A 57,671-nucleotide genomic window follows, 5' to 3' on the forward strand; every position below is an offset into this window, starting at 1 on the left:
TCCCTTCTAAACTTCCTTGATCTGAACTATCAAATGTTGGTCCTGTAACTGTTAGAACAGTTCCATCTAAGTTCGTTAAGGTATCCACTAATCCAACATTGGTCAGGGTTACATTTCCGGTATTCTCTACTGTGATTGTATAGTTGATTACATCGCCTGCTCCTAATACACCATCACCATTATCTGTAACACTAGCACTCTTCTCTGCTATAATACTTGGATCTTCACAACCATTTACATTAGGATCTATTGAACTAACATCGTTTTGCTGACCTGTGGAGCCTCCTACTTGTGGTATACCATTTGCATCAACCACGTCACCAAGAGAATCATCACCATCTAAATCTGAAGCAACAAAACCTCCATCAGCTTCAAGAGCATCTGGACATCCATCATTGTCACTATCTGAATCTAAATGATTAGGAATTCCATCTTCATCTGTATCAAACAAAGTAGTGATTGGATTCGTGAAATTATTTACACAATTAAATTCGACACTATGTCTTCTAGCAGAAAGGTTGTTACCTGTGTTCGCTCTTAAACCAAGTCTAATTGTTTGACTTGAAGTGTTTAAGTATCTAGTAGAAAAATTAACTTGAGGATTAATATTTGAAGTTCCCGAAATATTAACATTACTTGATGTTCCAACCAACCAAGGGCTTTCGTCTGTGATCGTAATTTCGCTAGGGTTATCTAGAGTATAACTAATTGGATACTCTGTCCAGTTTTGTTCCGATAAATCTACATTTCCATCAACATCATTAAAATTAATGAATAATTCAGGAATTATAAAAGCAGTATTCGTACCAGTTTGCACAAAATCAAATTGATATTCAACAAAAGGTTGTTGACCTGCCGGAATATTTCCAACACGAGTCTCTGGTTTAAAGAATGTTGGGTCAGTAGAGTTTTCATCAATTACAGTTACAAAGCAATTGTAAACTTCATTAATTGTTACTAAAGCATCAACTCCAGGAGCAACATTAGAAAATCTAAAAACTTCTCCTTCTTTTACACTTCCAAGCATGCCATCTCCAATTTCTTCAATTGGAGTACCACTAAAATCTAAAGTAGTTTGCCCACCACAAATCGGCTGACTATTAGTTGTATTTCCTTGTTCGACAACATCAAGTAATCCATCATTATCGTCATCATCATCACAACCATCTACATATAAATCACCATCATTGTTTTGTGTATCGTCAAAACCAGGACATTGATCATTATTATTAATAACACCATCTCCATCATCATCACATTCTCCTGAAGTAATATTTGGATTGGTTGCACTGATATCATTTTGAAGCCCAGACGAACCTCCTACTTGAGGAACACCATTTGCATCGACAACATCTCCTAAAGTATCATCAATATCTAAATTTGCTAAGACAAACCCGCCGTCACCTTCAAGAGCATCAGGACAACCATCATTATCAGTATCTGAATCTAAAAAGTCTGGTACTCCACCTCCATCTAAATCTTGACAAAGTTCTACAAATATATTATCTAATCTAAAATCATCAGAAACTCCAGGTCCAGCAGAAAATGCTCTAATACTTATAATTGCAGTACCAGTAGCTGATACAAAGAATAAAGATTGTGTAGCAAAAGTGTCTACGCCTCCATTGTCTGCTTGAATTTCAGCAGCAGTTTTACTATAAACTACACTTCCGTCAATTGAAATTTCTAAAGTGGCATCAATTACACTTGTTGCATCAGCAGCATCTTGAAACGTAAATGCTGTTATTACATTTGAATAAACCGTTACAGTTTGTTCAAATGTTGAATCAGAATTATCTGCATTAAATCTTGCAGTTCCACCTCCAACACCTGATCTAAACCAGTCTGAGTTACCAGATTCAGTCCAACCTGTAATTAGGTTTGAATCAAAATTACCATTTGTTAATGCATTTGAAGCATTACACTCAATGGAATCTAATAATCCATCATTATCATCATCGTCATCACAACCATCAGGAATAGTATCACCATCAACATCGGCAGTATCGTCAAAACCTTCACATATATCTGAAGAATTTAAAACACCATCATTGTCACAATCGTTTGTTGGAAAATCTAAACAAGCTCCAACCAAAATAGTCACATTTGCTACATCACAAATTGAATTATCTATGTCTAAACAAATTGTATACTCAACAGTATAAGTTCCAGGTGTGCTTCCTGCAGGAACATTCATAGTTCCATCTGAATTAATTGTTACTCCTGTTAAGCCGCCATCATTACTTATAATAATATTATCATCTATATTGGCATCTGTAGCTGCAATTCCATCTGCAAGATCTTCAGTTGAACCATTATCTAAAAACACGCTTAGTGTTGTTCCTCCTATTATTGGATTGAATGGTGTTCCGCTGAAATCATCGTCTTCTGCAGTTATACTAAAGCTGCAAGAAACTGGAGCAGTGAAAACATTTGAATTAGTAAAAACACATGCTAAATCATCAGAAAATGTAGCTGTAATTGAAATGGCATTTCCATTCGCAGGTAAAACAACATCATCAAACACATAAGGTGATGTTAAACCTGTTACGGAAATAGAACCTGTTCCATCTCCTGTTAAATCCAAAGTCCCAGAAGTAGGTACATCTGAAAATTCTACTGTAATATCTGCAGTAAAAAAATCATCTGCGTCATTTAATGGTGTGGCATTATCATTACACGTCGATTCGTCAGAAGAAGCAATAGAATCAACAGAACAAGTATTAACTCCACATACCTCAAAATTAACTATTGTTATACACTGAAAAGTAGTCGCAGTCGCTCCTGTTAGCCCTCCAGTACTACCGTCAATAACATGTCCTGTAAAACAAATCGTTTTTGTATCTCTATTATATATTGTTGTAGCATGACCTCCAGTACTTACATAAACAGCATCATCGTCATCAATAACATATCCTCCTGGAAGTGTAGGATATTCTGTTGTTGTATCCGTTCCTTGTCCGATTGCTCCTTGATTATTTGAACCCCAAGTAAGCAATATTCTTGTTGATGTCGGTGTAGCACCTTCTGTAATTGCACCAGCACTAGCCCATTGTTCTGAAGACTGATTAGATGATATTTGTAATACATTTTCGATAGGGTTACCTAAAGAATCATCAATTGTATCCCAATTTAATACAGCCGTTGTAGTTTCATTTATTATTTTTTGAGATGTATTAAACCCTACGCCATACATTCTTCTATCTGTTCCTAATGCTAAAACACCATGCTCGTCTGATTGATCATTGTAATACGCCGTAATGTAAGTTGGAGTTGAACCAGGTGCAGTAACTAAAGTAGCATAGTCATAGTCTGCTGCTGTATTACCATCTGCCAAATGTATATTCTCTCCCCATGCATATATATCACCATCATTTTGAATCGCATACAAAGCTACATCGCTCCCTGTGACATGAAAAACATCTGTAATAGGAACTCCTGCAGCCGTCTGTACTTGTTGCCAAACAGTTGCATCTGTTGAAATATTTCCGTTTACTCTGTTTTCCCTTGACGCTATCCATACCTCTCCGGCAGCCGTATTAATTGCAAAAACGTTAGATGTTGCATATAAATCTGTTACATCTGTTGGAAGAACACCAGCAGGCAAAGTCATTGGAGCAAATGTTGCTCCACTTACGAAATCAGAATTGACAACTTCGTCAACTTGACCCCAAGCATATAAGTTTGTTGTTGTCAGCAAAAAAGCCTGACCTCCAGAGTTTCCAGACACTGCATATTGCACTATTGTTCCTGTAAAATTATATCCGTTTGCTGTCGATATTTCTTGAATTGCCGTAACATTTCCTCCATCAAAATCCATATCCTCACCCCAAGTAATTAAACCCGTTGGTGTTTTGGCTATACTTTGGTGATAAGATGTTATAATTATATCATCTTTAGGATTGTAAGTACCGTCTGCTTCTGGAACAGGACATTGTGCAAACAAAAAAGCTTGAAAAAACATCATTGCTGAAAACGCAAATGAAAACTTATTTTTTAACGAGAATCGGGTAGAGATTTTCATAAAATCTTATATAATTATTTATTCTTAAATTTTATATAACACCTTAAATCATCTACTTAAAACAAAAAAAACCTTATCCAATACACATAAATGTATAGGACAGGTTAACTGTTTCTGTTGTAGGTTCAAAATAAGTGCTATTAATCTGGTTCAAATGTAATAATTTTGTGAAAAAATTACTATAAATTTTAACATATATTTAATCGATTAAACGCTTATTTTAATCGATTAAACGCAAATTTAAAGTAATTTCCCTAAAAATAAAAGGTTTTTTGAAATAATTATATCATAGATATTAACATAGGTTAATTTGTGATAAATAATATTCAATAAGCAATATTAGTTATGTGACACATTAATTTTAAAATGTCACATATATTTTAACTTGACACTACTTCTGAAAGAACTACGATAAAACTATATTTTGGGTTTTAAATAGTTTAATAAAATTTATATTTGCACCTACTATAAATGAATATGAGTTTTTTAAAAGAAATCAATAGACGTCGGACTTTCGGAATTATTTCCCATCCAGATGCAGGTAAAACAACATTAACAGAAAAACTATTACTTTTTGGAGGCGCAATTCAAGAAGCTGGAGCTGTTAAGAGTAATAAGATTAAGAAAGGTGCTACCAGTGACTTTATGGAAATTGAACGCCAAAGAGGAATATCTGTAGCCACCTCAGTTTTAGCATTTGAATATGATGGTATCAAAATTAATATTCTTGATACTCCAGGTCACAAGGATTTCGCTGAAGACACATTTAGAACACTTACTGCTGTTGATAGTGTAATTGTTGTAATTGATGTCGCTAAAGGTGTTGAGGAACAAACAGAGAAACTTGTTGAAGTTTGTAGAATGCGAAATATACCAATAATTGTATTCATTAACAAAATGGATCGCGAAGGTAAAGATGCATTTGATTTACTTGATGAAATAGAACAAAAGCTTGGTTTAAAAGTTGTGCCTCTTAGTTTTCCTATAGGAATGGGATACGACTTTAAAGGCATTTACAACATCTGGGAAAAAAATGTCAATTTATTTAGTGGTGATAGTCGTAAAGATATTGAAGAAACGATTGAAATAGACGACTTATCATCTTCAGAATTAGATAAGCTAATAGGCGAAAAAGCTGCACAAACCCTTAGAGAAGAAGTTGAACTCGTTGAAGGTATTTATCCTGAATTTGATAAAGACAAATATTTAAATGGTGAATTACAACCTGTGTTTTTTGGTTCGGCTCTAAATAACTTTGGAGTTCGCGAACTATTAGATTGTTTTGTGGAAATTGCACCAAAGCCTAGACCTAAACATAGTGAAGAGCGATTAGTACAACCAGATGAAGACAAGTTTTCTGGATTTGTATTTAAGATTCATGCTAATATGGATCCTAATCATAGAAACCGTTTAGCTTTTATAAAAATTGTTTCTGGAGAATTTAAGAGAAATGCTCCTTACCTTCATGTAAGACACAATAAAAAACTAAAATTTTCAAGCCCGAATGCTTTCTTTGCTGAAAAGAAAGAAATTGTAGATATCTCCTATCCTGGTGACATTGTTGGATTACAAGATACTGGTAACTTTAAAATTGGAGACACATTAACTGAAGGTGAAATTCTAAATTACAAAGGTGTGCCTAGCTTTTCACCTGAACACTTTAGATATATTAATAATGCGGATCCATTAAAATCTAAACAGTTAAATAAAGGAATTGATCAATTAATGGATGAAGGTGTTGCACAATTATTTACCTTAGAACTTAATGGAAGAAAAATTATAGGTACAGTAGGTGCATTACAATATGAAGTTATTCAGTATAGACTAGAACATGAATATGGAGCAAAGTGTACTTATGAAAATTTAAATGTACATAAAGCCTGTTGGGTTGAACCTTCAGATCCCAAAAGTGATGAGTACAAAGATTTTTTAAGAGTTAAGCAACGTTTTCTGGCTAAAGATAAGCGAGGACAACTGGTATTTTTATCAGATTCTAGCTTCTCATTACAAATGACTCAGCAAAAATATCCGAGTATTACATTTCATTTAACATCAGAATTTGACTAAATGCCTATGTCGTTCGTCGATAGTCAATCTACAAAAACGCATTTCAACGATTAAATCATACACTTTATCGAATTTTTTGAAACTCAAACGTTTTAGTACATACATTTCTATCAGATTGAACCCCAAAATTAATCTACCTATGAAAACTACACCTAATGTTTTCAGTAATAATGATATTACTGTTACCTACAATCCTTGTCAATGCATCAACGCTGAACGTTGTGCTAAAGAACTTTCAAATGTATTTCGTCATTCTGTTATCCCATGGATAGACTTAGATGGAGAATCTACAGAAAAAATAATTCAACAAGTAAAGAAATGCCCATCTGGAGCATTAAAATTTCATATCAATCAAAAAGAAGTCGCTTAAACTTGTATACTAAGCTAAAAAACTCCCTTTGAATTTAAATTCAAAGGGAGTTTTTTATTTATGCTTGTCCTGTTAGTCCAAAGTTTAATGGTCTTGGAGGTTGCTCAAAAAAATATTTTGAGAACCTCAAAAGACTTTATGAAATTCTCGCTTTAAATTGAAACCCTAAGCCTGACCTGTTGGACCAAAATTTAATGGAATTGGAGGTTGCTCATAATCTTTGATTTCCCCATGAGCTTTTTCAAATCTATTTACATTATCTCCTAAAGCTTTTAATAAACGTTTAGCATGCTGAGGCGTTAATATAATTCTAGATTTAACTTTACTCTTTGGTGTACCTGGCATTATACTAACAAAGTCAACTACAAACTCTGACACAGAATGATTAATAATTGCTAGATTAGAATAAGTTCCTTCAGCAATTTTCTCATCTAATTCTATATTGATTCCTTTTTTCTTTTGGTTTTTATCGTCAGCCATAACTATTTGTTTTTAATACTTGAATTTAAAATAAAATCCCGTAAAAAACGGGATTTTATTATTATAATTTGAATTTATAAATTGTCGAAACTATAGTTTCTTTAGTTATAATTCATCTCTTCTTTCGCTTTCATCATTTCATTGAATTCTTCTTTAGAACCTACGATGATGTTATCAAACTTTCTAACACCAGTTCCTGCAGGAATTCTATGACCTACGATTACATTCTCTTTTAAACCTTCAAGATCATCAACTTTAGCATTTACTGCTGCTTCGTTAAGAACTTTTGTAGTTTCTTGGAACGATGCCGCAGAGATAAATGATTTCGTCTGTAATGATGCTCTTGTAATACCTTGTAAAATTGGTGTAGCAGTAGCAGGTTTTGCATCTCTTGCAGTTGCCAACGCTTTGTCTTCTCTACGCAGTATTGAATTCTCATCTCTTAACTCTCTAGAAGATAAAATCTGTCCAGCTTTTAAAGATTCAGAATCTCCTGGCTCTTCAACAACTTTCATTCCGAAAATTTTATCATTTTCTTCGATGAAATCTGCTTTATGAGCTAATTGATCTTCTAAGAATATCGTATCACCAGAATCAATAATTCTAACTTTACGCATCATTTGTCTTACAACAACTTCGAAATGCTTATCATTAATCTTCACACCTTGTAAACGATATACTTCTTGTACTTCGTTAACTAAATATTGTTGCACTGCAGAAGGTCCTTTTATATTTAAGATATCGTTAGGAGTAATTGAACCGTCAGATAAAGGCATACAAGCTTTTACGTAATCATTTTCTTGAACAAGAATTTGATTAGATAACTTCACTAAGTATTTCTTAACCTCACCTTGCTTAGACTCAATGATAATTTCACGGTTACCTCTTTTGATTTTCCCGAAAGAAACAACACCATCAATCGCACTTACAACAGCAGGATTAGAAGGGTTACGTGCTTCGAACAATTCAGTTACACGAGGTAAACCACCTGTAATATCACCAGTTTTAGCAGATTTACGAGGAATCTTAACTAAAATTTTCCCAACCTTAACTTTTTCACCATCATCAATCATAAGGTGAGCTCCTAATGGTAAATTGTAAGAGCGTATAGTTTCGCCTTTAGCATCTTCGATAAGAAGGGTAGGAATTAATTTCTTGTTTCTAGATTCAGAAATTACTTTCTCTTGGAAACCAGTTTGTTCATCAATTTCTACTTGATAAGTGATACCTTGTTCAAGGTTTTCAAACTTCACTTTACCAGCAAATTCTGAAATAATTACACCATTATATGGATCCCACTGACAAATAATATCTCCTGTTTTCACTTTGTCACCTGGTTTAATGTAGATGAAAGATCCATAAGGAATATTATTCGTACTTAATGTGATACCTGTTTTAGCATCTACTAATTTTAATTCTGAAGTACGAGAGATAACAACGTTAACATCATTTCCATCATTATCCTTAGTTTTAACAGTTTTTAGATCTTCAATCTCTGCAACACCATCAAACTTCACTGTTAATTTGTTTTCTTCAGAAATGTTACCTGCAACACCACCAACATGGAATGTACGTAGAGTAAGTTGTGTACCTGGTTCACCAATTGATTGTGCCGCAACGACACCAACAGCTTCACCTCTTTGTACCATTTTACCTGTCGCTAAATTACGACCGTAACATTTAGAACAAATACCTTTCTTAGCCTCACAAGTTAATGCTGAACGCACTTCAACAGAGTCTAAAGCAGACGTTTGAATACGTTTTGCAACATCGTCATGAATATGACCACCTGCTTCAACTAATAGCTCTTCGGTAATTGGATCGTAAACATCATTTAGAGATGTACGACCAACTATTCTAGCCTCAAGCGTTTCAATTATTTCTTCGTTTTTCTTTAACGCCTTAACTTCAATACCTCTTAATGTTCCACAATCTTCAGTATAAATAATAACATCTTGAGACACATCAACTAAACGACGCGTTAAGTAACCTGCATCAGCAGTTTTAAGTGCTGTATCGGCAAGACCTTTACGTGCACCGTGTGTAGAGATAAAGTAATCCAAAATTGAAAGACCTTCCTTAAAATTAGAAAGAATTGGATTTTCAATAATCGATCCTCCACCTGCAGTAGATTTTTTAGGTTTCGCCATCAATCCACGCATACCTGTCAACTGACGAATCTGTTCTTTAGATCCACGAGCTCCAGAATCAAGCATCATAAACACCGAGTTAAATCCTTGCTGATCCTCACGGATACGCTTCATAGACAACTCAGTTAATTCAGCATTTGTAGATGTCCAGATATCAATAACTTGGTTATAACGTTCATTATTTGTTATTAATCCCATGTTATAGTTACCCATAATTCCATCAACTAAGCCATTAGCTTTGTCAATCATACCTTGCTTTTCAGGTGGAATAATAATATCACCTAAACTGAAAGATAGACCACCTTGGAAGGCGAATTTATATCCTTGTGTCTTAATTTCATCTAAGAAATCAGCTGTTACTGGTACACTCGTCTTTTTAAGAATTCCATGAATAATATCTCGTAAAGATTTCTTAGTCAATACCTCATTAATGTAACCTGCTGCTGCTGGAACTTTTTCGTTAAAAAGTACACGACCTACAGTTGTTTCAATAATTTGAGTAGTTAACTCTCCTTCTTCATTAAAATCTTGAGTTCTTACTTTAATACCTGCATTTAATTCTACTTTTTTCTCGTTGTAAGCAATAATTACTTCTTCTGGAGAGTAGAATGTTAAGCCTTCACCTATAACTTTAACTTCAGCAGTAGATTTTCTGAGCTTGGTCATATAATAAAGACCAAGTACCATATCCTGAGAAGGAACTGTTACTGGAGCACCATTTGCTGGGTTTAAGATATTATGAGATGCCAACATTAATAATTGACATTCTAAAATAGCTTCTGGTCCAAGTGGTAAATGTACTGCCATCTGGTCACCATCAAAATCGGCATTAAATGCAGTACACACTAATGGGTGTAACTGTATTGCTTTCCCTTCAATTAATTTTGGTTGGAAAGCCTGGATACCAAGTCTGTGTAATGTAGGAGCACGGTTCAAAAGAACTGGATGTCCTTTTAAAACATTCTCTAAGATATCCCAAACAACTGGCTCTTTTCTATCTATAATTTTCTTAGCAGATTTTACAGTTTTTACAATTCCTCTTTCAATTAGTTTTCTAATGATAAAAGGCTTGTAGAGTTCTGCTGCCATATCTTTAGGCAATCCACATTCAAATAATTTTAATTCTGGTCCAACAACAATTACCGAACGTGCAGAATAATCAACACGTTTTCCAAGTAAGTTTTGACGGAAACGCCCTTGCTTACCTTTTAATGAATCGGATAACGATTTTAATGGTCTGTTAGAATCTGTTTTTACTGCAGAAGCTTTACGAGTGTTATCAAATAATGAATCTACAGATTCTTGCAACATACGTTTCTCATTACGAAGAATTACTTCTGGAGCTTTGATTTCAACTAAACGCTTTAAACGGTTGTTACGAATAATAACACGACGATATAAATCATTTAAATCTGATGTTGCAAAACGACCACCATCTAAAGGCACCAATGGTCTTAATTCCGGTGGAATGATTGGAATAGCCTTCATGATCATCCATTCTGGTCTATTCTCTCTATTTAAATTAGAGTCTCTAAACGCTTCAACAACTTGTAAACGTTTTAACGCTTCAGTTTTACGTTGTTTAGAAGTTTCAGTATTTGCTTTATGACGTAATTCAAATGATAATTCGTTTAAGTCGATTCTTGATAATAAATCGATTAAACATTCAGCTCCCATTTTAGCTATAAACTTATTTGGGTCTGTATCATCTAAATGTCTGTTTTCCGGTGGAAGACCTTCCATGATAGTTAGGTACTCTTCTTCCGTTAAGAAATCCAACTTTTGTAATGGTTCTCCTTCAGCATTCATTGCTTCACCTGGTTGTATAACTACATAGCGTTCGTAATAGATAATCATATCTAAACGCTTAGAAGGTAAACCAAGTAAATATCCTATTTTGTTTGGTAACGAACGGAAATACCAGATATGAGCTACAGGCACAACAAGGTTGATGTGTCCTACTCTATCACGACGTACTTTCTTTTCAGTTACTTCAACACCACAACGGTCACAAACGATTCCTTTGTAGCGTATTCTCTTATATTTACCACAAGCACATTCAAAATCCTTTACAGGACCAAAAATACGCTCACAGAATAAACCGTCACGTTCAGGTTTATGTGTTCGATAATTAATAGTTTCTGGTTTTAAAACTTCACCACGAGAAGCTGCCAAAACAGATTCTGGAGATGCGAGACCAATAGAAATTTTACTAAATTTCTGTATTACATTCTTATCTTGTCTTCTTGCCATAATTACTTTTATAGTCTTGAGTTTTCAATCTTCAGTACACAGTTAAACTGTGTACTGTTGACTGATTACTGTTTTTTTTATTCTTCTAATCTAATATCTAATCCTAATCCTTTCAATTCGTGCATAAGAACGTTGAAAGATTCAGGTAGTCCTGGTTCTGGCATTGGCTCTCCTTTTACGATAGCTTCGTAAGTTTTAGCTCTACCTATTACATCATCAGATTTTACTGTTAAGATTTCACGTAATGTACTTGATGCTCCATAAGCTTCAAGTGCCCAAACTTCCATCTCTCCAAAACGTTGACCACCAAATTGTGCTTTACCACCTAAAGGTTGTTGTGTAATTAAAGAGTAAGGACCTATGGAACGTGCGTGCATCTTATCGTCAATCATGTGACCTAACTTAATCATATAAATCACACCTACGGTTGCTGGTTGATCAAAACGATCTCCAGTTCCACCATCATATAAGTATGTATGACCATATCTTGGTACACCTGCTTCATCTGTAAACGCGTTGATTTGATCTAGAGTTGCACCATCAAAAATTGGTGTCGCATAAGTACGACCTAATTTTTGTCCAGCCCAACCAAGAACAGTTTCGTAAATCTGTCCGATGTTCATACGAGATGGTACACCTAATGGGTTTAATACGATATCAACAGGAGTTCCATCTTCTAAGAATGGCATATCTTCTTGACGAACGATACGAGCAACAATACCTTTGTTACCGTGACGTCCTGCCATTTTATCACCAACTTTTAGTTTACGCTTTTTAGCAACATAAACCTTAGCTAATTTGATAATACCTGCTGGTAATTCATCACCTACAGAAATTGTAAACTTCTCACGACGTAATGATCCTTGAAGGTCATTCTCTTTAATCTTATAGTTGTGGATTAAATCTGCAACTAACGTATTTAAATGATTGTCTGTCGTCCAAACTCCTGAAGTTAAATGTGTATAATCATCTACAGAATTTAACATCTTAAGTGTATATTTCTTTCCTTTAGGAATGATTTCTTCACCTAAGTCATTATAGATACCTTGAGCCGTTTTACCATTTACAAGAGCGAATAATTTTTCAACTAAAACAGCTTGTAAATCATCAAACTTCTTGTAATAGATATTTTCTAATGCTTCAATATCTTCTTTATCTTTTGCTCTCTTACGTTTATCTTTAATTGCTCTTGAGAATAATTTCTTCTCAATAACAACACCATGTAATGAAGGAGATGCTTTTAAAGAAGCATCTTTTACATCACCTGCTTTATCTCCAAAGATTGCACGTAATAATTTTTCTTCTGGTGTAGGATCTGATTCTCCTTTTGGTGTAATTTTACCAATAAGAATATCTCCTGGCTTAATTTCAGCACCAATTCTAATCATACCGTTTTCATCAAGGTCTTTTGTAGCCTCCTCAGAAACGTTTGGAATATCATTAGTTAATTCTTCGTTACCTAATTTGGTATCTCTAACTTCTAATGAATACTCATCAATATGAATAGATGTGAATATATCGTCACGAACTACTTTTTCTGAAATAACGATTGCATCCTCAAAGTTGTAACCTTTCCATGGCATAAATGCCACTTTCATGTTACGTCCTAATGCTAATTCTCCATTTTCAGTAGCATAACCTTGACAAAGTACTTGTCCTTTTTTAACCTTATCACCTTTCTCAACGATTGGTTTCAAGTTAATAGACGTTCCTTGGTTGGTTTTTCTGAATTTTACTAATGGATATGTTTTGGTATCACTATCAAAACTCACCATTCCAGCTTCTTCAGAACGCTCGTATTTTATAGTTACTTCGTTTGCATCAACGTACTCAACAGTTCCATTTCCTTCAGCATTTATCAATACTCTTGAATCTGAAGCTACTTGACGTTCAAGACCAGTACCTACGATTGGTGCTTGAGGGCGCAATAATGGTACAGCCTGACGCATCATGTTAGATCCCATCAATGCACGGTTGGCATCATCATGCTCTAAGAACGGAATCAAAGATGCCGAAATAGAAGCAATTTGGTTAGGCGCAACATCTGTATAATTTACATTTGCTGGATCAATAACTGGGAAATCACCTTCTTGACGTGCAATAATTTTATCTTCTAAGATTTTACCATTATCGTCTACACGAATATTCGCTTGAGCGATTAACATGTCTTCCTCTTCTTCTGCACTTAAATATACAGGTGCATTCTTAATATCTACAACACCATTCTCTGATTTTCTGTAAGGTGTTTCAATGAATCCCATTGAATTCACTTTAGCATAAACTGAAAGAGAAGAAATTAATCCAATGTTTGGTCCCTCAGGAGTTTCAATTGGACAAAGTCTTCCGTAGTGTGTATAGTGAACATCACGAACCTCGAAACCTGCTCTTTCTCTAGATAAACCTCCAGGTCCTAAAGCTGATAAACGACGTTTGTGTGTAATCTCTGCCAGTGGATTGGTTTGATCCATAAACTGAGATAACTGATTAGTTCCAAAGAATGAATTAATAACAGAAGATAAAGTCTTCGCGTTAATTAAATCAATCGGTGTAAATACTTCATTATCACGAACATTCATACGCTCACGAATGGTACGAGCCATACGTGCTAAACCAACACCAAATTGAGAAGATAATTGCTCACCTACTGTACGTACACGACGGTTAGATAAGTGATCAATATCATCAATCTCTGCTTTAGAATTGATTAATTCGATTAAATATTTGATGATAGTAATGATATCTTCTTTAGTAAGCACTTGCTTATCCATTCCGATATCCAACTGTAATTTTTTGTTCATTCTATAACGACCTACTTCACCTAATGAGTAACGTTGGTCAGAGAAGAATAATTTGTCAATAATACCACGTGCTGTTTCCTCATCTGGCGGCTCAGCATTTCGTAATTGACGATAGATGTGCTCAACAGCTTCTTTTTCAGAGTTTGTTGGATCTTTCTGTAATGTATTATGAATAATTGCGTAATCTCCTTGTTGTGCACTTTCTTTATGTAAAAGAATAGTTTTTACACCAGCTTCAAGGATTTCTTCAATATTATCTTTATCTATAATAGTGTCACGATCTAAAACAATTTCGTTACGTTCAATAGATACAACTTCACCAGTATCTTCATCTACGAAATCTTCATGCCATGTATTTAACACACGAGCAGCTAGTTTACGACCAACAACTTTTTTAAGACCAGATTTTGATACTTTAACTTCTTCAGCAAGATCAAAAATCTCTAAAATGTCTTTATCACGTTCAAAACCGATAGCTCTGAATAATGTTGTAACAGGTAATTTTTTCTTTCTATCAATGTACGCATACATTACCTGATTAATATCTGTAGCAAATTCTATCCAAGACCCTTTGAAAGGGATTACTCTTGCAGAATATAGCTTAGTACCATTTGCATGGAAAGATTGACTAAAAAATACACCTGGAGATCTATGTAATTGTGATACAACTACACGCTCTGCACCATTGATACAGAATGTTCCACTAGGTGTCATATATGGAATTGTTCCAAGATATACATCTTGAACAATTGTTTCAAAGTCTTCATGTTCTGGATCTGTACAATACAGTTTTAAACGTGCTTTTAATGGCACACTGTATGTAAGTCCTCTTTCGATACACTCTTCAATTGAATATCTAGGTGGATCAATGAAATAATCCAAGAATTCTAATACGAATTGATTACGTGTATCTGTAATTGGAAAGTTTTCCATGAAGGTGTTATATAACCCTTCATTTCCTCTTTGTTCTGATTTTGTCTCTAACTGGAAAAAATCCTGGAAGGATTTAATTTGAATATCCAAGAAATCTGGATAATCAGTTCTGTTAATTATAGAAGAGAAATTTAATCTTTCAGCTGTATTTGCTAACATCGATGAACGAGATTTTGATTAAAAAAAATATTTATTTTCCTGTGCACTTTTTTATACACAAAAGGGTTTAGGTCATTCCGACTATTTCGAAAGACCTAAACCATAATTTGTAGGTTTGTTAAGCTTACTTAAGCTCAACCTCTGCTCCTGCTTCCTCTAATTGAGTTTTAAGAGCTTCAGCTTCATCTTTAGCAACACCTTCTTTGATAGCACTAGGTGCATCATCAACTAAACCTTTTGCTTCTTTTAATCCTAAACCAGTTAATTCTTTAACTAATTTTACAACTGCTAGTTTAGAACCACCTGCTGCTTTAAGGATTACGTCGAATTCTGATTTTTCTTCAGCAGCTTCCGCTCCTGCTCCTCCACCTGCTGCTACTGCTACTGCTGCTGCTGCTGGTTCGATACCATATTCGTCTTTTAATATTGTCGCTAATTCATTAACTTCTTTTACCGTTAAATTAACTAATTGTTCTGCGAAATCTTTTAAATCTGCCATTTTCTACCGTTTTTAATAATTTTAATAAAATATAATTTGTTTAAGTGCGTACTTATTTGATTATCCTTCTTTTTCGGATAATGTTTTGAGAATACCTGCAATTGTTCCACCACCTGATTTAAGTGCTGAAATAACATTCTTAGCTGGCGATTGTAACAATCCAATGATTTCTCCTATCAACTCTTCTTTAGACTTGATATCAACGAGCATATCTAATTGATCATCTCCAAGGTAAACAGACTCTTCAATAAAAGCTCCTTTAAGCAATGGCTTTTCAGATTTTTTACGGAAGGCTTTAATTACTTTAGCTGGAGCATTACCAGTTTCAGAATACATCACAGATGTATTACCCTTTAAAACTGTAGGAAGTTCTCCGAAATCTCTTTCAGAAGCCTCCATAGCTTTAGTTAATAATGTATTTTTTACTACGCTTAATTGCACGTTTGCTTTAAAACAAGCGCGACGTAAGTTTGAAGTGCTTCCTGCATTTAATCCAGAAATATCTGTTAAATAGATATTAGCATTATCTGCTAACTGAGCAGTTAACTCTTCAATTACTTGTGATTTTTCTTCTCTTGTCATAATAATAAAGATTTAACTACTTATGCGAATTTTACATCAATTGCGATACTAGGACTCATCGTACTAGACATAAAGATGCTCTTCATGTAAATACCTTTAGATCCAGTTGGCTTTAATTTATTTATAGTCGTTAACAATTCCATTGCGTTGTCCTTTAATTTATCAGCACTAAATGATGCTTTACCTATAGGAGCGTGTACGATTCCTGTTTTATCAACTTTAAAATCAATTTTACCAGCTTTCACTTCTGCTACTGCTTTAGCAACATCCATAGTAACTGTTCCTGTCTTTGGATTCGGCATTAAACCTCTTGGGCCTAATACTCTACCTAAAGGACCTAATTTACCCATGATAGCAGGCATAGTAACGATAACGTCAACATCTGTCCAACCACCTTTAATTTTTTCAAGGTACTCATCAAGCCCAACGTAGTCGGCTCCAGCAGCTTTAGCTTCCTCCTCTTTATCAGGAGTTACTAATGCTAGAACTTTCATGTCTTTACCTGTTCCATGTGGAAGAGACACTACTCCTCTAACCATTTGATTGGCTTTACGAGGATCTACACCTAATCTAATTGCTAAATCAACAGAAGCATCAAATTTTGTGTAAGTGATTTCCTTTAATAATACAGTTGCATCTTCAAGAGAGTATAATTTATTATTCTCTACCTTAGCTACTGATTCTTTTCTCTTTTTTGTTATTCTTGCCATTTCAAAAATTTTTAGTTAGGTGCTTGACCACCTTTAACTGTGATTCCCATTGATCTTGCAGTACCAGCAACCATCTTCATAGCAGACTCGATTTTAAAGGCATTTAAATCTACCATTTTATCTTCTGCGATAGCTTTAACTTGATCCCAAGTTACTTTTGCCACTTTCTTTCTGTTCGGTTCTCCAGATCCTTTCTTTACTTTGGCCGCTTCTAATAATTGTACTGCCGCAGGAGGTGTTTTGATCACGAAATCAAAAGATTTGTCTTTGTAAACAGAAATTACAACTGGAAGAACTTTACCAGGTTTATCCTGAGTTCTAGCGTTGAATTGCTTACAAAATTCCATGATGTTAACTCCAGCAGCACCTAAAGCGGGTCCAACCGGTGGCGACGGATTCGCTGCACCTCCCCGAACTTGTAATTTAACTACTTTACCTAATTCTTTTGCCATTTTACTTATTTTAGTTTTGCATCTCTTCTATTTTGAAGCTAAAAGACACGCTATCTATATTGTAACAATTATTAAACTTTTTCAACTTGCATATAACTCAATTCTAATGGCGTTTTTCTTCCGAAAATTTTAACCATTACTTCTAGTTTACGCTTTTCTTCATTTATCTTTTCAACAACACCATCAAACCCATTAAATGGACCATCAATAACTTTTACTGTCTCACCAATAGTGAATGGTATCGCTACATTTAAATCAGCATCAACAGCCAATTCATCAACTTTACCTAACATTCTATTAACCTCAGTTTGTCTTAATGGAACAGGGTCTCCTCCTTTTGTTTCACCTAAAAAACCAATAACATTAGTTATAGATTTAATAATATGAGGAATCTCTCCACTTAAATTTGCTTGTATCATTATATAACCAGGAAAATATACTTTTTCCTTGTTTATTTTTTTTCCTTTACGGATTTGAATTACTTTTTCAGTAGGTACTAAAACTTGATCAACATAATCTTCTAAACCTAATCTAGAAATTTCATTTTCTATATAAGCCTTGATTTTATTTTCTTGACCACTTACAGCTCTAACTACGTACCACTTTTTATTTACACTTGTCTCAGACATCATTCTTTGGTTTTATAGTTTGTTATATCAACTCAAAATAAGCTTTGATAACTTTACTGAAAACAGTATCAACTCCCCAAATAGCTAATGAAAAAATTATTGAAAACACAGCTACTAAAATAGTTAAGCTTTGCGCCTCAGACCATGGTGTCCAAGTCACGTTGTTTTTTAATTCTTCAAAAGATTCTTTAATATAATTTATAATTCCTGCCATTTGATTTTGTATTTGCACGGGTTGAGAGACTCGAACTCCCGACACCTGGTTTTGGAGACCAGTGCTCTACCAACTGAGCTAAACCCGTAAATATAAATCAAGGCGTTCGCCTTTGACGAACACCTTAACTCATATTTATATAATAAATATTTTAGTCTAAAATCTCAGTAACCTGACCTGCACCTACCGTTCTACCACCTTCACGAATTGCGAAACGTAAACCTACGTTCATTGCAATTGGTTGAATTAATTCAACGATGATTGTTAAGTTATCTCCAGGCATTACCATTTCAACTCCATCAGGAAGCGCAATGTTTCCAGTTACATCAGTTGTACGTACGTAAAACTGTGGACGATAGTTATTATGGAATGGAGTATGACGTCCACCTTCTTCTTTTTTAAGTACATAAACCTCAGCTTTAAATTTAGCATGTGGTGTTACTGAACCTGGCTTACAAATAACCATACCTCTAGAGATTTGAGATTTTTCAATACCTCTTAGTAAGATTCCTGCATTATCTCCAGCCTCACCTCTATCAAGAATTTGACGGAACATTTCAATACCAGTAATAGTAGATGTTAATTTCTCAGCACCCATACCAATGATCTCAACTGGATCACCTGTATTACCAACACCAGTTTCGATACGACCTGTAGCAACAGTTCCACGACCAGTAATTGAGAATACATCTTCAATTGGCATTAAGAAAGGCTTATCCATATCACGTACTGGCTCTTCGATCCAAACATCAACAGCTTCCATTAATTCCATTACAGTATCTACCCATTTTTGCTCACCGTTAAGTGCACCTAAAGCTGAACCAGCAATTACAGGACCATTATCACCATCATATTCATAGAATGACAACAATTCTCTAATTTCCATTTCAACTAATTCTAATAATTCATCATCATCAACCATATCCACTTTATTCATGAATACAACCATACGAGGAATCCCTACCTGACGTCCTAAAAGGATGTGCTCACGAGTTTGTGGCATTGGACCATCTGTAGCAGCTACAACTAAAATCGCACCATCCATTTGAGCAGCACCAGTAACCATGTTCTTTACGTAATCGGCGTGACCTGGACAGTCAACGTGAGCGTAGTGACGATTTGCTGTTGCGTATTCAACGTGTGATGTATTAATTGTAATACCTCTTTCTTTCTCTTCTGGAGCATTATCAATTTGATCAAACGACATTGCGTTTGATAAACCTGCATCAGCTAATACTTTAGTAATAGCAGCAGTTAAAGTTGTTTTACCGTGATCTACGTGTCCAATAGTACCTATGTTAAGGTGTGGTTTTGAACGATCGAAAGTTGCCTTTGCCATGTTTAATTTATTTAATCTTATTTATATTAGTGTTCAATTTAATTCAATACAAAAAAAAGAGCCAATGACGAGATTTGAACTCGTGACCTCTTCCTTACCAAGGAAACGCTCTACCCCTGAGCTACACCGGCTTTAAAGGTTTTTTTTCTAAACAGAAACGTTTACTCAACAATCGAATCAACACTTGAGTTGATTCGATTTAGAGCGAGAGACCGGGTTCGAACCGGCGACATTCAGCTTGGAAGGCTGACGCTCTACCAACTGAGCTACTCTCGCATTATTTACAACTATCTTACTAGTTGAAGGTTTCAAAATTTTGTGGGGAGAGCAGGATTCGAACCTGCGAAGACGTAGTCAGCAGATTTACAGTCTGCCCTCGTTGGCCGCTTGAGTATCTCCCCTATTTTAAAGAACATTTGCTAAAATTAACTTGTGTTATTCTTAGACTTTTTTAGAGCCGATGGAGGGACTCGAACCCACGACCTGCTGATTACAAATCAGCTGCTCTAGCCAGCTGAGCTACATCGGCTTTTATATAACTTTTTGGCTATAAAAAAAGCCCGCTATTTCTAACGGACTGCAAATGTAAAGATTTATTTATTTATTCAAAACATTTTTTGAAAAATTTTACTACATATGTGCTCTTAATTTTTCTTTTCGCTTTTTTAACTGTCTTTCTAACGACGAAACTGCCATATCTGTGCCTTCTTCAAATGTTTTACATTGTTTTTTTACAATAAAACTATCTCCAGGGACTTTAACTCTAGCTTCAAAAATCTTATTTTCCTTATCACTTGTATTTTCAAGCTTAAGATATACGTCAGATTGTATCACTTTATCATAAAACATATCTAGCTTATCCATGCGCTTTTGAATAAAGTCAATTAGTTTTTTATCTGCGTTAAAATTTACGGATTGTGTGTTTACCTTCATATTCTATCTTTTATTAGTTAGATAATATTACTTTTTACTTCTTGGATGTGTATTTGAATACACTTTTTTTAATTCTGCTATACTATTATGTGTATAGATTTGTGTTGCCGCTAAACTAGAATGACCTAGTAGTTCTTTTACAGCATTTAGGTTTGCACCTTGGTTTAGTAAATGAGTCGCAAATGAGTGCCTTAAAATATGTGGACTACGTTTTACCTTGGAAGATGCCTTACTAAAGTAATCATTTATAATTCTGTAAACAAGTGTTTCATAAATTTTAACCCCTTTTTTGGTTAAAAACAAATAAGAACCATCTTGTATAACATTGAGTTCACTTCTTGCAATTACATAAGTTTTCAAAGTTTCAACTACAGATGGTATTAACGGAATAAATCTTTCCTTATTTCGTTTTCCTAAAACCTTTAAGGTTTTATTTGCAATATCAACATCGATAAGTTTAAGCTGAACAAGTTCTATACGTCTGATACCAGTTGCATAAAACAGTTCAATAATTAATCGATTTCTTAAGCCTTCAAAATCTGTAGCAAAATTTAATTCTTCAAGTACTGTCTTTATTTCCTGTTCAGAAAAAGGAACTTGTATTTTTTTACTGGTCTTTAATGCTTTGTGCTTGGTAAGAGGATTAACTTCTATCTCTTCAATTTTTAAAAGAAATCTATAATAGGAATTTAAAGAAGAAATCTTTCTGTTAATACTTCGGTTTGAAATTCCGCTATCTACTAATAGTATTATCCAACTCCTTATTTGTTGATAGTTGACATTTGTAATTGATTTAGAATCAAATTCAGATACAATAAAATCAGAAAAATCTTGAATATCTTTAAGATAGGCCTTGAGTGTTAACTGAGAATAGTTTTTTTCAAGTAATAAATAATCTGAGAATGATTGCAATGACATTTAAACACTTTAGAATTAAATCTAAAATACAAAGTTTTAATTACAATCTTGTTAGAAACAAAAAAATCCCATTATTTCTAATGGGATTTACTATCATTTAAACACAATTAAACGGCTTCTTGATCTCTTAGACCTTGAACGTACTGTGCTTTTTGTACTTGTTCTCTTCTTTGAACAGAAGGTTTTGTGAATTGTTTGCGTTCTTGCAACTGGTTTTTAACCGTTGTCTTCACAAACTTTCGTTTGTAACGTTTTAACGCTCTATCTATATTTTCTCCTTCTTTAACTGGTATTCTTAACATAGTGTCTTAACCTCCTCTCTTTTAAAATTTTTAAGGCTGCAAATATAGGAAGGAATTTAAGATTTCAAAATAAAAGCCTTGATTTTTAAATAAGAAGATGTATTATTTTAAATTACTGCTTAAAAAGTGACGCGCGTTTACTTAAATCTTTTATTAGTTGCTCGTCTTCTTCACTCTCTAATAAAATATTGTAGTTTTTCCAAAATGCTTTATCATATGGCCTTGGCGCAAAGATATCTGAATCCCAATCTGCTAGTAAAGCTTCAGCAATAATTTGATCGTCTTCAATAATATCTGAAAACAAGATTTCTTGAATGGTATAATAAAAACGTTCTTCATTATAATATTTAGCCTTCTCCTCTTCCGTTAACTTTTCTGAGGTCTTCAAACCAACGTTAACCAACTTAGGTGTTTCATAATAAATATAATTTGGATACATCTTGTCGTTGTATTCCATATAGGTCATTACTAATTTATGGTTAAGCTGAGTTCCAAAAAGAGTTTTACTTCTACTTTTTTGAGCATCAGAAGCAGCAACGAGTTCGTATTCAATTTTTTTAATTGCATAATTGTCCCAATAAATATAAACCCAACCTTGAGCTTTAAAGCCTTCATTAAAAATACCATCAGTGTCTAGACCAACAAAATCCTTACTATCTGAGATTTGAATTTTATAAATCTTACGATCATTATCGACTAAGACCGTATCCAATTTAAACTGATGCTTATCTAAAATATTCTCTCCGAATAAAGCTTTGGCAGCATTAGAATTCCTTACCAAGTTTAGTTTTCCTTTAAACAAGTTTTCGAGTCCGTTAACTCGAGTATCATTCCATTTAATAGCTTTAACCAAAGAAGATGTTTTGATGGTATCTCTTTTTAAGTTTTTAGCTTTTAGTTTCCTGTTATTTTCATAACGCTTTAAATAAGAATAATAAGAGAATATACTATCTACATCACGAAGATCATAGCTTTTGCGAACCTGATCCACATTGATTTTTAGATGATCTTCTGAAGACGAAGAGTAACCTGAATCATAAACAGTAATAGCACTTTCAATTAGCCATTTAAACTCTTTAGAATTTCGCTCTTTATGTCTTAAGAATCCTTTTTGAATGTAAGCAGAATCTGGAAGATTTTCAGATAATCTTTCTATAGCTTTTAAAATAATATCATTCCCAGTTGTTGGACGGTTTTCAGCAATAAGGATAATTTCATCTAAAGCAGCAATATCTTCCTCAAGATAAATCTCTTCTGTATTATCAAATTCGTTAACTGGTATTTTAAAGCTTTTATAACCTATAGAAGAAATGATAAGTGTATCTAATTGTAATTCATTAGAAACTTGTAACACAAATTTTCCATCCTGATTACTTACAGTTCCGATTGTAGTATTTTTTATATAAATACTAGCACTCTCAATTGGCATTAAGGTCGTGAAATCTACAATCTTATTTTTCAACTCAGTTTGAGAAAACGAAAGCATACTGAATAAACAGAAACAGTATATTATGAATTGCTTAGCTAATTGAGATTTCATTATAATTAATTTTAGATTATGTCGCTGGCTTATAATCTTTCTTATCAATTACCATTTTTGCAAATTGTTGTACAATTTTCGCAAAAAAGATAATACCCTTTTTATGTTGCTGGTTTGTAATCTTTCTTGTCAATTACCATTTTTGCGATAATCTCTCTTAAAATTTCAGATGTTCCTCCACCAATTGGTCCAAGTCTACTATCACGTAATAATCTAGCTAAAGGATATTCTTCCATGTAACCATATCCTCCCAAAAATTGAAGGCAATCATACATTACTTCATCTGCCATTTTTGTACACTGAAGTTTAGACATTGTCGCTTCTTTTACAACATACTCACCTTGATCTAATCTACTAGCAACCGAATAATTAAACTCTTTACAGATTTCCATTTCGGTATATCTATCTGCTATTTTATGACGTAGTGCTTGAAATTTATTGATTGTTCTTCCGAAAGCTTCGCGCTCACCCATATACTTTAAAGTATATTCTAATGCAAACTCAGCTCTTGCATGCGCATTAATACCCATGATTAAACGCTCTAAAGCAAAATGTTGCATGATATAAGGAAAACCTTTATTCTCTTCTCCCATTAAATTGGACGAAGGAATTACAACATTATCAAATGCGATTTCTGCTGTATCTGAAGCTCTCCAACCTAATTTATCTAATTTAGTAGCTGAAATACCAGGTGTATCTCTATCCATAATAAAGATACTAATTCCTTTATTCCCTAGTTCAGGATTTGTCTTTGCGGCAACTACTAAATAGTCGCTATAAACACCATTAGTTATAAATGTTTTAGATCCATTAATAACGTAAGTATCATCTTTTTTCACAGCCGTAGTTCTCATACCTGCGACATCACTACCTCCAAAAGGTTCAGTAATACATAGGCAACCTATTTTTTCTCCTGTAATACTCGGAGCTAAATATTTTTCTTTGATAGCATGATCACCTTCTTTATTAACATGTGTCATTGCTAAGTAAGCATGAGCCCAAATTGCAGCAGCAAATCCACCTGAATTTACCTTCTGTAGTTCTTCGAGAAGAATTACAGTATAGAATAAATCTAAGTCCATTCCTCCATATTCTTCAGGATAAGCAATTCCAAAGAATCCCATTTCACCAAATTTCTCCCAAATAAAGCGTTCTATCTGTCCTGTTTCCTCCCATTTTTCAATGTGCGGAACCACTTCTTTTTGTAAAAAATCTTTTAAACTCTGTCTAAACAACTCATGTTCTTCAGTGAAGTACCTACTATTCATATGTAATCTTTTTATTCTAAATTAGAGTGTCAAATATAACTTAATTATCTCAATCTTTTTGACAGGAAAGTCTTTAACTTTTGTTAATTCATCTAAGGATTTAAAGCCTTCTCTTAGTGCACGTTCCTCAATAATAAAATGAGCAATTTCATAATCTATATGTTGAATAGAAACTAACTCTTTTACTGTGGCTGTGTTTAAGTTTAACTTAGTAATCGGTTTTGCATCTTTAACTGTGAATTCATTTAAAGTCCGCTCAATGACTTCTGGCGACAATCCATACACATCCAGAAGTTGCACATCAGCAATGAAGCTACCACCAAGTTTTGTTCTATATGTAACAATCCGTTCTGATAATTTTTCACCAATTCCATTAACTTTTTTTAGTTGTTGTGCAGTAGCCTTGTTTAAATTTAGTTTTTGATCAAATGTCTTAGGTTTACTATTATTTGAATACGAATATTGCGCCTTTGGTTTAGGATTAGTTACCCAATCTGGAAATTTAAAATACGGAGAGATTTGAGCCAACAATGAGTCGGAAACTTCAGTGACGTTTTGAAAGTCTTTTACAGAATTAACCCATTTGTTTTGTTTTCTGAAGGAGAGCAATCTATCAATTTCAGCAGTAGTCATTCCTAATGTATACCCTTTATAATCTGTAATGAAATTTGGATTGAAAGGATAGATTTTGGGTTTGCTTTCTTCTATTTGAATTAGTTTAAGTGAATCTACTTCCGCTTGAAATAGCGCCAAATCATTTTGATTTACTTGAATTTCTTCTGAAGAAAAATTAACAAAAAAGTAAATACTTTGTAAAATAAGTATGAGTAGTAATAATACAAAAATCCCACTTCGTTGTTGTTTTGTAAACATGAAGTGGGATTTGATATTTTTCATTTTAGTTTTTTATACTTTTCTAGACTTAATAGCGTCCAAATATTTGTTCAATTCTTCTTTTACTTTAGGTGCCAAAATTGCTAAACCAATCATATTGGGTACCATCATAGCGAAAATCATAGCATCAGAAAAATCAATTACTGAGCCTAAGCTTGCTGCTGCACCAACGATAACGAATAAACAAAAGATTACTTTATAAGTATACTCCATCTTTTTTGTTCTTCCAAATAGGTAAGTCCATCCTTGAAAACCGTAGTAAGACCACGAAATCATAGAACTAAAAGCGAATAAAACTACAGCAACAGTCAATACATATGGGAACCAAGAAATTGACGAAGCAAATGCACTAGACGTTAATAAAATTGCTTGAGCATCATTAGCTGGTGGGTTCAATGGATCTACAAAACCTGTGATTATTAATACTAAAGCCGTCATTGTACAAACGACTACTGTATCTATAAAAGGTTCTAATAGAGCTACCATTCCTTCACTAGCTGCATATTTAGTTTTAACTGCTGAATGCGCAATAGAAGCCGAACCAATACCTGCTTCGTTAGAAAACGCAGCACGTTTAAATCCTTGAACTAAAACACCTACTGCTCCACCTGCAATCCCTTCAGGACTAAAAGCGCCATTCCATATTTGAGCAAAAGCCGAACCAATTAAATCATAATTTGCAAAGATTACAAACAAAGAAGCTGCAACATAAATCACAACCATAAACGGAACGATCTTATCAGTTACTTTGGCAATTTTCTTAATTCCACCAATGATTACTATACCAACAAGAATTGCCATTACTAGACCAAATAACCATCCTCTACCATGTAAAAAAGAATCATCTCCACCTGTAATATGCTCTACTAATTGAAATGCTTGATTAACCTGAAACATGTTTCCACCTCCAAATGAACCTCCAATCACAAAAATCGCAAATAAAACTGCTAAGACTTTTCCTAAACCGGCAAGTCCCTTAGACTTAAGTCCTTTGGTTAAGTAGTACATTGGTCCACCGTAAACTGTACCGTCTTCATCTATATCTCTATATTTCACACCTAGTGTACACTCTACAAATTTTGAGGCCATACCAAGAAAACCAGCTACAATCATCCAAAATGTTGCTCCAGCTCCACCAATAGATACAGCAATTGCAACACCTGCAATATTACCCAGACCTACGGTTGCAGACAAAGCCGCTGTTAAAGCTTGAAAGTGCGAAACTTCTCCAACATGTCCTTCTATAGCAATAGTTTCTATACTATCTCCTCCAGGAGTTGAATCTCCAGCAGCAACTAAAGTTTCATGATGATCTAACTCATCATACTTTCCTCTAACAATATTAATCGATTTAAAAAATCCTCTAAAATTTATAAACTTGAAGTAAAATGTAAAATATAATGCACCAAAAATTAAAGGGAATAAAACCCAAAACACTTTTACATCATTACCAAAATCAATTTTATAAAAGATGAAGCTAACAAACCAGCCAGTAGCATCTCCAAAAACTTGATCGATTTTTTCATCGATTCCCATTTCCTTAGCTTCTTGAGCGAATGTTAGAATTGGTAAAATGATTGCAAAAAGTGAAAGAAGAAATTTCTTCATATGAGGATTATTTAAATTAGTTAGTTTTAATAAGGTTTACAAGATGCTAAAAAAAAATGATTCTATAAAGCATCCCTTGTTAAAATGAGATGTACTTTATTTGATATCGTATAAAGAGTTTAATCTTTGAATCTGCTCAGGACGTCCTAAAACAATAATTTTGGAGCCAGCTATTAATTGAGTATCTGCTTCTGGGTTAACGAGATATTCGCCTTTACCATTTTTAAACCCAATAACAGTGCAGCCTGTTTTTCTTCTTAGATCTAAATCTCTAATGGTTTTCACAACATCAGTATCATAAAGTTTATCAACTAAAACTTCTTCTATATTAATATTTCGTTCTCCTACGATACCTAAATTATCTATAAATTCAACTAAATCTGGTATTACCACCAAAGAAGCCATATGGTCTCCTCCAATTCTATCTGGTAAAATCACATTATTTGCTCCAGCTAATTTTAGTTTTTCATAAGAGGTTTCTTGAGATGCTCTACTAATGATTCTCATGTTCTTATTTATTTGTCTTGCAGAAAGCACAACAAATAAATTATCGGCATCGTTAGGCAATGCAGAAATTAAAGTGCTTGCTTTCTCGATACCAGCTTCAATTAAGGTTTCATCTTCATTAGCGTTTCCAAAAATAAAAGGGAGATCATCTTCTCCAAATTTTTCAATAACCTCTTTATCCTTTTCAATAATTACAAAAGGTTTGTTGTAAGTCGTTAGTTTTCGTGCTGCCTGCTTACCATTTCTACCAAAACCACAAATAATGATATGATTTTTAAAACTATCAATTTTCTTTTGCATCTCTTTATGTTTTATTTCTTCTAAATCATTTTTACTCAATATGTATTCTGTTATAACAGTAATGGCATAACCTAAAATTATAACGCTAGCTAAAATTAAAAAAATTGTAAATATTTTTGCATTATCATCTAGAGGCTGGACTTCTCCAAAACCAACAGTAGTAATCGTTATAACCGTCATATAAACGGAATCTACCCAAGAATAATCAGACATGATTTTAAATCCAATAATTCCAATTGCTAAAAGCAACGACAGTAAAAATACTGCTGTGTAAATTTTAGTTCTAAAAAATTTTATAACTGGATTCATATATTATAGGTCAAAGACTGAAGATCGTTTAGTATAAACAACATCTTTTATTTTTATCCAAAAAGCAAAAAACAGATATAAGGCAAAGCCAAATCCTAAAGTAACAAAAGTCAAATACATAAATGATGTACGTACTACTTTTGCTCTTATCCCTAAACGATCGGCAATACGCTGACAAACGTAATATCCTCGTTTTTGAAAGTAATAAAGCATTTGGTAGAAAAATTTCATATTGCAATTTAGTATTTAGTTTAAAATATTAAAAATTTATTTGTTTAAAAGTGAATTTCCAATCGCACATTTCAAACATTGATGCTTATTACAATATTCCGTTTTTAATTGAACTAATGCCTGAGACTCTAAAGCTGATTTTGGTACTTTCCTTAAACTATTAAAACCTTCTATAATTGAGTTTTTCTCAGAATCTATTGCTCTAATAATTTCCATAAGTTGTTCATTGATAGCTTCTCCTTTATGTTTTGCATAACTAAATTTAATTGGGATTAACGTATTAATCAACAACAGGTCTACAAATGCCTTGGTTACTGTTTTCTTACTTGATTTGGATATCTTTTGGAACGTATAATGTGTTTTCCAATACTGAGATGTTGACACTTCAAAAAGCGTGTAGAAATCTTCTAATGTCTCACAAACTAACAGCTTAGAAAACAAGTTGTGTTGTTTATGATACAAACATGCTAATTGAGATAAACGAATCGTTGGGAAATTTGGTGGACGAAGCCTAAAAAACTGCAAGGGCAATACAAACGAATTTGACAACTGAAATTTTTGCTTTAAAAAGCTATACTCATCCTTCAAGTCTTGATAATATGTTTCTTCTATTTCTTTCTCTAGCAATCCTGCTTGTCCAAATAATAATGCTTCTATTGACAGCAGATTTGACTGTGATTTTCTTACAACAGAAAACTCTATGGACTGGGCTAAACTAAAAAAGGAATCGCCATTAACTTTAAGTCCGAAATTTTTTGTCAGCATTTTAAAAAGTACAGCTTCCCAATTGTTTTTAGAAGCGTCTAGTAAATCTTCAATGGTTTTTGACTTTCGTTCTAAACGCTCGAAGTACAAACGTTCTAGCCAATGATTTAAGATAAAATCTTCTGTTTGGGCAAAATCGGCTTCACAGTTAATCCATTTCGATTTGTTGGAAAAGAGTTTTTGATAATTCTCTAAGACATCTGCATTGATGTATTGTTTTAATTCTAATGTTGGAATGGTGGAATTATCTTTTCTGAAGATATCTGTATCATGTTCATATACCACATGTAAAATAACATTATCATAAGCTTTATCTTCTTCATGGTTGTGTGCAAACCAATCACTAGATTTTATATGAATCTCTACGTTTCCTGCCCAAAGCTGTTGTTCTATTTTAAGTTGAGCATTGAAAAAATCAGGACCAGAATTATGATTATGTTTCCCAACAGAAACTAAAACTATAGATTCGTGCTGAGTTGTTTTGATATTGAGTATATCAAATTTTTTGTGTTTCCATACATAATGTAGAAAATTTTCTCTCATTCTATAAAAGTAATAAAATAGACGAAAGTAACAAGGTTTAACGAAAATTTTAGACTACAACTGGGTTAAGCTTTGTGTTTTGAAAGAAAAAAGCATGAATCTTAAATTAATTATAATTACTCTTTTAACCCTAGGAAATATGACACTTTATAATTTCACCCCTGAAAGCAACACAAACGATTGGTATATTTTAAATGATGTCGTTGTGGGTGGACGCTCTAACGGAAAATTCAAAATTGACAATGAAGGTCATGGAATGTTTTACGGAAATGTCTCTTTAGCGAATAATGGCGGATTTTCATCAGTACGATATCAATTTAAAACCAAAGACGTTAGTGGTCACTCGAAAATTAAATTACGAATTAAAGGCGATGGTAAAACCTATCAGTTTAGAATAAAAACAAATTCTAGAGATTATGCTTCATATATTTATGAATTTGAAACAACCAAAGACTGGATTACTATTGAAATACCTTTTTCAAAACTTTACCCTAGTTTTAGAGGAAAACGATTAAATCAGCCAAATTTTGAAGGTAAATTCTTATCTGAAATCGCTTTTTTAATAGGAAATAAAACTCCACAAGAATTTCAGTTATTGATAGATAGCATTGAGTTAAAATAATAAAGCCTAAACATAGGTTTAAGCTTTATTTTAAAATTATAAAAGTAATTATTAGTCAATATAACCCATTTTTTTCATCCACTCATCGTTGAACATTTTTCCAACATAACGACTTCCGTGGTCATGAAACAAAACGACAACAACATCGTCCTTTTTAAAATGCTCTTTTAATTGCAACACACCTTTTATTGCAGATCCAGCAGAATTCCCTAAAAACATACCTTCTTCCTTCGCTAATCTTTGAGTATACACACAAGCATCTTTATCGGTTACTTTCGTAAATCCATCAATTATAGAAAAATCAACATTTTTTGGAAGAATATCTTCACCAATCCCTTCAGTGACATAAGGATAGATTTCCTTTTCATCAAAGACACCGGTTTCATGATATTTTTTGAATACACTTCCGTAGGTATCAACTCCCCAAATTTTCACATTTGGATTCTGTTCTTTTAAATATTTTCCAACACCAGAAATAGTTCCTCCAGTACCAACACCAACTACAAAGTGTGTTATTTTACCATCGGTTTGTTTCCAAATTTCAGGACCAGTACTTTCATAATGTGCTTTTGCATTACTCGGATTATCATATTGATTTACGTACCAAGAATTTGGAGTTTCTTCACCTAAACGTTTAGAAACCGAATAGTAACTACGCGGATCATCAGGCTCAACAGCTGTAGGGCATACAATTACTTCAGCTCCAACTGCTCGCATAATATCTACTTTTTCTTTACTTTGCTTATCTGCCATAACAAAAATACATTTGTATCCTTTTACAATAGCAGCAAGTGCCAATCCCATTCCTGTATTACCAGAAGTTCCTTCTATGATAGTTCCGCCTGGTTTTAGACGACCATCAGCTTCAGCATCTTCAATCATTGTTAAGGCCATACGATCTTTAACCGAGTTCCCTGGATTAAAAGTTTCGTACTTTGATAAGACCAAACATGGTAATTCGGCTGTAAGCTTATTTAATTTTACTAATGGTGTATTACCAATGGTACCTAATATATTTTCTGCGTAATCCATAGTTATTGTTTTGCGATGCAAAAATAGATATTTAAACTGGAAACAAAATTGTTTTTTTAATTAAGAATTATTCAAATCGAATTGCCTTAATTGGAGAGATTTTTGTGATGATAATTGAAGGAATCATAAGCATTAAGAAACACGCTATAAACGTTCCTATATTTAATAGAATAATATAGTCGAAACCAATATGTACTGGAATAATAGACACATAATATTGTTCTGGGTCTGGAAATTTAAGTAAACTAAATTGTTTCTGAATAAACAATAATCCTAAACCAATAATGTTTCCCCAAAATAAACCTAAGCAAATTAAATAGGTTGCATTGTAGAGAAAGATCTTTCTAATACTCCAATTTGAACTTCCTAAAGCTTTTAGAACACCAATCATTTGAGTACGTTCTAAAATTAAAACCAATAGTGCTGTAATCATATTAATTCCAGCAACGATTATCATAATAGCAATAATACCATACGTATTATTATCGAAAATTTTAATCCATTCAAACGTGGTATAATATCTCTCTTCAATGGTTTGCGTATTTAAGTTTGATGGTGTGGCTGCTCTAATTTTAGCATCCATATCTTTCAGCTTACTATAATCATTAATAAACACTTCAAAATTGCCTATTTGATTTTTCTCCCACTTATTTAAACGTTGCACATGTCTTATATCACCAAGCATAAAAGTTTTATCGATATCTTGAAAACCAGAATTAAAAACACCAACGATATTAAATTGTCTAATAAATGGAATTTCATCTATGTTTTCCTTTCCAAAAACCATTTGAAACGAATCTCCTACTTTAAAGTTAAGTCGATTAGATAGGTAACTCGAAATAAGTACTTCGTTATGCAATTCATTTGAATAGTCAGGCAAATTACCTTCAACTAAAAAATCTTCGAGATATGACCAATCATAATCTTGACCGACACCTTTTAGAACAGTTCCTTCAAAATCAGTTTCTGTTCTTATCACACCAAATTTAGTAGCAACTGCTTGGATATGTTTAACTCCTTCAATCGTATTGAAATTAGGATAAAAATTCTGTGTAGTCGAAACTGGAAATTCAGATTCGTTTGAAATATTGCTGTCGTAATTATTGATTGTTAAATGACCATTAAACGCAATCACCTTTTCACGCACCTTTTTTTGGAGTCCAATGCCAGTAGCTATAGCAATCAGCATAACAATTATACCAACAGCTATTGCTGTGATTCCAATTTTTATTATTGGAGCCGAAACACTACTTTTATACGATTTACTACCAATAATTCGTTTAGCTATAAAAAACTCGTAATTCAAAATTTAAATATGCGTTTTAAGATGTTCAAAAATAGGGTTTTCCCAATTATTATTGTGCTTGTTTTGGTTCTGATTTCCTGCGGAAATAAAACCAATGATATTTCAAAGACAACTGAAACTGAAAAAAGTGAGCTAACGACTATAGACTCAAAAACAGAAACTATTTTAGTAGGTGCAAATAATACGAGCCAATACTTATCATTATTAAAAGGAAAACGTGTTGGTATTGTTGCAAATCAAACAAGTGTGATTTTTAAGTCTGACAATAATCAATATACACATGTAGTAGATTCTTTATTGGCTTTAAACATAGATGTCAAACAAGTATTTGCTCCAGAACATGGCTTTCGAGGTAACGCTGATGCTGGTGAAGTTGTAAAAGATGGGATTGACACAAAAACTAAGTTACCTATTGTCTCTCTCTACGGAAAAAACAAAAAACCAACAAAAGCGCAATTAGCAGATTTAGATATTATTGTATTCGATATTCAAGATGTAGGTGCTCGATTTTACACTTATATTTCTTCTTTGCATTATGTCATGGAAGCATGTGCTGAAGCCAAAATTCCTATTCTTATTTTAGACAGACCTAATCCTAATGGGCATTATATTGATGGACCAATTTTAGAGATGACACATAAAAGTTTTGTTGGCATGCATCCAATTCCTGTTGTACATGGAATGACTATTGGAGAATATGCACAAATGATTAATGGAGAATATTGGTTAGCAAACGGAATTAAATGTGAACTAACAGTTATTCCTATTAAGAATTACACTCATAAAAAACCATATAGTTTACCAATAAAACCTTCACCTAATTTACCTAACGATGTTGCTATAAATTTATATCCTAGTTTATGTTTCTTTGAAGGCACAAATGTAAGTGCAGGTCGTGGTACTTCTGGTCAATTTCAAGTATATGGAAGTCCGTTTTTAGATAAAGATGATTACACTTTTAAATTCGTTCCACAACCAAATGTAGGTGCTAAATACCCAAAACACAAAGGTGAGATTTGCTATGGTGAAGATCTTAGAGATCTTAAAACATCAAGCATGCTTAATCTAGATTACCTAATCAGAGCTTATAACAATTCTGTTGGTAAGCAAAAGTTCTTTAATGACTTCTTTACCAAGTTGGCTGGAACAAAACAATTACAACAACAAATTGAAAATGGTATATCTGAAAATGACATTAAAGCCTCTTGGGAGAAAGGACATGCAGAATTTAAAACAATGCGAAGTAAATATTTGATTTACGACTGAATATAAATCTACTCTTTTTTAGAAACCAACTTATCCTCATCTAAAGCCAATAAAATAGAATTATCCCTAAGTATTTTAACTACAAATACAATTCGCATGGGAGATTGGACGGCGACAAACACGTGCCTCCCGATACTTAATGATTTTAGTGGAATTTTGATTGATTTTTCTCTTACAGCAAGATCAATTTCTCGTTCATAATTCATATTGACCGCATATACTTTTTTGATTAAAGTATTGCTTTCAAGCAAGAGCGTATCTTTAGTTGCATTTAATTTATGGGACAAACCTTTAGCTCGAATATTGATATTTTTTTCGAGAATGGCAAAATCATTTTGAGCCTGAAGATTGTTAAACGGTGAAGTTATTAAAACAAAAAAGACTATAACACAAACTGTTTTCATGTACAAACGTGGTTAACGTCAACGTTAATGAACTAATAGCTTAATTATAATCCCGAACATCTAAACTAAAACTCTTTTAGTGTTTACACACAAAAAAACCTATGAACGGTAAATAAAACCGAAGTATGGATATTTTCTTACAAATTCAGGCTATAATTAGTCGTCGTAAGGCTTTCCATTAGGTCTTAGATTATTTCGTCTGTAATCTGCTCGCGACTGCATATTGTCTCTGTTTGCATCCGAAATATTATAGCTTTTTCTAAAATGGTCTATTCCACTTTCATAATCTAAATCAGTTCCGTTAGATGCAACACTTAAATTAGCGGTATCATAATCTAACTCTACAACATCAAAATCATCTGATAAAATTTCAGAGTCATTGAGAGCAACATCAGCTTCTAAACCTTTTAATGGACCGAAAGGTAATAATCTTTCAATTTGAAACACAATAATTTTATCTGCCTGATAAAACATAACTGTATATTTTCCTAATGGTAATTCGTCTAAAGGAATTTTTGTACTCATAACCGCTGGCTTAAAGTTAAGTACTTTTTCAGCTTGATTACTTATAAAACTAACCCTTTTAAACAGGAATTTGTTTTCTAAAAGCAACGAATCTTGAGTAGTTGACAACTCATGATTTAAGTTGATAGCTAATGGATTCACATTCTTTCTAATTGTAGTATAGGTCTCTTGTGCAGAGAGGCTACTACTAAAAAATAGTGCAAATAATACGAGGCCAATGAGGCCGTTAATTGGCATACCAATTGTAGTAATCTTGTTCATGATTTGGGTCATTTAAAGGTTAACTAAAAATAAATCCAATCTCTCAGTGAAGGACTTTACATCATCGAGGGATTGTTTGTAATTATATTCAAATGTATGAGTAGAAAAACATCAATAACAAGAATTTGGTTGAATACCAAAAAAGATTCGATGAATGAAAAAAAAAGATAAAAAAAAGGGATGAACTACATGATTTTAAGAAATTAAAGGGCACCAATGATGACCGTAAATCCTTAAAAATGAGCACTTAATCGAATTACAAATAGATTATATTCTATTCAGAAGAATTAATAGTAGTTGGTTTTCTGTACTTATGAAAAGGTTGTTTTAGGAGTTTTCCAATTTTTCCATTAGCTTCTTCATCAGGAAATGTATCAACACCGTAAACTATTAATTTAGGGTCCAGTTTCATAAAAGTTCCGAAGAGTCTATCCCAAATAGAAAAGATATTCCCATAATTACTATCTGTATATGGTAATTTATAATGGTGATGTACTTTATGCATATTTGGAGATACGATAATATAGCTCAATATATCATCTACTTTTTTTGGCAATTTAATATTAGCATGACTAAACTGGGTTGCTACTAAAGATAAAGACTGGTACAAAAACACAATAGCAATAGGTGTACCAACAATAAAGACGCCTGCAAGTGTAAAAGCAAATCTAATAACACTTTCAAGCGGATGATGTCTATTTGCTGTTGTTGTATCGACATTGTGATCGGTATGATGTACCAAATGCACCATCCAAAGCGGTTTTACCTTGTGTTCTACAAAATGAGCAAGGTATGCTCCAATAAAATCTAAAAGCAAAACACCGAGCAAAACATAAGCCCATAAAGGCAGGTTAGGTATCCAATTAATAATTCCAAACTGATTTTCCTTAACCCATTCAGCACTTCCAATTAATATAAATGCTAAACCAAAATTGATAACTATAGTTGTAATGGTAAAAAAGATATTAGGTAATGCGTGTTTCCATTTCTTGTATTTAAAGTTCATTAATGGCAACGAACCTTCAAGTAACCAGAAAAATGTTAGTCCTCCAACTAGAATTATACTTCTATGAAGTGAAGGAATGGTTTCGAAATAATTAATGAGTGTATCCAAATTGATTAGGAATTATTCTTGATAATTAAATTGGCTTTCTTCAAATTTACTAAAGAAACTTTACTTCTCCATACGCTTGCATTGTTTTCATCTTTTAGCATAACATAAGAAGTGAAATACAAAAAAGCAACAAGCGTTTGGTTTGAGTCATCAATCTTAGAAATATCAATTCTTTTTAATTGCCTGATAACTTTTTTGGCTTTGCCAAGAACCAAAGTTTGCTTTATTCTTTGAAGTTCGAGTTTTTGCCGCAACGGGTCTGTATCGTCATTTGAAATAAAACTTTCAGCTTCATTTAAATAGTAATTTGATAATTTCACTATTTCTGGTCTAACATCATCATTAACAAGGACAGCAAAATCAATATGTTTTGAAGCCAAACGATATGCTGTATTAAAATTTTGTTGATCTTTATAATTGGTTAATTCTGTTTTTAAAAAAGAAGTATTCAACGCATATTTGGTGATAAACTTTACAATATCCAAATAATCATAATAGGTAACTGTAGTGTTGATAATGTTACCATTAATATCCATGATTTTTATAGAGTCATCGTTAAATTTATCTATATAAACTTGGTTTCGATTATCCTTTATGTCGTTATATAATTCTGCGTAATTATGCTCACTAATAATTACTGGTACAAAATGTTCCCAAACAGTTTCATTAATCCATTCATTACTAAATAAATCATCTACAACTGCAACACCTTTCTCATTTCTTATGAGCACAGGATACTCTTGAAACGAAGTATCCTCCCATATTACAAAAAGTAATTTATCTTGAACAAAAGCCAGACTTTTAGCGACATCTAATGAAGTCATCCATTCCTGGGATTGGCAAACCGAAAACGATCCAAAAAAAAGTAAACAAATAAGCGTGATCTTTTTCATAAACGATACTATTACATTTTAATTCGTTGTTTCATGTCCTCTACAATATTATATGCTGCTGGACAAATGGCCACATTTTTTAATGTAAGGTTTGATATCTGCTGAAACTTTTTTCGGTCTGTATGCGGAAATTCGCGACATGCCTTTGGTCTCACCTCATAAATTGAGCAATAATTATCTGAACCTAAAAAAGTACATGGAACAGATTGCAATACATAATCATTTTCTTCATCTAACCTTAAATAGGTTTCAATAAATTGCTTTTGCTTCATTTTAAAGTGTCTTGCAACTCGCTCAATATCCTTAGTTGTAAATAATGGCCCAGTAGTTTTACAACAATTAGCGCATTCTAAACAGTCTGTACGTTCAAATTCAGCTTCATGAAGATCTTGCATGATATAATCTAATTGCTTAGGTGGCTTTTTTTTAAGCTTTGCAAAGAAGGTTTTGTTTTCCTTATGTTTATCTTTGGCGAGCTTTGGAAGATTATTTATTAGGTCTTGCATAAAACAAAAATACTACTTTAAGAGCTGTTTAAAAAAGCTCCAAGAAAATAAAACTATGAAAGATTTATTCGGAAAAGCTTTAGGTGATTATCACAACAATAATTATACCGAAGACCTCATCACCTCAACAAATATCTCTGGTAATGATGAACTGCCTCTTCCCTATTTATTTAGATCTTTCTCTGAAATGCCTAAGCTCGAACAAAAGGCTTTGAAATTAGCTAAAGGAAACATTTTAGATGTAGGCTGTGGTTCTGGAAGCCATAGCTTGCAATTACAAGAAAACCATTTAAATGTAAAAGCCATTGATATTTCTGAAGGCGCAGTAAAAGTGGCTAAAAGCAGAGGTGTTAAACATGTAGAATTGAAAGCTCTTTTGGATGAAACCGAAACCTTTGATACTATTCTTTTACTCATGAATGGCACTGGTATTTTTCAAACTTTGGATCAAGTTGCAACTTACTTAAAGCATTTGAAATCATTATTAAATCCTAGCGGACAAATACTCATTGATTCTTCAGATATTCAATACATGTATGAAGATGAAGATGGTGGACTATGGATAGATACGAATGCTAATTATTATGGTGAATTGGATTATTTCCTTAGTTATAAAGGTGAAAATGAAACGCCTATAAAATGGCTATACATCGATTTTGAGCGCTTACAACTGGCTTGCGAAACTATTGGTTTACAATGCGAAAAAGTTATCGATGGCGAACATTTTGATTATTTAGCAAAGATTACTGCGCCTCGCCATTAACAAAAGTTTGGTCGACTTTAATATTCGGAATTTCATTTTGATCAACCAACATAATATCTTTATCCAACACTATAAAATCGGCTAATTTACCAGCTTCTATACTTCCTTTTTCATTCTCTTCAAAGTTAGAATACGCAGCCCAAATGGTCATTCCTTTTAAGGTTTCCTCTCTAGTTAAACCATTTTCTTTTTGGAATCCTCCTTCTGGATATTGCTCTAAATCCTGTCGAGATACAGATGCGTAAAACGTTAAAAACGGACTTACTTGCTCTACAGGAAAATCAGTTCCAAGAGCGATTTTTCCGTAGGCATTTAATAATTGTTTGTAGGCATAAGCGCCTTTCACACGCTCACTTCCTAAACGATCTTCAGCCCAATACATATCACTTGTTGCGTGCGTTGGTTGAATAGATGGCAATACGTTTTTATATAAATCAAAATCTTCTTGAGACACAACTTGAGCATGTTCAACTCTCCAACGTCTATTAGATTTTCCAGCTAACACTTTGTTATAGATTTGAAGTACAGCACGATTAGCAGAATCTCCAATGGCATGTGTATTCATTTGATAATCAGAATTAGCAATTCGTTCAGCATTTCTATTAAAGGTTTCTAAATCGGTAACCAATAACCCGAAATGACTTGGTTTATCACTATAAGGCGCTCTTAACATCGCTCCTCTTGAACCTAAAGCGCCATCAGCATAAAACTTAAACGATCGCACATTTAAACGTTCTGTTTTAATGGTGCCTTTATTGAGGTAATAATCAACATTCTCTTCGCTAAATGACACCATGGCATACACTCGCATTTTAAGATCTCCAGTCTTGTGTAGACTATCAATTATCTCAATCGCTTCTTGATTCAATCCTGCATCGTCAACGGTTGTCAAGCCTAAATCAAAACAGATATCTTGAGCTGTCAACAAAGCTTCTACTTTATCTTTTCGAGTTGGCTTTGGCCAGTAATCCATGACAAGCATTTCTGCATTGTCTACCAAAATACCTGTCAATTCTCCATTCTCGATTACAACTTCACCTCCTTCAAATTTACTATTTACAGTAACATTTCCTAAATCTAAAGCTGTTTGATTACATAAAATAGCATGACCATCTATACGAGTTAAAACGACAGGTGTATTAGGAAATAATTTATCTAATAGGTTTTTATTCGGAAAAACTTTGTCTTCCCAATCATTTTGATCCCAACCTCTACCCAAAATATAATCTTGATTCCTCTCATTTTGAAAATCTAACACGCGTTTCACAACCTCTTCAAAGCTTTCTGTTCCAACTAGATTCGCAACTTGCTGATTAAAACCTAAACCTAAAAAATGACAATGTGCATCTATAAGACCTGGAACAACGGTTTTGCCCTGAGCATCGATAGTGTTATTTGAAATATATTTAGATAGTAACTCATTAGTCGTGCCCACGGCTACAAATTTCCCGTCTTTAACTGCAAATGCTTCAGCTTTACTAAAATCAGTATCAACTGTATAGACATTCGCATTAATAAATAAAGTATCTACGGTTTGTTTATCTTCAGAACATGAAAAACAAATGATTAAAAAAAGAAGGACGGTTAGCTTTTTCATAGTTGAAATTTAATGACTATAAAAATACAAAAAGCATTCAATTCCATAAGAATGAATGCTTTTTTTAAAATTTAAAATACCTAGTTTTTAAAAATCAAACTGGTATGTAGCACCTGCTAAAAACTGAATGCCTTGAACAGGGTAATTCAACCAATGTTGATAATCTTGATTAGCGATGTTATTCGCTTTTGCAAACGCTGATAACTGATCATTAATTTTGTAGCCTACATGTGCATTCACATCAAAGAAACTATCTAAAGTAATCGTTTGTGGTGAACCAACTGGAAAGAAACTCTGCTCAATTGCAAACTGATCTTTACGTTCACCTACAAAAAACAAGTTAGCTCCAGCAAACCAATTCTCATCGATTTGATAATCTAAAAATAAGGACGCTTCAATATCTGGTAAGTTCCAAGCTTCGGCTTCATCATCTGTATCATAACCAAAATACTCTGCTTTTAATGCCAATTTAAAGTTCCGGTTGATATCAACATTTAATTCTCCTGCTATAGAAAACGTACTAACATCATCATAAACAACTCCCATAGAATTTCCTAATTGGTAATTCTCATTAGCTGTTCCTAACACAGAATTTGTTTTAAATAAAGCTCTATTAGAATCCGCTAAATAATGTCCGCTAATATTATAGCTTAAACTATTAGACAGTTTCCCTCTAAGTCCGATTGATGCATTGTAGGTTTGATCTGTAGGCGCAACAAATAGCGTTGGTGATACGAATGGATTTTCCTGAGCAAAATCGTAGTAAGAATTTTGAATCAAACCGCCTTCAATTCCACCATAAGCAATCATTAATTCGTCAACTAACCTATAACTTGCTGTAATATTTGGATAGATAAAAAGTTTACTCTCACTAGCTTCTGTATCGTTAAGATAAAGCAAATTAACTCCTAGATTCACTGTTAAGTCATCTTGATTCATTTGGTAGCTTGGTGCAATTCCAATATTGAAATTACCATATTTTAATTCTTCATCTAAATAATAATTTCTATCAAATGAGCCTCCAATATAATCGAATGTAACCTCAGTATTTATAAGCTCATCGCTTACTGGAACATCAAATCCTGATTTTAATACAAAACGGTTTTCGCCAGAATCTTGATTGTCTCCAAAACGTCTATACAATACACTTCCATTATTAATGATGGCATCTTCAAAGTTGATATTACCACCAAAATTTGCAGTATAAAATGAATGATCAACATCAAATTTATTGACATCTTGAACTGGAAGACCATACCAATTATAACTCTGTAATTGAAATCCACCTTCAACTTTCCAAGCGTAGTCTCTAAGTTTCTGACTATAATGTGCGTTCAATCCAGTTTCGGAAAAATTATCATCAAAATTTACACCTTCAATATCTCCTGCCGAAGAATGATGACTAAAATAACCACCAACACGTTCTGTGCTACTCAAAGCGTGATTTAAATACACTTCTCCAAGAATAGTAGTATATGTTCCAACGCCTAAAGACGCATAATTATCATATAACTTAACCGCCTTTTCTTTATCTACTTTAGCTGCTTTTCCTTTTGCAGGCGTAAAGGTTGAAGCCACAGGAATTGAAAAGATATTGTATTTAATTTCTTTTTTCTTAGCTGTTGTAGAATCGTTTAAACTCGGAGTTTCTTTGATTTTAAATGCATCAGAAATTTTTGGCGTATACGGTTTTACAACATTTACGGTTCCTGCATCTATAGAATCTGTTTCACGTTCTTGCGCAAATGACACAAAGATGTTTAAGCTTAGGATGGTTAAAACAATATATTTAAATCTATTTTGCATATGTTTTGATTTGATTGAATGATAACATTATTGTCCACTAATAATTGGATCGAAGCCATTGGCTAATGGATCACATTCGCTAAAATTTTGTTCTATTCCTGGGTTATTTGTAAACAAGCAAAAGAATCCTGATTTCAAAAATGTTTGTTCATTTACAACAACAATTTTGTATTTATAGGTTCCGTCTAGTATTCCAACAACACCACCTTCTCCTTGAAATCCAACTGGGAAAGACTCATCATTATTTTCTCCATAACTTGTACTCTCAAAAACTACCTCATCATCATTGTTATAGATGGTAACTGTGTGATTTTCGTAAAACTCGATATTATCAATTCCTAAAAGATCAATAATTCCGTCACCATTTGGAGTAAACAAATTCTCAACTACAATCTCACCTTGCAAGCCATTTAAATTATTAATATTAGCACCAAAAGCTGGATCTGGAGAGCAGCAACCATCAAAGGCGCTTTCTTCTTTTATCTCTTTAGAGTTATCGTCATCATCATTACATGATGTAAACGTAAATGCTAGTAGTAAAATGGGTAAATATTTAATTTTGAAATTCATAGTTTAGTTTTGTTCGGTTTCAACTGAAGCATTTGTTTTTGCTTCTTCTATTTTAATTGTGTTCAATTCGGTTTGAGCTTCTGCTACCACATCATCAAATTCGGCAAAGTTGGTAATTACACTTTCCAAAATATAAGTGGCTTGAAATGCATCACCTAAGGCATAATAGTTTTTAGCCATTAGCACTAATCCTTTTGCACTATAGTATTTATAACTACTGTAGTCTTTTGCTAATTTCTGGACTACGGTATTAGATGCTTCGTGGCTACTTTCCTTATTCTTAAAATAAGCATTGTAGTATAATGCTTCAGCTGCCAAAACACCATTTGCGATTTTTTCAACCTTAGCATAAGCGGTTTTTGCTTTGTCTTCATCTCTAGTTTTCATAGCAGAACGCGCTATGATAATTTGAGCATCACTTTTAACTTTGTTATCCAGTTTAGAATTCTTTAATGTTTTTTCAGCATATATTACTGCATCACTGTATTCCTCAATTTGGTAATAAGCGTTCATCAAATTAGATTGTGCATAGGTAATATTCTGTGGATAATCAGCTTCACCTTCCAAACGTTTCAATAACGGAATTGCTTTATTCCAGTTAGAATTGTTAAGATATATTTCAGATAATTTCACAATAGCCTGCTCTGTAAATTCTCCTTTTTGCTTAGCAACCACATATTCATAATGCGAAAGTGCATTTTCAGGCAATTGCTTTTTTGAATACAATTCAGCGATATAGAAATGTGATTTTAAAGCGTGAATACCATTTGGAAATTCATTCAAGTACTTATTAAACTGACGAATGGCTTTATCTGTATTATTATCTAGATATTGCTTCTCTGCTGCTAAGTACGCTGTATTATCTAATTCTGCATCTGTAACATCAACATAATCTAAGGTTCTTACCCAAGCTGCGTATTCATCAACGCGTCCCAAATCGATATAAATCAAACGAGCTGTATACACTGCCTGATTGGCTTCTTCGGTAGATGGAAAATCTCTAGCGACTTTCTTGAATTTAGTTAAGGCTCGTTCATTGTCGTTAGTATTGTAATACGATAACCCTTGACGTAATAAAGCTTTAGGAATGAAAACGCTATTACTATATTCTGAATTGAGTCTATCATACATGGTCATGGCTTTATCAATCTCATTTGATTTCACATACGAATTTGCTAATTCATACATGGCATCATCACGTAAGGATGATTTTGAAAAATCCTTTATAAAAGTGTCTAAGCCTTTGATTTTTTTTGAACCTTGTCCAATGTAACCATAGCTCATTGTCTTTTGAAAAGACGCATAATCTGATTCAATTTCATTGATACCAATTGCTTTATCATAAGCTGTAATTGCCATGCTATAATTACTTGACACAAAATGACCATCACCTAGTCTTAGATAGGCATCATTTAATCTTAATTTATCATCTTTATGATTATCAATAAACTTTTGAAAACTTGCCGTTGATTGGTTATAGTTTTTAAGTTTGAAATACGTGTAAGCTATATTGTAATCAATATTATTAATTTCATCAACTTGTGACGCTTCGCTTTGTTGCATGAATTGTTTAAACCCAATGAGAGCATCATCAAAATTACTTAAGTGGTAATCTGTTTCAGATTTCCAAAATGTAGCTCTGGCAGTAAAAACAGGATCTTTTGCTTCTTTGGTTGATAAATCAAATAGGTTTTTAGCTTCAATATAATCGCCTTCATTATAGACTTCTATACCTCTGTAAAATGCTACTTTCTGATATGCTACACGGTTTTCAAAACTCTTTTTATCCTTTAAGAGTTTAATCGCTTCTTTGTAGTTTTTTGACGTAATGTAAGAGTCGATTAATAAAGTTTCTAATTCTTCTTTATAACCAGTATCTGGATATTTATCTAAGTAACCTGCCAAAACTTGAGGAACCGATTGATACGGATTTCCAATCTCGTAGCTAATCTTGGCGTAGTTTAACCAAGCATCTTCTTGAATTTGTAAATCATAATCCATTTGAGACGCATTTCTAAAAGCATTTAAAGCTTCTTGTTTCTTTTCTAAATTGATATAACTTTCACCTAAATGGTAATATGCATTTTGAGCAACTGCATTGTTACCATCTATAATTTTGTTGAATTCTGAAATGGCATTATCAAAATCGTTTTGTTTGTAATACGCATATCCTAATTGGTAATAATCGGTATTATTCCAACGTCCACGTTTACCTTTATACGCCTTTAAGAATGGAATAGCTTCAGGATATTGTTCCAAGTTAAAATAACTCTCTCCAATAATTTTTGACAACTGTGATTTTTCTTGCGGACTGCCATTGTCTACTTGAGCTTTAGCTAACTCAATAGCCTTTTCAAATTTACCTAGTTTAAAGTTTAGGTCTGCTTGGTAATATGATAACTTCTCTTTGTACTTTTCTTCATCACTTACTTGATCAAAATACTCATTCGCTGTATCATAGTCGTCACCTTCATATGCCATAAAGCCAATATAATATTTAGCTTGTGAACCGTATTCTTTCGAATTAACTACACGATTTAAATATTTATTAGCTCCAGTTTCGTCTCCTGTAGAATACAATGTGTAACCATAATTAAAATTGAATTTAGCACGATCTGAACGAGCGATGCTATTTTCATCTACTTTGTCGTACCACTTTCTTGCATAAGAATATTTACCATTTGCAAAATAATAATCCGCAACATCTAAAAATGCAGTATTTCGTTTTGTACTTGTTGGGTATGTGTCTACAAAGTCTTGAATTAAATCATCCGCATTTTGCTGGTTTAAACGCACAGCACAATTAGCAATGTAATACGTACAATCTGATTCTAAAGTCTCATTAGGAGCTTCCTTCTTTATATCTTCAAACAAAGACTGAGCAGCTTGGTACTGTTTATTATTATAAAGCGTTAGTGCTTTTTGATAATCTACCAAATCACTTGTATAGGTGGCAGATTGTTGTGCTTGTAGGTATAAACTGCACAACAAAAAAGTAAGCAAGATACTTAGTTTTCTGAAAGTCATTAGGTTCGATTTTTAATTGATGTCAAAAATAATTTATCTGCTATCTATAACGCAACAATCGTGCTATAATTATAAACAGACTTATTAAAAGGACTATAAATACAAGATTATGTTACAGGCGACGTTACACATTAGAATAAATGTTCATCAAATTTTCAGTAAACACATTCCTTTATCAATTTCAAGAATTTGATTTTTGAAAATTGGAATTTGATTTTTTTTTATGATACATTTACATATTAGAATACTAGTCTTAAAATTTCTTTATGTCTGAAACTATTTTACAACTCAAAAACGCTTCTATTTATCAAGGTGATAACATGGTATTATCTGATGTAAATATTGAAATGAACAAAGGTGATTTTGTATACCTCATTGGAAAAACTGGAAGTGGCAAAAGTAGTTTTATGAAAACCCTTTATGGTGATTTAGAGCTTACAGAAGGTGAAGGTCATATTGTAGACTATGACTTAAGAACCCTTAAAGAAAGTGAGATTCCATTTTTAAGACGAAAATTGGGTATTGTATTTCAGGATTTTAAGTTATTACCTGATCGTACGATTAATAGTAACTTAGAATTTGTACTTAAAGCTACAGGTTGGAAAGACAAGACTAAAATTGCAGAACGTGTAGAAACCGTTCTTGATAAAGTGGCTATGAAAACCAAGGGATTTAAGTTTCCTCATGAATTATCTGGAGGAGAACAACAGCGTATCGCAATAGCAAGAGCTTTATTGAATGAACCAGAACTTATATTGGCCGATGAGCCTACTGGTAACCTCGACCCTCAAACTAGTATAGAGGTTATGGAAGTCTTAAGAGATATCAACAAAAACGGCAACACCATTTTAATGGCTACACATGATTATGCTTTGCTCTTAAAATATCCTAGTAAAACTTTGAAATGTGATGAAAATAAGGTGTTTGAAGTCGTACAACGTAAAAGTTAAAATCCTAACCAGCTAAAAAAACGTTTAAAGAAATTAGGATTCTCTTCTGAAATCTGAACAGTTCTTTGGTCTTCAAATTCAATTACAAATACTCCAAAATTAGATAAGGTCTTTTCTGCTGCTGTATTATGAATTGGTTTTTCAAATTCAGATAACTGCATTGGAAATGTTATTTTCAAATCTTCAGGTAATATTCCTGTTTTCAGAACTAAATTAGGGTTTTCAACATCATAAATGCTAAAATTTAATCCTGCTTTCAAATCTGGTTTAGAAAAATCTGCTATGATATCTTTACTATCTTCATTAAATAAAACCACTTTATACGTCAAAGCTTTATGTTGATATTTAGTAATACTAACAACCGATTTCATATCAAATTGTTTGATGCTTTTCCAAGTGCTTTCTTCATCCAAACCAAATTTAGATTGCCATCTCTCTAGGTTATAATCTTTGTCGCCTTTAATTCTGAAACTAGAATTCTTTTTAGTGTAATACACATTGTTTTTAAACTTCCAGTCAATAATATTTGCAAGTACTGAAGATTGCAAGTTGACATAACCTGAGTATATTCTATTGCCTTCAAATATTAATGATTTTGCATGTAGAATACGAAGCGCATTATTCCTGCCAATTATAATATTGTCTTTGATTATTATATTTTCAACTGGGGAATATTTAATAAAACCTAAAGTTAACGAAGCTCCATCACCATTAATCTCTGCATTTTTAATATCGGTATTATGATAGAAAATATTGGTTTGAACCTTTACGTTTTTAGCAATATTAATTCCGTTTTTATCTCCTGAAGCAATAATGAGATTGTCTTTAAACTCCTGAGCTGGATTACCATTATTGAAAATAACGTTGTTCTTAATCTCAAAATTTTTTACATAATCAATTTTAGCATTTGCATTTGCTGACCACACTTCAATGCCTTTATAATAATTATTGAATATGATGCAATTCCGAATGACTCTCGTTTTGTTACTAATATTTTGAGTATATAAACCTTCACCTAAACCTCTACCATCTTTAGAAATGTATCCATTATTATAAATAACACAGCCATCAAATAGGGTACCTCCAGTTTGCTTCCATGAACCTACACCAAGTCCTGGATTATTATAAACTTTAAGGTTAAGAAATTGACAGTCTTGACCAGATGAATGTTCAAGGCCTGTAACGACTTTAAAATTTTCATCTTTGCCATGTCTTGAAAATTCTCCTAAAAAGGTGATTTCAATGTTTTTATAAATGACTTGTTTTCCTTTAACTTCAAGGACATGTCTATTGGGAGAGTTTACATTTCCATTTAAAATAACCTTGTCATTTTTAAAAGCTGAAACAGTGATAAACTTATTTGCTTCAAGACTTTGAAGTGTACTCACAAATCTGCCCTTATAGATGCCTTGATGCAACCAAATTGTATCTTCAGAATTTACTATATCAGACTTTTGACTAAGTGCAGTTTGTAAATCCCAAGGATTATTAATAGCACCAGTTCCATTCTGAGTCCCTGGAGTTTCGCTATGATCTTTTGGAAACACATGAAATTCTTGTTGAGCATAACTAATTAGGCTCAGACCTATACCAAATATGATTGTTAAAACTTGTTTCATGTACTTATGTTGACAATATCTATACCAAATGTATGAATACAATAAACTATAGAGTTTATTTTTAATCTAAATTATTGTTTTAGCTTTGAATAAATTTAAAACAAAATATGAGTTTTTTATTAAAGCGATTATCTCAAAAAAACAGTTGGAATAAAGTGTTTAAACAACGACTTACAGAACCATTTCATCTAAATGTGATAGCGCTATTTGTTTTTATTTTTGGTTCTTTCCGCAAAAAAGTGGCCTATGATTTAGTCATTCGTCCACAACATGCCTTCGGACTTTTAAATGCAGCTGATCAAGCTAAATTAAGAGGTTTCAATGAGATTACTATTATTGAGTTTGGTGTAGCAAATGGAGCTGGATTAATGAATTTAATCGCCATAGCCAATAAAGTAACAAAAGAGACTGGTGTTAAAATTCATATTTATGGATTTGATACAGGTGAAGGTATGCCAGAACCAATTGATTATAGAGATCATCCTGAATATTATAATACTGGAGATTTCCCGATGAATAAAGATTTACTGGAAGAAAAAATAAAAGGTAAAGCAACGATTATTTATGGTCCAATTAAAGAGAAAGTATCTCACTTCATAACAAACATTTCTAAAAATGCACCTATTGGCTTTGTATCTATTGATGTAGATTACTACAGTTCAACTAAAGAAGTGCTTGAGTTACTTAAAGCTGAAGCCACCTGCTTCCTACCATTGACTTATGTTTATCTAGACGATATTTTCATGTCGCATCACAATGAAAAATGTGGTGAGATGCTTGCCGTTTCTGAATTTAATGAAGAACAACCAAGACGTCAGTTAAGTTATCACAGGTTTTTTGAAAACCAACGTATTTTTAAAAATGCAAATTGGGTAAAGCAACTCTATTATTTTCATGTCTTAGATCATCCGTATAGATCAGATTTGAAGAGAGACAGGAAAGCTTATGTTTTAGATAATCCTTATTTAAAGTTTGAAGGAAATAAAAAACAATTCGATTAATCCTTCTTTTTATAAAAGTGCGGATTTTTACGAATTCCTTTTTTAAATACTTTTCGAATTAGCATTCTGAGATTTGCATCTAAATCTAAAATAATGTTAGTGAATGTATCTTCAGGACGTCCTCTAAATTTAGTCACGTGAAACTTATCGGTTTCATTTAAAGGTTCATCGCTAAAATAGTAATTTGAGATACAGCATCTACTTCTATCTACCATGACTTGATTTACAGAATGCCAAGATTTATCGTGTGTAGCCATTACTGCCAACCTATTAAACTTACTTTCTACAACAACTGATTCCTTTTTGGGACCATTTGGCCAAAGCTCAAGGTGACCTCCATTTTCAGTTTTCCAATTTGGTGTCACATAATACAATAAATTTAAAACTCGCCAGCGTTCACGTTCAGCATCATGTGAATTGTCTAGATGCGGATTAAGAAAATTATTGTGAGCCATTTGTGAAATACCTCCAGCATACAAAGATTCATCAGCATAAAGTGAGTCAACGCCACATATTTCACCAATTAAGTTTACAATTTTTGAATCTTGAAAAGCGTAAAGTACATGCTCTAAAAGCTCATTATGTTTATCCATTTGTGCAGAAACATACTTGTACTCTCTTATACTTTTTAAACCTCGCATTTCAGAAATATCTGGAAAGACTTCAAAACATTGTTTAGCTAGACTTTCAGGAAGTAAATCATCTATATAAAAAAAACCGATTTGAGATTTAGAAGCATCATAATTCGCTTTTAGCTCGTCTTGTTTCTCTTTAATCTTTTGGTAAATGAGTTCAGAAATGTCTTTAGATTTAGAACTATCCATGTCTGTCTTTTTTGAGTACTGCAATTTAACGCTTTTAATTCTTATTTTAGCAGTCATGATTTCTGTATTAATTCCAGTATACAATTCTAATATCGTCACACTTGTGACTCATGTTCATACGCAATTACAATTGTGTAACGTGCCATTTGAAATTATATGCTTGGATGATGCCTCTACTTCAGAGGTGACTAATGAAAATGATAACATTTCAAACTTAGACTTCACTAGTTATATAAAAAGCAAAGAAAATCTTGGAAGAACAAATGCTAGGCAATACCTAGCAAAAAAAGCAACTTATGACTGGCTATTTTTTTTGGATGCAGATGTAATTCCGAAGTTGGACACTTTTATTAGTAATTATCTCATATTTATTGATTCAGATTATGAGGCAATTTATGGAGGATTTGCATATCATGAAAACATTCCAGATTCAGACTATATGCTGCGATGGAAGTACGGAAAAACACATGAACAAATTAGTGCCATCCAAAGAAACAAAAGGCCATACAAGGTTATTATTTCTGCGAATTTCATGATTAAAAAACCTGTCTTCATAGACATCAACTCTCAAATAGAGCAAAAAGGATATGGTTTTGATAATTTTTTTGCCGCTTTACTCAAGATGAAAAAAATCAAAGTCTTTCATATAGACAACGAAGTTTATCATTTAGGAATTGAAACCAGTGCTATATATTTAAATAAAAAAGAAAAGGCTGCTGAAACTTTATTATCATTACATAAAGCAAACAAAATTGGAAGTCATCAAAATGACTTATTGCTTTTATTTATTAAACTGAAACGATATAGATTACATTATATATTCTCCTTAGTTTACAAAACATTTAAAAAGACGTTAAAGCAAAATTTATTAAGCAGTCGTCCTTCAATGAAGGTCTTACAATTATATAGAATTTGTTATATGTGTTATAAAGATTTAAACTATTAATGAAACCCTATTTTTCCATAATCATTCCTTTATATAATAAGGAAAAGCATATTAAAGACACACTTAATAGTGTCTGGTCTCAAAGCTTTGTAGATTTTGAGGTGATTGTTGTTAATGATGGTTCGACAGATGATAGTTTAGAAAATCTAAAAACCATAACTGATAACCGTTTAAATGTATTTAGCACTAAAAACCAAGGGGTTTCTAAAGCAAGAAACTATGGTATTTCAAGAGCAAGTTCTGATTTAATCGTGTTTTTAGACGCTGATGATATTTGGCTGGAACACCACTTACAAGATCTTAAAGATTTGCATGAACAATTTCCAGGTTGTGGCATGTATTGTAAGTCTTATGACAAAAAAGATGGTTCTACTTTAATTGCTTCAAAGTTTAAAAATATTACAACTGACTCACCATGGAAAGGCATTGTTGAAAATTATTTTTATTCAAGTCAAATAAGTAGTATTGCTTGGACTTCAGCTGTAATGATTCCGAGATCTACTTTTGAAACCATTGGCAGCTTTAATACTGCATATAACTCAGGAGAAGATACTGATTTATGGATTAGAATTGCATTAGAATATCCTGTAGCGTTTAGCAATACAGTAAGTGCGATTCATAACTTAAGCTCAGACCATAAAATTACAGATTTAAAGCTCTCTGCTAGAAGTCATATAGATTTTAATGAATTTCAAGGTCAGGAAAAACAGAATGAAAGTTTAAAAAAATATTTAGATCTAAATCGTTATTCAGTCGCTATTCAATATAAATTAGAAGATAATTCATCAGTAGCCAAAAACATATTCAGCCATATTAAAAGTGACAACCTAACTTCTCTACAAAAAATTTTATTTAGCCTCCCAAATTCTGTAATTAGACAGGGATTGAAATCAAGAAATTTCCTTAGACGATTAAATCTTGATTTAAGATTGTTTAGATGATACAAACATATCGTAATCTCTAATATATTCACTTTCGTTATACTCTGTTGAAGCGAGAACTAAACAGACAGCTCCAGAAGAAAAATTTTCAATTTCACGCCAAACACCAGTAGGAATATAAAGTCCGATATGAGGCTTATTAAGCATAATTCGTTCACTTTTTTTTCCATCATTAACGATAACTTCAAAACTACCACTCAATGCTAATATTAAAGATTGTTGTTCTTTATGTGCATGACCTCCACGATACGCATCACTAGGCACATCAAAAAGATAATACACACGTTTAATTTCAAAAGGGATACAATCACCTTCAATTACAGCTAGACTTCCTCTCACATCGTGAGCCTTAGGTATGTGAATTAATTTAACACCCATTTTATCTTAAATCTTATCTATTAAATCATTTCGTTTTAAACGCTTGTATTCTTTTATACCCTTAAATCCGGTAATAATTTTAGGAACTATTTCTCTAAATGATATATAGCTATGCCTAATCAAAAAGAACACATACTTGAACACCCAAATATAACTCAAATTACCATAAAATCTGCAATTAAGAGCTGCTCGAGCAAAAATTGCATTATCACTTCCCATATGTCGTCCTGAACTTTCATTAGGATGCATTACTATGATTTGAGATATATGAATCATTGATAAATTCTTATCAAACGCGCTTCGTAAAAACACATACTCAGTCTCACCTTTAAATATAGAACCCACTCCAAAATAATGATTAAAATAAATAGCATTCTCTCGAAAGGCTTTTCTATTGAATGTAATTACCCAAGTATAAATCTTTTTAAGTGACTTTTTATTATGAACACCTTCTGGGTAATAATTCGTGTAAAGTTTCCCTAATTCATTAACAGCCTCGAATGAAATCATCGCTGCATTTGGATGATTTTCATAAGCCTCAATAATACTATTTTTTAAATTAAGTTTATAGACGATATCATCATCAGACATTAAGCAAATGTCTTTTGAGGCATTCTGTATAGCAAGGTTTCGACTAGCTGGAGATCCTCTTTTAAAAGAATTGAAGACTTTAATATTCGGAATATCAGACACTAACAACTTATCTTCTGTTGTTTGATTAACAATAATTAAGTCGAAATCATCAATATTGTTATGAATAAACATAGGTTGCAAGAAAGCTAAATCCTGCTTAAACATAGTAGATATTAAAATTTCAATACGTAATGACATTATAGAATAAGTGGCTATTTGATATGAATTCTTATTTTTGTTAAAAGTAATATTTTTATGCGAGTATTATTAATTGGAGAGTATAGTGGACATCACAATGCAGTGAAAGAAGGTCTTGAGAAATTGGGACATGAAGTTTTACTGGTTGGTAATGGTGATGGGTTTAAAAACTATCCTGTTGACATTAATATTAGTCATTCGTTTCACAATAAAATTTTAAAGAAATTTAAAGTTGGTTTTTTTAAACTAACATCAATAGATTTAGGCTCTTTAGAAGTATATCTTAAAGCCATATCTCACCTCAAAAAGTTCAAAGGGTTTGATGTTGTAGAGTTGATGAATGAATCGGCATTAAGTATAGCTCCTAAATATCAAATACGATTTTTAAAAAAAATTCTTAAGTATAATAAAAAGTTAGTTTTAATTTCAAGTGGAATAGATCATCAATGTATGTCTTACATGATGGAAGGAAAATTCAGATATAGTATAATGAGCCCTTATTTAGAGGACCAATCCTTATATGAAACGTATCAATTTCAATTACAATACTTGAATGAGGAATTTACTAATCTTCATAATTTCATTTACAAACAGTGTTATGGTGTGATTGCATCAGACATGGATTATCACATTCCGTTAGTAGGACATGAAAAGTATTTAGGTTTGGCTCCAAATCCAATAAACACAGATAGAATAGAATACATTCCTATTAAAATAGATGAAAAGATAAAAATATTTCATGGTGTAAACACGTCTGCAATGCATAAAAAAGGGAATCATTTTTTTATTGAAGCTCTAAAAATTATCGAAGAAAAATATGCAGATAAAGTAGAGATAAAAACAACTTACAGTATTCCTTATGATGAGTACATAACTCTTTATGAAGACTGTCACATTTTACTAGATCAAGTGTATGCATTCGACCAAGGATTTAATGCATTAGAGGCCATGGCTAAAGGTAAAGTTGTTTTTACAGGTGCAGAACAAGAATGGCTAGACTATTATAACTTGAAAGAAGATACTGTTGCAATTAACACATTACCTGATGCAAAAAAAATTGCTGAAAAATTAGAGTGGTTAATCCTTAATCCAGATCAAATTCATACCATCTCTAAAAATGCCAGAGCGTTTGTTGAGAAAGAACATCACTATTTAAAAGCTACAAAAAACTATATTGAAAAGTGGAATGTAACTAAGCCCTAGGGAATCTCAATTCTAAAGAAATACGAGTTATATCTTCATTTTGATTTACTGCAGCACCGTGAATTAGGTATGGTGAAAAAATAAGGGCTTGCCCATAATTAATTTTCGGTCTCATCATCTTTATCACACCTTCACTTGTTTCTAAAATACAAGGCACATAATATATGTTACCATTAATTTTAGCGCCTTTACTTTCAGTTCTTAAAATTTGGTTTTCAGGAATTAAATGACTTCCTGGAAGTACTGGCAACGATGCTTTATCATTACAACCTTCAATTGGAATCCAGACGTTTATTATATCCTTCCAATAACTCAAATAGCCATCACGATGTGGTGGGTTAATATCTAATGAATTCGGTCTACTTATTCGTATTTGAATATGAGATTTTTTCAATTCTTCCACCCAAGAGGTCAGTTTATATCCCAAAATATTACCGAATTTTTCTACTAAGGAGTCAATATCAAAATCAAAATCGGAATTTTCAAGATTACGAGTCACATCAATTACCTTATTGTGAAGTGCATCAGAATTAATAACTTCATGATATTTATCTAAAGTAAATGTGTTTTCATCAAATTCAATATTATTTAATTTAAACGCATTAATAATATTTTTTTTAATTGATGTTTTAAGATTTAAAAACTGATTTTCTTGAAAGGCTTCTACAATGTCATAACCTACTTCTTTCCATGACATTTTTGAAATAACATTATCCTGCTCCTTAAAAAGCAGTTTATTTTCGCCCCAAAAAAACTCACCTTCAACATTAAATTTAAAAGGTTGATGGTCTATAATTAATTCACACGCTTTTTTGGTCATTTTAGTTACCTTTAAATGAATTTTCAGTCAAATTTAATAAAATAAAGAGTGCTAATTTTCATAACTTGGAACAATAAAATAAAAATAATATAGATTTAAATCTTAAAACCAATAAACCATTATTATCTTGTGTTTCATATTTAATTTGAAATGAGTATTCAAATACCAAATACATCAAATTTTCCTAATCTATTTATTCCTGGAGCTGCAAAGTCTGGCACAAGTACGTTGCACGATTTATTGAACCAGCATCCTAAAATATGTATGTCTTCTTTAAAAGAACCATACTATTTAATTAATGATAATTTCGAAGATAGAAAGGAAGTATACAATACAAAATATGAAACTCTTTTTAAGAATAAACCAAAAGCATTGTTTAAAGGTGATTCAAGTACCGCATATATGCTTTTTCCAAATTTTATTGAACGAGTAAAGGCTAATGTTACCAAAGATGTGAAGTTTATTTTCATTTTAAGAAACCCAATAGATAGGATTTATTCGCATTATTGGTATTTAAAAGGCCTTGGAAGCGAATCTTTAGGTTTTAGGGAGGCTATAGAAAAAGACAAGCATATTGAACCTAATATGTCAAATAAATTACCAGAAGGAAAATTTAAAAACTACTATCAATATGGTTTATATGGAAAATGGTTAGAGAAATTCTATAGTAATTTTAGTGATAATCAAATTAAGGTTATTTTGTTTGAAGATTTAAAAGAAAACCCATTAGAAATTACTAATGGGTGTTTTTCGTTTCTAGAATTGCAACCTATTGACCATTTAAATGAAATCAAGTCCAATTCAACAGTGATTTTGAAATATCCTAAACTCCATAAATCCATTTTACGTTTTACCCAAGGAAGCATAAAATCAATGAAACCAATATATAGATTGGTTCCTAGAGCTTTAAAGACATTTATTAAAAAGCGTACTTCAAATTTTATAATAAAAGTAACTAAAACATCAAAAACATATCCTGAATTATCTTTATCAGACAGAAAATGGGTTCAAAGTTTATATGAAGATGATTTTGAACTTTTAAAAAAAACAACAAGTCATAAGTTTAAACCCTGGAAAGACTTTAACTAATCATGAGTTTACTAAAAACAACATTCTTTTCAGGCATAAGCACAGGAGTTTCACTTATCTGTAGGCTGATAACCAATAAAATTATTGCAGTATATCTAGGCACCAACGGAATGTTTTTACTAGGTCAGCTTAAAGACTTCATTAATATTGGAAAAATAGCAGGAAGCTTAGGATCTGGTAATGGTATTATTAAATATGTAGCATCCTATAAAGATGATCAAGAAAAGATGAAATCCTTTTTATCTACTAGCCTTAAACTTCATATTTATTTTTCGCTTTTAGTTTGCTTCCTCACTTTTATTTTTAAGGATCAATTATCAAATTATTTGTTTAACGATCATAAGTTCTCAAATGCTATTGCGCTTTTATCATTTTCATTTATAACCGTTTCCATACACAGTTTTTTTATGGCTGTTTTTAATGGTCTCAAAAAAATCAAAACGTATATTACAATTAGTATTATATCCACGATTATTGCTTCAGCATTAGTTGTCGTTCTTGTTTTAAAATTTAAACTCTTAGGTGCCTTTTATGCCCTAATATTGAGCCAATTTCTAGGGTTTATAATTTCTATACTTTTTATTAGGAAGCTCAATCTCATATCTTTAGAAAACTTCTCCTTTAGAATAAATAAAACACATTTTAAAAACTTAACTAAGTTTTCATACATGGCAATTGCAGCTCCCGTTTGTATGATTAGCGCTACTCTATTTATTCGTTTCTTTTTAAATGATAATTTAGGTTCAGAATATGCAGGATCATGGGAAGGTATGTGGCGAATTTCGGCAATATACATTATGTTTCTAACGACAACATTTAAGTTCTATTTATTGCCTACTTTTTCTGAAATCTCAGGTAACCAATTGAAAAAAGAAGTGTTTAAGGTTTGGACATTAAGTATTCCAACAATTATTATCATTACGCTAACTGTCTACTTTTTAAAAGATTTTATAATTCCGTTACTGTTTAGTAAAGAATTTATTCTAATAAATACAATCCTATTGTTTCACCTTTTAGGTGATGCTATAAAAATTAATTCTTGGGTTCTTGGGAATATATTAATAGCAAAAGCTAATACTAAAGTGTTTATAATCTTTCAAATTGGTTGGGCTGTTATTTTTTGTACACTATCCATAATCCTCATAAAGACTAATGGATTTGTGGGCGTTTCTATAGCTTACTTTCTAACCTATGTTTTGCACTTTATTGCTATGAATATATACTTTAGAAAACTTCTCTGGTTAAAAGATTAATCTGAAAAACTATTTATTGCTGTTCTTCTGTTATCACTCCAAATAGGGAATTACTGAATACAAGTAGCACAATTAAAAAATGCATTAAATAACTAAAAAAGTGTCCCATAACTGCTCCTTCTACACCATAGAGATCAATTAAATACACACTCGTTAAGTAAAGCATAATTACTAAGAAAATTTCAATAATTATAAATTGAGTAAACATCTTTTTTGCCAAGAATTGGTACGCGATTACAATTGATAGTACTTTTACAAAATCTCCTAATAATTGCCACAAAAATAAATTTTCAACAGGTTGAAATTCTTCTGAGAACACTAGGTTTACGACAAATGGTCTTAAGAAA

50 protein-coding genes and 5 tRNA genes (1 of these 55 running past the window's edge) are annotated in these 57,671 nt (G+C 32.6%); 12 read left to right on the plus strand and 43 right to left on the minus strand.

What is annotated here, in order from left to right; genetic code table 11:
* On the minus strand, window positions 1-4,024 hold a 4,024-nt coding region (locus tag RH81_RS05765; RefSeq protein WP_420912075.1), incomplete at its 3' end, for a DUF7507 domain-containing protein.
* 477 nt (window positions 4,025-4,501) lie between these two features.
* Between RH81_RS05765 and RH81_RS05770 the strand changes: the two genes are divergently transcribed.
* Both RH81_RS05770 and RH81_RS05775 read left to right on the plus strand, forming a co-directional pair.
* Entirely contained in the window at window positions 4,502-6,091 is a 1,590-nt protein-coding gene (locus RH81_RS05770) for a peptide chain release factor 3 (RefSeq protein WP_033958948.1), read from the plus strand.
* A gap of 139 nt (window positions 6,092-6,230) precedes the next feature.
* Window positions 6,231-6,461 (plus strand): (4Fe-4S)-binding protein, encoded by a 231-nt coding sequence (locus tag RH81_RS05775; RefSeq protein ID WP_033958949.1) that lies wholly within the window; start codon window positions 6,231-6,233, stop codon window positions 6,459-6,461.
* 165 nt (window positions 6,462-6,626) lie between these two features.
* On the opposite strand, the gene RH81_RS05780 is transcribed toward RH81_RS05775, so the two are convergent.
* From RH81_RS05780 to RH81_RS05900, 25 genes are all read right to left on the minus strand, one after another.
* A complete protein-coding gene (locus RH81_RS05780) occupies window positions 6,627-6,941 on the minus strand; it encodes a DUF3467 domain-containing protein (RefSeq protein WP_033958950.1) in 315 nt (104 codons plus the stop codon).
* Between the two features lie 101 nt (window positions 6,942-7,042).
* Window positions 7,043-11,344, minus strand: coding sequence for a DNA-directed RNA polymerase subunit beta' (rpoC, locus tag RH81_RS05785; protein WP_033958951.1), 4,302 nt, complete (start codon window positions 11,342-11,344; stop codon window positions 7,043-7,045).
* Between the two features lie 77 nt (window positions 11,345-11,421).
* Window positions 11,422-15,234, minus strand: a complete 3,813-nt coding sequence (gene rpoB, locus RH81_RS05790) for a DNA-directed RNA polymerase subunit beta (protein ID WP_033958952.1) — start codon at window positions 15,232-15,234, stop codon at window positions 11,422-11,424.
* Between the two features lie 124 nt (window positions 15,235-15,358).
* Window positions 15,359-15,733 carry a 50S ribosomal protein L7/L12 gene (rplL, locus tag RH81_RS05795; protein ID WP_033958953.1) on the minus strand — a complete coding sequence of 125 codons (375 nt, stop codon included), beginning with the start codon at window positions 15,731-15,733 and terminating at the stop codon, window positions 15,359-15,361.
* 60 nt (window positions 15,734-15,793) lie between these two features.
* Window positions 15,794-16,315, minus strand: a complete 522-nt coding sequence (gene rplJ / locus RH81_RS05800) for a 50S ribosomal protein L10 (protein WP_033958954.1) — start codon at window positions 16,313-16,315, stop codon at window positions 15,794-15,796.
* A 20-nt stretch (window positions 16,316-16,335) separates the two neighbouring features.
* On the minus strand, window positions 16,336-17,025 hold the full coding sequence (gene rplA / locus RH81_RS05805) for a 50S ribosomal protein L1 (protein ID WP_033958956.1): 690 nt from the start codon (window positions 17,023-17,025) through the stop codon (window positions 16,336-16,338).
* Between the two features lie 11 nt (window positions 17,026-17,036).
* A complete protein-coding gene (gene rplK, locus RH81_RS05810) occupies window positions 17,037-17,477 on the minus strand; it encodes a 50S ribosomal protein L11 (protein ID WP_033958958.1) in 441 nt (146 codons plus the stop codon).
* Window positions 17,478-17,548: 71 nt separating this feature from the next.
* Window positions 17,549-18,106 (minus strand): transcription termination/antitermination protein NusG, encoded by a 558-nt coding sequence (nusG, locus tag RH81_RS05815; RefSeq protein WP_033958959.1) that lies wholly within the window; start codon window positions 18,104-18,106, stop codon window positions 17,549-17,551.
* Between the two features lie 22 nt (window positions 18,107-18,128).
* The gene (gene secE / locus RH81_RS05820; RefSeq protein WP_033959310.1) at window positions 18,129-18,320 is read right to left on the minus strand and encodes a preprotein translocase subunit SecE; all 192 of its coding nucleotides are present in this window, start codon (window positions 18,318-18,320) and stop codon (window positions 18,129-18,131) included.
* Between the two features lie 15 nt (window positions 18,321-18,335).
* Window positions 18,336-18,408, minus strand: a tRNA-Trp gene (locus tag RH81_RS05825).
* 63 nt (window positions 18,409-18,471) lie between these two features.
* Window positions 18,472-19,659 carry an elongation factor Tu gene (gene tuf / locus RH81_RS05830; protein ID WP_033958961.1) on the minus strand — a complete coding sequence of 396 codons (1,188 nt, stop codon included), beginning with the start codon at window positions 19,657-19,659 and terminating at the stop codon, window positions 18,472-18,474.
* Window positions 19,660-19,718: 59 nt separating this feature from the next.
* Window positions 19,719-19,790 (minus strand) — tRNA-Thr (locus RH81_RS05835).
* A gap of 72 nt (window positions 19,791-19,862) precedes the next feature.
* Window positions 19,863-19,935, minus strand: a tRNA-Gly gene (locus tag RH81_RS05840).
* A gap of 43 nt (window positions 19,936-19,978) precedes the next feature.
* Window positions 19,979-20,060 (minus strand) — tRNA-Tyr (locus RH81_RS05845).
* 54 nt (window positions 20,061-20,114) lie between these two features.
* A tRNA-Thr gene (locus RH81_RS05850) sits at window positions 20,115-20,188 on the minus strand.
* A 101-nt stretch (window positions 20,189-20,289) separates the two neighbouring features.
* A complete protein-coding gene (hpf, locus tag RH81_RS05855; protein ID WP_033958963.1) occupies window positions 20,290-20,592 on the minus strand; it encodes a ribosome hibernation-promoting factor, HPF/YfiA family in 303 nt (100 codons plus the stop codon).
* 27 nt (window positions 20,593-20,619) lie between these two features.
* Window positions 20,620-21,510, minus strand: a complete 891-nt coding sequence (locus tag RH81_RS05860; protein ID WP_033958965.1) for a tyrosine-type recombinase/integrase — start codon at window positions 21,508-21,510, stop codon at window positions 20,620-20,622.
* Window positions 21,511-21,617: 107 nt separating this feature from the next.
* Window positions 21,618-21,812, minus strand: coding sequence for a 30S ribosomal protein S21 (rpsU, locus tag RH81_RS05865; RefSeq protein ID WP_033958966.1), 195 nt, complete (start codon window positions 21,810-21,812; stop codon window positions 21,618-21,620).
* 112 nt (window positions 21,813-21,924) lie between these two features.
* The gene (locus RH81_RS05870; protein ID WP_033958967.1) at window positions 21,925-23,352 is read right to left on the minus strand and encodes a carboxypeptidase-like regulatory domain-containing protein; all 1,428 of its coding nucleotides are present in this window, start codon (window positions 23,350-23,352) and stop codon (window positions 21,925-21,927) included.
* Between the two features lie 101 nt (window positions 23,353-23,453).
* The gene (locus RH81_RS05875) at window positions 23,454-24,620 is read right to left on the minus strand and encodes an acyl-CoA dehydrogenase family protein (protein ID WP_033958969.1); all 1,167 of its coding nucleotides are present in this window, start codon (window positions 24,618-24,620) and stop codon (window positions 23,454-23,456) included.
* A 21-nt stretch (window positions 24,621-24,641) separates the two neighbouring features.
* Complete coding sequence (locus tag RH81_RS05880; protein ID WP_033958972.1) at window positions 24,642-25,517, minus strand: ComEA family DNA-binding protein; 876 nt, start codon at window positions 25,515-25,517, stop codon at window positions 24,642-24,644.
* A gap of 9 nt (window positions 25,518-25,526) precedes the next feature.
* Window positions 25,527-27,122, minus strand: a complete 1,596-nt coding sequence (locus tag RH81_RS05885) for an alanine/glycine:cation symporter family protein (RefSeq protein WP_033958973.1) — start codon at window positions 27,120-27,122, stop codon at window positions 25,527-25,529.
* 96 nt (window positions 27,123-27,218) lie between these two features.
* Complete coding sequence (locus tag RH81_RS05890; RefSeq protein ID WP_033958975.1) at window positions 27,219-28,238, minus strand: potassium channel family protein; 1,020 nt, start codon at window positions 28,236-28,238, stop codon at window positions 27,219-27,221.
* Between the two features lie 3 nt (window positions 28,239-28,241).
* A complete protein-coding gene (locus RH81_RS05895) occupies window positions 28,242-28,469 on the minus strand; it encodes a PspC domain-containing protein (RefSeq protein ID WP_033958976.1) in 228 nt (75 codons plus the stop codon).
* Between the two features lie 36 nt (window positions 28,470-28,505).
* Window positions 28,506-29,777 (minus strand): DUF2851 family protein, encoded by a 1,272-nt coding sequence (locus tag RH81_RS05900; RefSeq protein WP_033958977.1) that lies wholly within the window; start codon window positions 29,775-29,777, stop codon window positions 28,506-28,508.
* A gap of 94 nt (window positions 29,778-29,871) precedes the next feature.
* Between RH81_RS05900 and RH81_RS05905 the strand changes: the two genes are divergently transcribed.
* Window positions 29,872-30,399 carry a CIA30 family protein gene (locus tag RH81_RS05905; RefSeq protein WP_241478961.1) on the plus strand — a complete coding sequence of 176 codons (528 nt, stop codon included), beginning with the start codon at window positions 29,872-29,874 and terminating at the stop codon, window positions 30,397-30,399.
* A gap of 51 nt (window positions 30,400-30,450) precedes the next feature.
* Here RH81_RS05905 and RH81_RS05910 read toward each other — a convergent pair whose 3' ends face one another.
* Window positions 30,451-31,431, minus strand: coding sequence for a PLP-dependent cysteine synthase family protein (locus RH81_RS05910; protein ID WP_033958978.1), 981 nt, complete (start codon window positions 31,429-31,431; stop codon window positions 30,451-30,453).
* Between the two features lie 67 nt (window positions 31,432-31,498).
* Complete coding sequence (locus RH81_RS05915) at window positions 31,499-32,737, minus strand: ABC transporter permease (protein ID WP_033958979.1); 1,239 nt, start codon at window positions 32,735-32,737, stop codon at window positions 31,499-31,501.
* 21 nt (window positions 32,738-32,758) lie between these two features.
* Between RH81_RS05915 and RH81_RS05920 the strand changes: the two genes are divergently transcribed.
* Window positions 32,759-34,003 (plus strand): exo-beta-N-acetylmuramidase NamZ family protein, encoded by a 1,245-nt coding sequence (locus tag RH81_RS05920; protein WP_241478962.1) that lies wholly within the window; start codon window positions 32,759-32,761, stop codon window positions 34,001-34,003.
* 8 nt (window positions 34,004-34,011) lie between these two features.
* Here RH81_RS05920 and RH81_RS05925 read toward each other — a convergent pair whose 3' ends face one another.
* The 5 genes from RH81_RS05925 to RH81_RS05945 form a co-directional block, all read right to left on the minus strand.
* Window positions 34,012-34,407, minus strand: coding sequence for a hypothetical protein (locus RH81_RS05925; protein ID WP_033958982.1), 396 nt, complete (start codon window positions 34,405-34,407; stop codon window positions 34,012-34,014).
* A gap of 156 nt (window positions 34,408-34,563) precedes the next feature.
* Entirely contained in the window at window positions 34,564-35,193 is a 630-nt protein-coding gene (locus RH81_RS05930) for a hypothetical protein (RefSeq protein WP_033958983.1), read from the minus strand.
* 274 nt (window positions 35,194-35,467) lie between these two features.
* Window positions 35,468-36,307, minus strand: coding sequence for a sterol desaturase family protein (locus RH81_RS05935; RefSeq protein WP_033958984.1), 840 nt, complete (start codon window positions 36,305-36,307; stop codon window positions 35,468-35,470).
* A 5-nt stretch (window positions 36,308-36,312) separates the two neighbouring features.
* On the minus strand, window positions 36,313-37,200 hold the full coding sequence (locus RH81_RS05940) for a hypothetical protein (protein WP_152604795.1): 888 nt from the start codon (window positions 37,198-37,200) through the stop codon (window positions 36,313-36,315).
* A gap of 11 nt (window positions 37,201-37,211) precedes the next feature.
* Window positions 37,212-37,706, minus strand: a complete 495-nt coding sequence (locus RH81_RS05945; protein ID WP_033958986.1) for a YkgJ family cysteine cluster protein — start codon at window positions 37,704-37,706, stop codon at window positions 37,212-37,214.
* A gap of 55 nt (window positions 37,707-37,761) precedes the next feature.
* Between RH81_RS05945 and RH81_RS05950 the strand changes: the two genes are divergently transcribed.
* On the plus strand, window positions 37,762-38,469 hold the full coding sequence (locus tag RH81_RS05950; RefSeq protein WP_033958990.1) for a class I SAM-dependent methyltransferase: 708 nt from the start codon (window positions 37,762-37,764) through the stop codon (window positions 38,467-38,469).
* Here RH81_RS05950 and RH81_RS05955 read toward each other — a convergent pair.
* The 4 genes from RH81_RS05955 to RH81_RS05970 form a co-directional block, all read right to left on the minus strand.
* On the minus strand, window positions 38,450-40,066 hold the full coding sequence (locus RH81_RS05955; RefSeq protein WP_033958992.1) for an amidohydrolase: 1,617 nt from the start codon (window positions 40,064-40,066) through the stop codon (window positions 38,450-38,452). The two genes, RH81_RS05950 and RH81_RS05955, sit on opposite strands and share 20 nt — an antisense overlap.
* A gap of 87 nt (window positions 40,067-40,153) precedes the next feature.
* A complete protein-coding gene (locus RH81_RS05960) occupies window positions 40,154-41,872 on the minus strand; it encodes a porin family protein (protein ID WP_033958993.1) in 1,719 nt (572 codons plus the stop codon).
* A 27-nt stretch (window positions 41,873-41,899) separates the two neighbouring features.
* The gene (locus tag RH81_RS05965) at window positions 41,900-42,442 is read right to left on the minus strand and encodes a T9SS type B sorting domain-containing protein (protein WP_033958994.1); all 543 of its coding nucleotides are present in this window, start codon (window positions 42,440-42,442) and stop codon (window positions 41,900-41,902) included.
* Between the two features lie 3 nt (window positions 42,443-42,445).
* On the minus strand, window positions 42,446-45,469 hold the full coding sequence (locus RH81_RS05970) for a tetratricopeptide repeat protein (RefSeq protein WP_033958996.1): 3,024 nt from the start codon (window positions 45,467-45,469) through the stop codon (window positions 42,446-42,448).
* Window positions 45,470-45,735: 266 nt separating this feature from the next.
* Here RH81_RS05970 and RH81_RS05975 point away from each other — a divergent pair, with 266 nt between their 5' ends.
* The gene (locus tag RH81_RS05975; RefSeq protein ID WP_033958997.1) at window positions 45,736-46,419 is read left to right on the plus strand and encodes a cell division ATP-binding protein FtsE; all 684 of its coding nucleotides are present in this window, start codon (window positions 45,736-45,738) and stop codon (window positions 46,417-46,419) included.
* Here the strand turns inward: RH81_RS05975 and RH81_RS05980 are convergent.
* Entirely contained in the window at window positions 46,416-48,038 is a 1,623-nt protein-coding gene (locus tag RH81_RS05980; protein ID WP_033958998.1) for a hypothetical protein, read from the minus strand. The two genes, RH81_RS05975 and RH81_RS05980, sit on opposite strands and share 4 nt — an antisense overlap.
* 107 nt (window positions 48,039-48,145) lie before the next feature.
* Here RH81_RS05980 and RH81_RS05985 point away from each other — a divergent pair, with 107 nt between their 5' ends.
* Window positions 48,146-49,039, plus strand: coding sequence for a hypothetical protein (locus RH81_RS05985; RefSeq protein ID WP_033958999.1), 894 nt, complete (start codon window positions 48,146-48,148; stop codon window positions 49,037-49,039).
* On the opposite strand, the gene RH81_RS05990 is transcribed toward RH81_RS05985, so the two are convergent.
* Window positions 49,036-49,863, minus strand: coding sequence for a 2OG-Fe(II) oxygenase (locus RH81_RS05990; protein ID WP_033959000.1), 828 nt, complete (start codon window positions 49,861-49,863; stop codon window positions 49,036-49,038). The two genes, RH81_RS05985 and RH81_RS05990, sit on opposite strands and share 4 nt — an antisense overlap.
* Here RH81_RS05990 and RH81_RS05995 point away from each other — a divergent pair.
* Window positions 49,826-50,809: a glycosyltransferase family 2 protein gene (locus RH81_RS05995; RefSeq protein WP_052172437.1), complete on the plus strand. Its 984-nt coding sequence runs from the start codon at window positions 49,826-49,828 to the stop codon at window positions 50,807-50,809. The genes RH81_RS05990 and RH81_RS05995 overlap by 38 nt on opposite strands.
* A complete protein-coding gene (locus RH81_RS16395) occupies window positions 50,809-51,750 on the plus strand; it encodes a glycosyltransferase family 2 protein (RefSeq protein ID WP_052172438.1) in 942 nt (313 codons plus the stop codon). Before RH81_RS05995 ends, RH81_RS16395 begins: the two co-directional genes overlap by 1 nt.
* On the opposite strand, the gene RH81_RS06005 is transcribed toward RH81_RS16395, so the two are convergent.
* Window positions 51,733-52,128, minus strand: a complete 396-nt coding sequence (locus tag RH81_RS06005; protein ID WP_033959002.1) for a sugar 3,4-ketoisomerase — start codon at window positions 52,126-52,128, stop codon at window positions 51,733-51,735. The two genes, RH81_RS16395 and RH81_RS06005, sit on opposite strands and share 18 nt — an antisense overlap.
* A 6-nt stretch (window positions 52,129-52,134) precedes the next feature.
* Complete coding sequence (locus tag RH81_RS06010) at window positions 52,135-52,959, minus strand: glycosyltransferase family A protein (protein ID WP_152604796.1); 825 nt, start codon at window positions 52,957-52,959, stop codon at window positions 52,135-52,137.
* Window positions 52,960-53,016: 57 nt separating this feature from the next.
* Between RH81_RS06010 and RH81_RS06015 the strand changes: the two genes are divergently transcribed.
* Entirely contained in the window at window positions 53,017-54,162 is a 1,146-nt protein-coding gene (locus RH81_RS06015; protein WP_033959004.1) for a glycosyltransferase family protein, read from the plus strand.
* Here the strand turns inward: RH81_RS06015 and RH81_RS06020 are convergent.
* Entirely contained in the window at window positions 54,152-54,982 is an 831-nt protein-coding gene (locus RH81_RS06020) for a phytanoyl-CoA dioxygenase family protein (RefSeq protein WP_033959005.1), read from the minus strand. The genes RH81_RS06015 and RH81_RS06020 overlap by 11 nt on opposite strands.
* 150 nt (window positions 54,983-55,132) lie before the next feature.
* Between RH81_RS06020 and RH81_RS06025 the strand changes: the two genes are divergently transcribed.
* Together RH81_RS06025 and RH81_RS06030 are read left to right on the plus strand one after the other, a co-directional pair.
* Window positions 55,133-56,071: a sulfotransferase family protein gene (locus RH81_RS06025; protein ID WP_033959006.1), complete on the plus strand. Its 939-nt coding sequence runs from the start codon at window positions 55,133-55,135 to the stop codon at window positions 56,069-56,071.
* Window positions 56,072-56,073: 2 nt separating this feature from the next.
* On the plus strand, window positions 56,074-57,324 hold the full coding sequence (locus RH81_RS06030; RefSeq protein ID WP_033959007.1) for an O-antigen translocase: 1,251 nt from the start codon (window positions 56,074-56,076) through the stop codon (window positions 57,322-57,324).
* A gap of 13 nt (window positions 57,325-57,337) precedes the next feature.
* Here RH81_RS06030 and RH81_RS06035 read toward each other — a convergent pair whose 3' ends face one another.
* On the minus strand, window positions 57,338-57,671 hold the end of the coding sequence (locus RH81_RS06035; protein ID WP_033959008.1) for an O-antigen translocase. 968 nt of this gene lie beyond the right edge of the window; the window shows 334 of its 1,302 coding nt (coding positions 969-1,302); its start codon lies beyond the right edge, outside the window; it ends in the stop codon at window positions 57,338-57,340.

The sequence above is a fragment of the Psychroserpens jangbogonensis genome, from assembly GCF_000797465.1.
Lineage (GTDB): Bacteria > Bacteroidota > Bacteroidia > Flavobacteriales > Flavobacteriaceae > Psychroserpens > Psychroserpens jangbogonensis.

What these genes read in the sequence shown, in the direction of transcription:
- rplK (WP_033958958.1), bottom strand. Translation starts at nt 17,477, where the DNA reads ATGGCAAAAGAATTAGGTAAAGTAGTTAAATTACAAGTTCGGGGAGGT.
- RH81_RS05920 (WP_241478962.1), top strand. Translation starts at nt 32,759, where the DNA reads ATGTTCAAAAATAGGGTTTTCCCAATTATTATTGTGCTTGTTTTGGTT.
- RH81_RS06005 (WP_033959002.1), bottom strand. Translation starts at nt 52,128, where the DNA reads ATGGGTGTTAAATTAATTCACATACCTAAGGCTCACGATGTGAGAGGA.
- RH81_RS05965 (WP_033958994.1), bottom strand. Translation starts at nt 42,442, where the DNA reads ATGAATTTCAAAATTAAATATTTACCCATTTTACTACTAGCATTTACG.
- RH81_RS06030 (WP_033959007.1), top strand. Translation starts at nt 56,074, where the DNA reads ATGAGTTTACTAAAAACAACATTCTTTTCAGGCATAAGCACAGGAGTT.
- RH81_RS05900 (WP_033958977.1), bottom strand. Translation starts at nt 29,777, where the DNA reads ATGAGAGAAAATTTTCTACATTATGTATGGAAACACAAAAAATTTGAT.
- RH81_RS06015 (WP_033959004.1), top strand. Translation starts at nt 53,017, where the DNA reads ATGCGAGTATTATTAATTGGAGAGTATAGTGGACATCACAATGCAGTG.
- RH81_RS06020 (WP_033959005.1), bottom strand. Translation starts at nt 54,982, where the DNA reads ATGACCAAAAAAGCGTGTGAATTAATTATAGACCATCAACCTTTTAAA.
- RH81_RS05905 (WP_241478961.1), top strand. Translation starts at nt 29,872, where the DNA reads ATGAATCTTAAATTAATTATAATTACTCTTTTAACCCTAGGAAATATG.
- RH81_RS05975 (WP_033958997.1), top strand. Translation starts at nt 45,736, where the DNA reads ATGTCTGAAACTATTTTACAACTCAAAAACGCTTCTATTTATCAAGGT.
- RH81_RS05895 (WP_033958976.1), bottom strand. Translation starts at nt 28,469, where the DNA reads ATGAAATTTTTCTACCAAATGCTTTATTACTTTCAAAAACGAGGATAT.
- rplL (WP_033958953.1), bottom strand. Translation starts at nt 15,733, where the DNA reads ATGGCAGATTTAAAAGATTTCGCAGAACAATTAGTTAATTTAACGGTA.
- RH81_RS06025 (WP_033959006.1), top strand. Translation starts at nt 55,133, where the DNA reads ATGAGTATTCAAATACCAAATACATCAAATTTTCCTAATCTATTTATT.
- RH81_RS05770 (WP_033958948.1), top strand. Translation starts at nt 4,502, where the DNA reads ATGAGTTTTTTAAAAGAAATCAATAGACGTCGGACTTTCGGAATTATT.
- RH81_RS05950 (WP_033958990.1), top strand. Translation starts at nt 37,762, where the DNA reads ATGAAAGATTTATTCGGAAAAGCTTTAGGTGATTATCACAACAATAAT.
- nusG (WP_033958959.1), bottom strand. Translation starts at nt 18,106, where the DNA reads ATGTCTGAGACAAGTGTAAATAAAAAGTGGTACGTAGTTAGAGCTGTA.
- RH81_RS05925 (WP_033958982.1), bottom strand. Translation starts at nt 34,407, where the DNA reads ATGAAAACAGTTTGTGTTATAGTCTTTTTTGTTTTAATAACTTCACCG.
- RH81_RS05955 (WP_033958992.1), bottom strand. Translation starts at nt 40,066, where the DNA reads ATGAAAAAGCTAACCGTCCTTCTTTTTTTAATCATTTGTTTTTCATGT.
- RH81_RS05995 (WP_052172437.1), top strand. Translation starts at nt 49,826, where the DNA reads ATGAGTTCAGAAATGTCTTTAGATTTAGAACTATCCATGTCTGTCTTT.
- RH81_RS05875 (WP_033958969.1), bottom strand. Translation starts at nt 24,620, where the DNA reads ATGAATAGTAGGTACTTCACTGAAGAACATGAGTTGTTTAGACAGAGT.
- RH81_RS05780 (WP_033958950.1), bottom strand. Translation starts at nt 6,941, where the DNA reads ATGGCTGACGATAAAAACCAAAAGAAAAAAGGAATCAATATAGAATTA.
- RH81_RS05980 (WP_033958998.1), bottom strand. Translation starts at nt 48,038, where the DNA reads ATGAAACAAGTTTTAACAATCATATTTGGTATAGGTCTGAGCCTAATT.
- rplA (WP_033958956.1), bottom strand. Translation starts at nt 17,025, where the DNA reads ATGGCAAGAATAACAAAAAAGAGAAAAGAATCAGTAGCTAAGGTAGAG.
- rpsU (WP_033958966.1), bottom strand. Translation starts at nt 21,812, where the DNA reads ATGTTAAGAATACCAGTTAAAGAAGGAGAAAATATAGATAGAGCGTTA.
- RH81_RS05930 (WP_033958983.1), bottom strand. Translation starts at nt 35,193, where the DNA reads ATGAACAAGATTACTACAATTGGTATGCCAATTAACGGCCTCATTGGC.
- tuf (WP_033958961.1), bottom strand. Translation starts at nt 19,659, where the DNA reads ATGGCAAAGGCAACTTTCGATCGTTCAAAACCACACCTTAACATAGGT.
- RH81_RS05880 (WP_033958972.1), bottom strand. Translation starts at nt 25,517, where the DNA reads ATGAAAAATATCAAATCCCACTTCATGTTTACAAAACAACAACGAAGT.
- RH81_RS05885 (WP_033958973.1), bottom strand. Translation starts at nt 27,122, where the DNA reads ATGAAGAAATTTCTTCTTTCACTTTTTGCAATCATTTTACCAATTCTA.
- RH81_RS05970 (WP_033958996.1), bottom strand. Translation starts at nt 45,469, where the DNA reads ATGACTTTCAGAAAACTAAGTATCTTGCTTACTTTTTTGTTGTGCAGT.
- RH81_RS05940 (WP_152604795.1), bottom strand. Translation starts at nt 37,200, where the DNA reads ATGAAAAAGATCACGCTTATTTGTTTACTTTTTTTTGGATCGTTTTCG.
- hpf (WP_033958963.1), bottom strand. Translation starts at nt 20,592, where the DNA reads ATGAAGGTAAACACACAATCCGTAAATTTTAACGCAGATAAAAAACTA.
- rpoB (WP_033958952.1), bottom strand. Translation starts at nt 15,234, where the DNA reads ATGTTAGCAAATACAGCTGAAAGATTAAATTTCTCTTCTATAATTAAC.
- RH81_RS05945 (WP_033958986.1), bottom strand. Translation starts at nt 37,706, where the DNA reads ATGCAAGACCTAATAAATAATCTTCCAAAGCTCGCCAAAGATAAACAT.
- RH81_RS05890 (WP_033958975.1), bottom strand. Translation starts at nt 28,238, where the DNA reads ATGAATCCAGTTATAAAATTTTTTAGAACTAAAATTTACACAGCAGTA.
- RH81_RS05985 (WP_033958999.1), top strand. Translation starts at nt 48,146, where the DNA reads ATGAGTTTTTTATTAAAGCGATTATCTCAAAAAAACAGTTGGAATAAA.
- RH81_RS06010 (WP_152604796.1), bottom strand. Translation starts at nt 52,959, where the DNA reads ATGTCATTACGTATTGAAATTTTAATATCTACTATGTTTAAGCAGGAT.
- RH81_RS05990 (WP_033959000.1), bottom strand. Translation starts at nt 49,863, where the DNA reads ATGGATAGTTCTAAATCTAAAGACATTTCTGAACTCATTTACCAAAAG.
- secE (WP_033959310.1), bottom strand. Translation starts at nt 18,320, where the DNA reads ATGGCAGGAATTATAAATTATATTAAAGAATCTTTTGAAGAATTAAAA.
- RH81_RS16395 (WP_052172438.1), top strand. Translation starts at nt 50,809, where the DNA reads ATGAAACCCTATTTTTCCATAATCATTCCTTTATATAATAAGGAAAAG.
- RH81_RS05910 (WP_033958978.1), bottom strand. Translation starts at nt 31,431, where the DNA reads ATGGATTACGCAGAAAATATATTAGGTACCATTGGTAATACACCATTA.
- RH81_RS05960 (WP_033958993.1), bottom strand. Translation starts at nt 41,872, where the DNA reads ATGCAAAATAGATTTAAATATATTGTTTTAACCATCCTAAGCTTAAAC.
- rpoC (WP_033958951.1), bottom strand. Translation starts at nt 11,344, where the DNA reads ATGGCAAGAAGACAAGATAAGAATGTAATACAGAAATTTAGTAAAATT.
- RH81_RS05860 (WP_033958965.1), bottom strand. Translation starts at nt 21,510, where the DNA reads ATGTCATTGCAATCATTCTCAGATTATTTATTACTTGAAAAAAACTAT.
- RH81_RS05870 (WP_033958967.1), bottom strand. Translation starts at nt 23,352, where the DNA reads ATGAAATCTCAATTAGCTAAGCAATTCATAATATACTGTTTCTGTTTA.
- RH81_RS05775 (WP_033958949.1), top strand. Translation starts at nt 6,231, where the DNA reads ATGAAAACTACACCTAATGTTTTCAGTAATAATGATATTACTGTTACC.
- rplJ (WP_033958954.1), bottom strand. Translation starts at nt 16,315, where the DNA reads ATGACAAGAGAAGAAAAATCACAAGTAATTGAAGAGTTAACTGCTCAG.